Annotated in this window: 50 protein-coding genes (2 of these 50 running past the window's edge); 17 read left to right on the top strand and 33 right to left on the bottom strand. The window is 69.9% G+C overall.

The window, feature by feature from the left end; all coding sequences use genetic code 11:
* Positions 1–590, top strand: partial view of a TDT family transporter gene (locus ACZ6MZ_RS23035; protein ID WP_469353939.1) — the 3' portion only. Its footprint begins 574 nt before the window's first position; the window shows 590 of its 1,164 coding nt (coding positions 575–1,164); its start codon lies off the left edge, out of view; the stop codon is at positions 588–590.
* Positions 591–637: 47 nt separating this feature from the next.
* On the opposite strand, the gene ACZ6MZ_RS23030 is transcribed toward ACZ6MZ_RS23035, so the two are convergent.
* The 3 genes from ACZ6MZ_RS23030 to ACZ6MZ_RS23020 all read right to left on the bottom strand — a co-directional run bounded on the left by ACZ6MZ_RS23030 (position 638) and on the right by ACZ6MZ_RS23020 (position 5,168).
* Positions 638–1,186: a helix-turn-helix domain-containing protein gene (locus ACZ6MZ_RS23030; RefSeq protein WP_384185364.1), complete on the bottom strand. Its 549-nt coding sequence runs from the start codon at positions 1,184–1,186 to the stop codon at positions 638–640.
* 225 nt (positions 1,187–1,411) lie between these two features.
* Positions 1,412–4,039, bottom strand: coding sequence for an ABC transporter permease/substrate binding protein (locus ACZ6MZ_RS23025; RefSeq protein WP_469353938.1), 2,628 nt, complete (start codon positions 4,037–4,039; stop codon positions 1,412–1,414).
* Positions 4,032–5,168: a quaternary amine ABC transporter ATP-binding protein gene (locus ACZ6MZ_RS23020; RefSeq protein WP_384185358.1), complete on the bottom strand. Its 1,137-nt coding sequence runs from the start codon at positions 5,166–5,168 to the stop codon at positions 4,032–4,034. The genes ACZ6MZ_RS23025 and ACZ6MZ_RS23020 overlap by 8 nt, the downstream gene beginning before the upstream one ends.
* Before the next feature lie 282 nt (positions 5,169–5,450).
* On the opposite strand from ACZ6MZ_RS23020, the gene ACZ6MZ_RS23015 reads away from it, so the two are divergent.
* The 5 genes from ACZ6MZ_RS23015 (at position 5,451) to ACZ6MZ_RS22995 (ending at position 10,214) form a co-directional block, all read left to right on the top strand.
* On the top strand, positions 5,451–6,356 hold the full coding sequence (locus ACZ6MZ_RS23015; protein ID WP_389783621.1) for a 5'-3' exonuclease: 906 nt from the start codon (positions 5,451–5,453) through the stop codon (positions 6,354–6,356).
* 50 nt (positions 6,357–6,406) lie between these two features.
* Positions 6,407–7,249, top strand: a complete 843-nt coding sequence (locus ACZ6MZ_RS23010; RefSeq protein WP_389783451.1) for a siderophore-interacting protein — start codon at positions 6,407–6,409, stop codon at positions 7,247–7,249.
* Between the two features lie 241 nt (positions 7,250–7,490).
* Positions 7,491–8,075 (top strand): sigma-70 family RNA polymerase sigma factor, encoded by a 585-nt coding sequence (locus ACZ6MZ_RS23005; protein WP_389677250.1) that lies wholly within the window; start codon positions 7,491–7,493, stop codon positions 8,073–8,075.
* The gene (locus ACZ6MZ_RS23000; RefSeq protein ID WP_469353935.1) at positions 8,072–8,827 is read left to right on the top strand and encodes an anti-sigma factor; all 756 of its coding nucleotides are present in this window, start codon (positions 8,072–8,074) and stop codon (positions 8,825–8,827) included. The genes ACZ6MZ_RS23005 and ACZ6MZ_RS23000 overlap by 4 nt, the downstream gene beginning before the upstream one ends.
* A gap of 10 nt (positions 8,828–8,837) precedes the next feature.
* Positions 8,838–10,214, top strand: a complete 1,377-nt coding sequence (locus ACZ6MZ_RS22995) for a cryptochrome/photolyase family protein (protein ID WP_469353934.1) — start codon at positions 8,838–8,840, stop codon at positions 10,212–10,214.
* 22 nt (positions 10,215–10,236) lie between these two features.
* Here ACZ6MZ_RS22995 and ACZ6MZ_RS22990 read toward each other — a convergent pair whose 3' ends face one another.
* Genes ACZ6MZ_RS22990 through ACZ6MZ_RS22975 form a run of 4 tightly spaced genes read right to left on the bottom strand, consistent with a single transcriptional unit; the run spans position 10,237 to position 14,406 of the window.
* The gene (locus ACZ6MZ_RS22990) at positions 10,237–11,040 is read right to left on the bottom strand and encodes a DUF1295 domain-containing protein (RefSeq protein ID WP_469354087.1); all 804 of its coding nucleotides are present in this window, start codon (positions 11,038–11,040) and stop codon (positions 10,237–10,239) included.
* Positions 11,041–11,054: 14 nt separating this feature from the next.
* Positions 11,055–12,365 (bottom strand): class I SAM-dependent methyltransferase, encoded by a 1,311-nt coding sequence (locus ACZ6MZ_RS22985; RefSeq protein WP_469353933.1) that lies wholly within the window; start codon positions 12,363–12,365, stop codon positions 11,055–11,057.
* Positions 12,362–13,093, bottom strand: a complete 732-nt coding sequence (locus ACZ6MZ_RS22980) for a DUF1365 domain-containing protein (protein WP_469354085.1) — start codon at positions 13,091–13,093, stop codon at positions 12,362–12,364. The genes ACZ6MZ_RS22985 and ACZ6MZ_RS22980 overlap by 4 nt, the downstream gene beginning before the upstream one ends.
* Positions 13,094–13,131: 38 nt before the next feature.
* Entirely contained in the window at positions 13,132–14,406 is a 1,275-nt protein-coding gene (locus tag ACZ6MZ_RS22975) for an NAD(P)/FAD-dependent oxidoreductase (protein ID WP_469353932.1), read from the bottom strand.
* Positions 14,407–14,560: 154 nt separating this feature from the next.
* Between ACZ6MZ_RS22975 and ACZ6MZ_RS22970 the strand changes: the two genes are divergently transcribed.
* The gene (locus tag ACZ6MZ_RS22970; RefSeq protein WP_469353930.1) at positions 14,561–16,180 is read left to right on the top strand and encodes a molybdopterin-dependent oxidoreductase; all 1,620 of its coding nucleotides are present in this window, start codon (positions 14,561–14,563) and stop codon (positions 16,178–16,180) included.
* A gap of 109 nt (positions 16,181–16,289) precedes the next feature.
* Positions 16,290–16,937: a fasciclin domain-containing protein gene (locus ACZ6MZ_RS22965; RefSeq protein ID WP_469353928.1), complete on the top strand. Its 648-nt coding sequence runs from the start codon at positions 16,290–16,292 to the stop codon at positions 16,935–16,937.
* Positions 16,938–17,000: 63 nt separating this feature from the next.
* Here the strand turns inward: ACZ6MZ_RS22965 and ACZ6MZ_RS22960 are convergent, their stop codons facing one another.
* From ACZ6MZ_RS22960 to ACZ6MZ_RS22905, 12 genes are all read right to left on the bottom strand, one after another.
* Positions 17,001–19,829, bottom strand: coding sequence for a DEAD/DEAH box helicase (locus ACZ6MZ_RS22960; RefSeq protein WP_389783433.1), 2,829 nt, complete (start codon positions 19,827–19,829; stop codon positions 17,001–17,003).
* A gap of 45 nt (positions 19,830–19,874) precedes the next feature.
* On the bottom strand, positions 19,875–20,771 hold the full coding sequence (locus ACZ6MZ_RS22955) for a diacylglycerol kinase (protein WP_469353926.1): 897 nt from the start codon (positions 20,769–20,771) through the stop codon (positions 19,875–19,877).
* Between the two features lie 18 nt (positions 20,772–20,789).
* Entirely contained in the window at positions 20,790–21,740 is a 951-nt protein-coding gene (tatC, locus tag ACZ6MZ_RS22950; protein WP_469353924.1) for a twin-arginine translocase subunit TatC, read from the bottom strand.
* Between the two features lie 43 nt (positions 21,741–21,783).
* A complete protein-coding gene (gene tatA, locus ACZ6MZ_RS22945; protein WP_384190536.1) occupies positions 21,784–22,077 on the bottom strand; it encodes a Sec-independent protein translocase subunit TatA in 294 nt (97 codons plus the stop codon).
* A gap of 235 nt (positions 22,078–22,312) precedes the next feature.
* Positions 22,313–22,510 (bottom strand): hypothetical protein, encoded by a 198-nt coding sequence (locus tag ACZ6MZ_RS22940; RefSeq protein WP_384190539.1) that lies wholly within the window; start codon positions 22,508–22,510, stop codon positions 22,313–22,315.
* Positions 22,511–22,546: 36 nt separating this feature from the next.
* A complete protein-coding gene (locus tag ACZ6MZ_RS22935) occupies positions 22,547–22,798 on the bottom strand; it encodes a hypothetical protein (protein ID WP_469353923.1) in 252 nt (83 codons plus the stop codon).
* Positions 22,799–22,882: 84 nt separating this feature from the next.
* A complete protein-coding gene (locus ACZ6MZ_RS22930) occupies positions 22,883–23,833 on the bottom strand; it encodes a helix-turn-helix transcriptional regulator (RefSeq protein ID WP_384337256.1) in 951 nt (316 codons plus the stop codon).
* A gap of 17 nt (positions 23,834–23,850) precedes the next feature.
* Positions 23,851–24,807, bottom strand: coding sequence for a helix-turn-helix transcriptional regulator (locus ACZ6MZ_RS22925; RefSeq protein ID WP_384190547.1), 957 nt, complete (start codon positions 24,805–24,807; stop codon positions 23,851–23,853).
* Positions 24,808–24,927: 120 nt separating this feature from the next.
* On the bottom strand, positions 24,928–25,302 hold the full coding sequence (locus ACZ6MZ_RS22920) for an FKBP-type peptidyl-prolyl cis-trans isomerase (RefSeq protein ID WP_384190550.1): 375 nt from the start codon (positions 25,300–25,302) through the stop codon (positions 24,928–24,930).
* A 43-nt stretch (positions 25,303–25,345) separates the two neighbouring features.
* Positions 25,346–26,281, bottom strand: a complete 936-nt coding sequence (locus ACZ6MZ_RS22915; RefSeq protein ID WP_469353921.1) for an FKBP-type peptidyl-prolyl cis-trans isomerase — start codon at positions 26,279–26,281, stop codon at positions 25,346–25,348.
* A gap of 109 nt (positions 26,282–26,390) precedes the next feature.
* Positions 26,391–27,752 (bottom strand): Pup--protein ligase, encoded by a 1,362-nt coding sequence (pafA, locus tag ACZ6MZ_RS22910; protein ID WP_384190554.1) that lies wholly within the window; start codon positions 27,750–27,752, stop codon positions 26,391–26,393.
* Between the two features lie 9 nt (positions 27,753–27,761).
* Positions 27,762–29,021 (bottom strand): MFS transporter, encoded by a 1,260-nt coding sequence (locus tag ACZ6MZ_RS22905; RefSeq protein WP_389783418.1) that lies wholly within the window; start codon positions 29,019–29,021, stop codon positions 27,762–27,764.
* A gap of 141 nt (positions 29,022–29,162) precedes the next feature.
* Between ACZ6MZ_RS22905 and ACZ6MZ_RS22900 the strand changes: the two genes are divergently transcribed.
* Positions 29,163–30,197 carry a LacI family DNA-binding transcriptional regulator gene (locus tag ACZ6MZ_RS22900; protein ID WP_469353919.1) on the top strand — a complete coding sequence of 345 codons (1,035 nt, stop codon included), beginning with the start codon at positions 29,163–29,165 and terminating at the stop codon, positions 30,195–30,197.
* 268 nt (positions 30,198–30,465) lie between these two features.
* Here ACZ6MZ_RS22900 and prcA read toward each other — a convergent pair whose 3' ends face one another.
* The 5 genes from prcA to arc form a co-directional block, all read right to left on the bottom strand.
* Positions 30,466–31,230, bottom strand: a complete 765-nt coding sequence (gene prcA, locus ACZ6MZ_RS22895) for a proteasome subunit alpha (protein WP_384190562.1) — start codon at positions 31,228–31,230, stop codon at positions 30,466–30,468.
* A gap of 52 nt (positions 31,231–31,282) precedes the next feature.
* Positions 31,283–32,128, bottom strand: a complete 846-nt coding sequence (prcB, locus tag ACZ6MZ_RS22890) for a proteasome subunit beta (protein ID WP_384190565.1) — start codon at positions 32,126–32,128, stop codon at positions 31,283–31,285.
* Between the two features lie 144 nt (positions 32,129–32,272).
* A complete protein-coding gene (locus ACZ6MZ_RS22885) occupies positions 32,273–32,491 on the bottom strand; it encodes a ubiquitin-like protein Pup (RefSeq protein ID WP_030782898.1) in 219 nt (72 codons plus the stop codon).
* Positions 32,492–32,625: 134 nt separating this feature from the next.
* Positions 32,626–34,137 carry a depupylase/deamidase Dop gene (dop, locus tag ACZ6MZ_RS22880; protein ID WP_384190568.1) on the bottom strand — a complete coding sequence of 504 codons (1,512 nt, stop codon included), beginning with the start codon at positions 34,135–34,137 and terminating at the stop codon, positions 32,626–32,628.
* Between the two features lie 234 nt (positions 34,138–34,371).
* A complete protein-coding gene (arc, locus tag ACZ6MZ_RS22875; RefSeq protein WP_389783411.1) occupies positions 34,372–36,138 on the bottom strand; it encodes a proteasome ATPase in 1,767 nt (588 codons plus the stop codon).
* A gap of 253 nt (positions 36,139–36,391) precedes the next feature.
* On the opposite strand from arc, the gene ACZ6MZ_RS22870 reads away from it, so the two are divergent.
* Positions 36,392–36,712 (top strand): ferredoxin, encoded by a 321-nt coding sequence (locus tag ACZ6MZ_RS22870; protein ID WP_384190574.1) that lies wholly within the window; start codon positions 36,392–36,394, stop codon positions 36,710–36,712.
* A 34-nt stretch (positions 36,713–36,746) separates the two neighbouring features.
* On the opposite strand, the gene ACZ6MZ_RS22865 is transcribed toward ACZ6MZ_RS22870, so the two are convergent.
* From ACZ6MZ_RS22865 to ACZ6MZ_RS22855, 3 genes are all read right to left on the bottom strand, one after another.
* Positions 36,747–37,334 carry a hypothetical protein gene (locus ACZ6MZ_RS22865; protein WP_384190577.1) on the bottom strand — a complete coding sequence of 196 codons (588 nt, stop codon included), beginning with the start codon at positions 37,332–37,334 and terminating at the stop codon, positions 36,747–36,749.
* Between the two features lie 187 nt (positions 37,335–37,521).
* Positions 37,522–38,418 (bottom strand): tRNA (adenine-N1)-methyltransferase, encoded by an 897-nt coding sequence (locus ACZ6MZ_RS22860; RefSeq protein ID WP_384190580.1) that lies wholly within the window; start codon positions 38,416–38,418, stop codon positions 37,522–37,524.
* 525 nt (positions 38,419–38,943) lie between these two features.
* Positions 38,944–40,185 carry a site-2 protease family protein gene (locus tag ACZ6MZ_RS22855; RefSeq protein ID WP_469353915.1) on the bottom strand — a complete coding sequence of 414 codons (1,242 nt, stop codon included), beginning with the start codon at positions 40,183–40,185 and terminating at the stop codon, positions 38,944–38,946.
* 109 nt (positions 40,186–40,294) lie between these two features.
* Between ACZ6MZ_RS22855 and ACZ6MZ_RS22850 the strand changes: the two genes are divergently transcribed.
* Together ACZ6MZ_RS22850 and ACZ6MZ_RS22845 are read left to right on the top strand one after the other, a co-directional pair.
* Complete coding sequence (locus ACZ6MZ_RS22850) at positions 40,295–41,140, top strand: RecB family exonuclease (RefSeq protein WP_469353914.1); 846 nt, start codon at positions 40,295–40,297, stop codon at positions 41,138–41,140.
* Between the two features lie 91 nt (positions 41,141–41,231).
* Positions 41,232–41,903, top strand: coding sequence for a response regulator (locus ACZ6MZ_RS22845; RefSeq protein ID WP_384190588.1), 672 nt, complete (start codon positions 41,232–41,234; stop codon positions 41,901–41,903).
* Between the two features lie 84 nt (positions 41,904–41,987).
* On the opposite strand, the gene ACZ6MZ_RS22840 is transcribed toward ACZ6MZ_RS22845, so the two are convergent.
* From ACZ6MZ_RS22840 to metH, 3 genes are all read right to left on the bottom strand, one after another.
* On the bottom strand, positions 41,988–43,595 hold the full coding sequence (locus tag ACZ6MZ_RS22840) for an ABC transporter substrate-binding protein (protein WP_384190591.1): 1,608 nt from the start codon (positions 43,593–43,595) through the stop codon (positions 41,988–41,990).
* 502 nt (positions 43,596–44,097) lie between these two features.
* Positions 44,098–44,799 carry an HAD family hydrolase gene (locus tag ACZ6MZ_RS22835; protein WP_384190594.1) on the bottom strand — a complete coding sequence of 234 codons (702 nt, stop codon included), beginning with the start codon at positions 44,797–44,799 and terminating at the stop codon, positions 44,098–44,100.
* 183 nt (positions 44,800–44,982) lie between these two features.
* Positions 44,983–48,492: a methionine synthase gene (gene metH, locus ACZ6MZ_RS22830; RefSeq protein WP_469353913.1), complete on the bottom strand. Its 3,510-nt coding sequence runs from the start codon at positions 48,490–48,492 to the stop codon at positions 44,983–44,985.
* A gap of 238 nt (positions 48,493–48,730) precedes the next feature.
* On the opposite strand from metH, the gene ACZ6MZ_RS22825 reads away from it, so the two are divergent.
* From ACZ6MZ_RS22825 to ACZ6MZ_RS22805, 5 genes are all read left to right on the top strand, one after another.
* Entirely contained in the window at positions 48,731–49,495 is a 765-nt protein-coding gene (locus tag ACZ6MZ_RS22825) for an IclR family transcriptional regulator (protein WP_389783401.1), read from the top strand.
* 226 nt (positions 49,496–49,721) lie between these two features.
* Positions 49,722–50,513 (top strand): MIP/aquaporin family protein, encoded by a 792-nt coding sequence (locus ACZ6MZ_RS22820; RefSeq protein WP_469353911.1) that lies wholly within the window; start codon positions 49,722–49,724, stop codon positions 50,511–50,513.
* A 38-nt stretch (positions 50,514–50,551) separates the two neighbouring features.
* On the top strand, positions 50,552–52,102 hold the full coding sequence (glpK, locus tag ACZ6MZ_RS22815; RefSeq protein WP_389783397.1) for a glycerol kinase GlpK: 1,551 nt from the start codon (positions 50,552–50,554) through the stop codon (positions 52,100–52,102).
* 53 nt (positions 52,103–52,155) lie between these two features.
* The gene (locus tag ACZ6MZ_RS22810) at positions 52,156–53,766 is read left to right on the top strand and encodes a glycerol-3-phosphate dehydrogenase/oxidase (protein WP_469353909.1); all 1,611 of its coding nucleotides are present in this window, start codon (positions 52,156–52,158) and stop codon (positions 53,764–53,766) included.
* 119 nt (positions 53,767–53,885) lie between these two features.
* A complete protein-coding gene (locus ACZ6MZ_RS22805) occupies positions 53,886–54,557 on the top strand; it encodes a FadR/GntR family transcriptional regulator (protein WP_384190609.1) in 672 nt (223 codons plus the stop codon).
* A gap of 99 nt (positions 54,558–54,656) precedes the next feature.
* Here ACZ6MZ_RS22805 and ACZ6MZ_RS22800 read toward each other — a convergent pair whose 3' ends face one another.
* The 3 genes in view from ACZ6MZ_RS22800 to ACZ6MZ_RS22790 are tightly spaced (at most 11 nt apart) and all read right to left on the bottom strand, a layout consistent with a single transcriptional unit that may run on beyond the window.
* Positions 54,657–55,685 carry an ABC transporter permease gene (locus ACZ6MZ_RS22800; RefSeq protein WP_384337772.1) on the bottom strand — a complete coding sequence of 343 codons (1,029 nt, stop codon included), beginning with the start codon at positions 55,683–55,685 and terminating at the stop codon, positions 54,657–54,659.
* Complete coding sequence (locus ACZ6MZ_RS22795; protein ID WP_384190626.1) at positions 55,682–57,214, bottom strand: sugar ABC transporter ATP-binding protein; 1,533 nt, start codon at positions 57,212–57,214, stop codon at positions 55,682–55,684. Before ACZ6MZ_RS22795 ends, ACZ6MZ_RS22800 begins: the two co-directional genes overlap by 4 nt.
* 11 nt (positions 57,215–57,225) lie before the next feature.
* Positions 57,226–57,425, bottom strand: partial view of a sugar ABC transporter substrate-binding protein gene (locus ACZ6MZ_RS22790; protein ID WP_384190614.1) — the 3' portion only. The gene runs 874 nt beyond the window's last position; only the last 200 of its 1,074 coding nucleotides appear in the window; its start codon lies off the right edge, out of view; the stop codon is at positions 57,226–57,228.

Genomic DNA, 57,425 nt, shown 5'->3' with positions numbered 1-57,425 from the left:
ATCTGCCGGCGGGCCAGGGCCGCGCGGCCCTGCTGTTCGGCTGCTACGCGCTGTTCGGGCTGAGCCTGCTCGCCACGCTGATGATGCTGCCGCTGGTCTTCGGCCGGCTGGTGGTGCACGGCCCGCTGCCGCTCGCGCTGACCCCGGCGCTCTTTCTGGTCCTCGGCCCGCTGGGGCAGTCGACCACCGCGGTCAACCAGCTGGCCGACGCGGCGCCCACGGCGGTCGGTGGTCCGTACGCACCCGCCCTGGCGGCCTTCGCCGTGGTCTACGGCGTGCCGGTGATGGGGTTCGCGCTGCTGTGGCTGGCGTTCGCGGCGGCCCTCGTGGTGCGTGCCGTCCGGCGCGGGATGCGGTTCACGATGACGTGGTGGGCCTTCACCTTCCCGGTCGGCACCTGCGTCACGGGCGCGGAGACACTGGGGCGCCACACCGGTCTGGTCGCGCTGGAATGGCTCGCGGTGGGCCTGTTCGTACTACTGGTGACGGCCTGGGCGGTGGCCGGGTGGTGCACGCTGCGCGGACTGTTCGGCGGAGCGCTGCTCCCGGCGCCGCGGGTGCCCCGGCCGGCGATGGCCCGTACCGCCTGAGAAACCGTCCGTGCGGGGTTACGCCGGACGGGCCGCGGGGCAGCCGGTCAGCGCCGGGGGTCGACGGTCGCGTCGATGTGTTCGGCGACGGCGACGACCAGGATGCGGGTGCCCGGCTCGGTGGCCCGCCAGCGGTGCCGTACGCCACCGGACAGATACAGGGTGTCGCCGCGCTCCAGGCGGTACGCCCGCCCCTCGGCCTCCACCTCCACGGCGCCGTCGGCGATGTACATCACCTCGTCGTTGCGGTGCTGGTACTCCCGGCCGGTGTCCTGCTCGCCGGTGAACTCCTTGGCGTTCAGCTGATGCCCGCCGCGCACCACCCGGCGGACCCCGGGACCGGCGTCGTCGGCCCGTACGACATCGACGGTGCGCGCCGAGTCGGCGGCCGCGTGCAGCGTGGCGGGGGTGGTCTCCAGGGCGTCGGCCACCCGCTCCAGCGAGCGGACGCTCGGCCGGGCCCGTTCGTTCTCGATCTGGCTGAGGAAGGGCACGGACAGTCCGCTGCGGGCGGCGACCGCCGCCAGCGTCAGGCCCAGGGACCTGCGCCGTCTGCGGACGGCCGCGCCCACCCTGAGCGCTTCCTTGTCGTCCATGACTGGGCTCCCTCCCGACCGGATCGTCATCTTCTCAGAGTTGACGCCGGTACAAGAGCTGTCCTGCCTCACCCGGTGCCGAACCCTCCGTCGGTACGAACACACGGTCGAGGAGGGCGGTGCGGCCCTCGGGTCAATGATGCGCGCCGCGGCGCCGGAGCGGAACGCGCGGAAGGGGTGGGCCTCGCCGCCGGCGACGCCCACCCCTTCCAGGGACGCTTCCCGCTACCGCGGGGCCATCGTGTCCGCGATGCCCGGATTCTCGTCCATCCAGGCCTTCACGGCCTCTTCCTCATGGCCCGCGCCGCGCTTCTGGATCTCGTTCTCCAGCCCGGCGAGCTGTTCCTCGCTCAGTGTGAAGTCCTTGAACCATTCGGTCAGCCGCGGGTAGTTCTCCGGGAAGTCCTTGTGCGCGACGGTGGTGATCCTGTCGCCCTCCCCGAAGCCCTTCTTGGGGTCCTTCAGCTTGGTCAGGTCGTACTCGCTGTAGGCCCAGTGCGGGGTCCACAGCATGACCGCGATCGGCTCCTTCTTCGCGTACGCCCGCTTCAGCTCGGCGAGCATGCCGGGGGTGGAGCTGTCGACGGCCTCGTACTCCTTGTCGAGCCCATAGCCCGGCAGGACCGTGTTCTTGAGGATGTTCATGGTCTCGGTGCCGGGCTCGATCCCGACCACGCGGCCCTTGAACTCGTCCCCGCGCCCCTTGAGGTCGTCGAGGGAGTCGACGCCCTTCACGTACGAGGGGACGGCGATCTCCAGCGAGGTCGGGCCGTACCAGGACCCGAGATCGGTCAGGCTGTCGCGGTAGCGGTCCCAATACCTCTTCTGGGTATTGGGCAGCCAGCCGTCGAACTGGACATCGATCTGACCGCGGGACATCGCGGCGTACATCGGACCGACCTCGAACTGCTTGAGGTTCATCGTGTACCCGCGCTCCTCCAGGACGGCCTTCCACAGATAGGTGGCGGCGATGTCCTCCTCCCACGGGAACCACGCGACCTCGATCGGCCGCTCGCGCTCGTCCTTGCCGTTCGCGGCCTTGCCGGCCTTGGCGACCGGGGTCCACTTCTCGGCGACGCCGGGGTTCTTCTTGAGCCAGGCGCGGACCGCCTCCTGCTCCTTGCCCTTGCCGGACGTCTGGATCGTGGCCTCAAGGCTGGTGAGCTGCTTCTCGGTCATGGTGAAGTTCTTGAGCCACGAGGCGACCTGCGGGTTGTCCGAGGAGAAGCCCTTGCGGGCCAGCGTGTGGACGCCGTCGCTCTCCGCGCCGAAGGACTTCTTGGGGTCCGCCAGCTTCGTCAGGTCGTAATCGTTGTAGGCCCAGTGCGGCGACCAGAGCACGACGGCGATGGGTTCCTTCTTCGCGTACGCGCGCTTCAGCTCGGCGAGCATGCCGGACGTGGAGCCGTCGATGAGCTTGTACTCACTGTCGAGGCCGTACGCCTTGAGGACCTTGTCCTTGAGGAGGCCCATCTCGCCCGCGCTGGGCTCGATGCCGACGATCCGGCCCTTGAAGGTGGAGCTCTGGCCCTTCAGGTCGGCCAGGGACTTGACGCCCTTCACGTACGAGGGCACGGAGATCTCCAGGGAGGTCTTGTCGTACCAGGCCCCCATGTCCTCCAGCTTGTCCTTGTACTTGGCCCAGTACGTGGCGTGGGTGACCGGCAGCCAGGAGTCGGTCTGGAGGTCGATCTGACCGCTCGCCTGTCCGGTGTAGAGCGAGCCGGCCTCGTACTGCCTGGCGTCGACCTCGTAGCCGCGCCGCTCCAGCAGCTCCTTCCAGAGGAAGGTGGAGGCGATGCCCTCGTCCCAGGGGATGTACCCCATGCTGATCTTCTTGCCCTGACCGACATTGCCGGAGCCGGAGGCGGTGTTGCCGGCCGGGGAGCCGCCGAACAGGCCGAGGCCTCCCGCGACGAGCGCGAGGACGACCACACCGGCGACGGCGACGACGGGCTGCGGACGGTGGTTCCAGATCTTCAGTCCGCCGGTCAGTTCCTTCGCCTTGGCCAGTGCGCGGCGGCCGACCGGGGACACCTGAAGGCTGAGCGCACCGGTGATCCGGTCCAGGTACACCGCCAGGATGACGACGGAGAGGCCCGCCTCGAAGCCGAGGCCGATGTCGATGTTGCCGAGCGCGCGGTAGACGGCGCCGCCGAGGCCGCCGCCGCCGACCATGCCGGCGATGACCACCATGGAGAGACCCAGCATGATGACCTGGTTGATACCGGCCATGATCGTCTGGAGGGCCAGCGGCAGCTGGACCCGCAGCAGGGTGTTGCGGGGGCTCGTACCGAACGCCTCGGCGGCCTCGACGAGCTCGCCGTCGACCTGGCGGATGCCGAGCTCGGTCATCCGGACCCCGGGCGGCAGGGCGAAGATGATCGTGGCGATGATGCCGGGCACGGCGCCGATACCGAAGAAGACGACGCCCGGGATCAGATAGACCATGGCGGGCATGGTCTGCATCAGGTCGAGCACCGGCCGGATGAGGGAGCTGACCGTCTTGGAGCGCGCGGCCCAGATGCCGAGCGGTATCGCGATGACCAGCACCACGATGGTCGCGACCAGCACCAGCGAGAGGGTCTCCATCGACTCGTCCCACAACTCGATGGAGTCGATCAGGGCGAAGCCGACGAAGGTGAGCACACCCGCGGAGAGGCCACGGAGCCACCAGGCGAGGACGGCGAGGATGCCGGCGAGGAGCAGCGGCTCAGGAGCGGAGAGCACCGCGTTGATGCCGTCGTACATGCCGGAGACGATCGAGCCGATCGCGTCGAACAGCCAGGCGAGATGGTTCTGGAGGAAGTCGACGGCACTGTCGACCCAGTCACCGAGCGGGAGCCTAGGCACGGGCCACCGCCTTGTCGACGGAGACCGGCGGCCTGACCGGGGCGTCGGCCACAGCCGCGGGCTTCATCGGCTCACCGAGGACGGCCAGCAGCCTGGCCCGGGGTACGACTCCGACGAGCTCGCCGTCGGAGTCGGTGACGGCCACGGGAACCCCGCTGGTGGAGCAGGGGGTGAACAGCTCGATGATCGGGGTGGACTCGGCCACGCTGGCGGGCGCGGCGGCGAGCACGTCCGCGGCGGTACGCAGCTCCTGGCCGTTGTCCGTCCGGGCGCCGAAGGCGGTCTCCGGGTCGGCCATGATCGCACCGGCGGTGAGCACCCGGGAGCGGTCGACGTCCTGGGTGAAGGAGGCGACGTAGTCGTTGGCCGGGGTGACGAGAATGTCCTCGGCGCTGCCCATCTGGACGATCTCACCGTCGCGCATGACCGCGATCCGGTCACCGAGGCGCATGGCCTCGTTGAGGTCGTGGGTGATGAACACGATGGTCTTCTTGAGCCGCTTCTGCAGCTGGAGCAGCTGATCCTGCATATCGCGGCGGATCAGCGGGTCGAGCGCGCTGAAGGACTCGTCCATCAGCAGCAGATCGGCGTCGGTGGCGAGCGCGCGGGCAAGGCCGACACGCTGCTGCATGCCGCCCGAGAGCTCGTCGGGCCAGGACGCCTCCCAGCCGCCCAGGCCGGTCAGCTCGAGCGCCTCCGCGGCGCGTTTCTCCCGCTCCTGGCGGGGCACACCCTGGACCTCGAGCCCGTACCCGGCGTTCTCCAGAACGCTGCGGTGCGGGAAGAGGGCGAAGTGCTGGAACACCATGCTGATCTTGGTGGAGCGGACGTCGCGGAGCGCCTGCGGGCTCAGGGCGGTCAGGTCCTCGCCGTCGAAGAGCACCCGTCCCGAGGTCGGTTCGAGCAGCCCGTTGAGCATGCGCAGCAGGGTGGACTTGCCGGATCCCGACAGGCCCATCACGACGAATATCTGGCCGGGCTCGACCGAGAAGGTGGCGTCGATCACCGCTGCGGTTGTACCGTCGGTGCGGAGCTCGTCACGGTCAGTGCCGCTTTCGAGCTTCGTCACGGCTTCATCTGGTCGTCTGCCGAATACCTTGTACAGGTGTTCGGCTTGCAGCCTGGACACATACACCTCGCGCGTTGAACGGAAAACGTCCCGCCACCCCCGCGGGCGGGCCGTGGAGCGGGACGGGTTCGGCCCGCTCGCCAGGCAGCGGTGTAGAACACCGCAGCCTGGTCCGCTCCGGGTGCGCGCCTGCCCTCACTTGCACATGCCAAACAAATAAGTGATCCAGGCCACAGTGGGCGCGGCTTCGCCCTTGCCGGAGACCGCTCGCGCGGGCCGGCCGGTGGCGGTCGGCGACTGTCAGTGGGCTGCGGCATCATCGGGGATGTGACGCGACGCCTGATGCTCCTCGACACCGCTTCCCTCTACTTCCGCGCCTATTTCGGGGTTCCCGATTCCGTACGGGCCCCGGACGGCACCCCGGTCAACGCGGTGCGCGGCCTGCTCGACTTCATCGCACGACTGGTGCAGGACCACCACCCGGACGAGCTGGTGGCGTGCATGGACGCCGACTGGCGGCCGCAGTGGCGGGTGGACCTGATCCCCTCGTACAAGGCCCACCGGGTGGCGCAGGCGCGTGCGGAGGGACCGGACGAGGAGGAGACGCCGGACACGCTGGCGCCGCAGGTCCCGGTCATCGAGGCGGTGCTCGACGCGCTCGGCATCGCCCGGGTCGGTGTCGCGGGGTACGAGGCGGACGATGTGATCGGCACGCTGGCCGGCCGGGCGACGGGCCCGGTGGACATCGTCACCGGCGACCGCGATCTCTATCAGCTGGTCGACGACGCCCGGGGCGTGCGGGTGCTGTATCCGCTGAAGGGGGTCGGGACGCTCCAGCTCACGGACGAGGCGGCGCTGCGCGAGAAGTACGGCGTGGACGGCCCCGGCTATGTCGATCTGGCCCTGCTGCGCGGCGACCCGAGCGACGGGCTGCCCGGCGTGCCCGGGATCGGCGAGAAGACCGCGGCCAAGCTGCTCGACGCCTTCGGCGACCTGGCGGGGATCATGGCGGCGGTGGACGATCCGCGCGCGAAGCTCACTCCCTCGCAGCGCAAGCGGCTCGACGAGGCCCGGGCCTACGTGGCGGTCGCACCGACGGTGGTGCGGGTCGCCGGTGACGTACCCCTGCCGGATTTCGACCCGGCGCTGCCGGCCGCACCGCGTGATCCCGCCGCCCTCGACGCCCTCGCCGAGCGCTGGGGACTCGGTGGGGCGCTGCAACGGCTCCTCGTCACCCTCCAGCGCTGAAGTGCTAGGTTAGGCAAGCCTAAGCAGCGCGAGAGTCAGGGGAGACCATCGTGGCAGAACAGCCGGCCCGCAAGGCACCGCAGGCACGTGAGGCGCAGGTCCTGCGCACCGAGTGGATCACCCCGCACATGGTGCGTCTCGTCCTGGGCGGTGAAGGGCCGGCGGAGCTGGGGGCCGGTGAGTTCACCGATCACTACATCAAGGTGCTGTTCGCGCCCGAGGGTGTGTCCTACCCCGAGCCGTTCGACATGGAGCGGATCCGCGCGGAGTTCCCTCGCGACCAGTGGCCCACCACCCGTACGTACACCGTGCGGGCCTGGGATCCGGCGGCCGGAGAGATGACCGTCGATTTCGTGGTGCACGGCGACGAGGGCCTGGCCGGACCGTGGGCGGCGCGCGCGAAGCCGGGCGACACCATGCGCTTCCTCGGCCCCGGCGGCGGATACGCGCCGGACCCGGCCGCCGGCTGGCATCTGCTGGTCGGTGACGAGAGCGCGCTGCCCGCTATCGCCGCGTCGCTGGAGCGGGCCCCGGCGGGCGCCGTCGTGCGTGCCTTCGTCGAGATCCCCGGCCCCGCGGAGGAGCAGAAGATCGCGGCTCCGGACGGGATCGAGATCACCTGGCTGCACCGCGGCAGCCGTCCGGTGGGCGAGGCGCTGGTCGCCGCCGTGCGCGGACTGGACTTCCCCGACGGTGACGTGCACGCCTTCGTGCACGGCGAGGCCGGTTTCGTGAAGGAGCTGCGCCGTCATCTGCGGATGGAACGGAGCATCCCGCGCGAGCGGCTGTCGATCTCGGGCTACTGGCGGCTCGGCCAGACCGACGAGGCGTGGCGGGCCGTCAAGCGCGAGTGGAACGAGCAGGTGGAGCGCGAGCAGGAGAGCGCGGCCTGAACTGGCGGCACGACGACGACGGAACCCCGGCGCGGGCAGCAGGTCCGCGCCGGGGTTCCGTCGTTTCTCCGGCCTCCCCCGGCCGGAACCGGCCGGGGGAGGCCGGGACGGGCCGGCATCGCGGAACTCCCCGAAAATCGCCGGTCCCCACGACCAATCCATCGGGGCCGCGGCTCCGAATCAGTGCTGGAGTCTGCTCGGATTGCTCGAAGGACGCGTTCGTACCGTGGAGGAAAGCCGCGTGAAAGAAGCCGTACACATCGGCGGACCCGCTTCGGCGGGGCCCGATCTGCAGGAACTGATGGGCGACGTGGCCCGGGGCGACCAGGAGGCCTTCGCGCGCGTGTACGACGTGGTCTGCGGCCCCGTCCTGGGACTGGTGCGCTCCGTCCTGCGCGACCCGGCCCAGTCGGAAGAGGTGGCTCAGGAGGTGCTGCTGGAGGTCTGGCGTACCGCCACCCGCTTCCAGCCCACCCGTGGCAGCGCCATGACCTGGGTGCTCACCCTCGCCCACCGCCGGGCGGTGGACCGGGTGCGTTCGGCCCAGGCCTCCAGCGACCGGGAGCACAGAGCCGCACTGCTGGACCGGACCCCGGCCTTCGACGAGGTCACCGAACAGGTGGAGGCACGCCTCGAACGGGAGCAGGTGCGGCGCTGTCTGCGTACCCTCACCGAGCTTCAGCGCCAGTCCGTGACGATGGCGTACTACCAGGGGCTGGCCTACCGGGAAGTGGCCGAGCTGCTCTCGGTCCCGCTGGGCACGGTCAAAACTCGCCTGCGCGACGGTCTGATCCGGCTGCGCGACTGCTTGGGGGTGACCGCATGATCACCGCGGATCTGCACACGCTGACCGGCGCGTACGCACTGCACGCGCTGGCGCCGCAGGAGCGCGCCGACTTCGAACGGCATCTGGAGGCGTGCCCGGCCTGTTCCCAGGAGGTACGCGAACTGGCCGCCACCGCGGCCCGGCTGGGGCAGGCCGTGACCGTGACACCGCCGCCCGGCCTGAAGCAGGTGGTGCTCCGCCGGATCGCCACCGAGCGGCAGGACCCGCCGAGGGTCACCCCGCAGTCCCGCCCCGGCGGCGGCGCGGCCCGGGGACGCGCGCTGTCCCGCTTCGCCCTGGCCGCGTGCCTGGCAGCGGCGGCCGCGTTCGGCGGGGTCGCGGTGTGGCAGCACCAGGAGGCGCGGGACGCGCAGCGGCAGGCACAGGCGTCGCAGCAGCGGGCCGAGGCGCTGGCCACGGTGCTCGCCGCGCCGGACGCCAAGATCACCACCGGAAAGCTGACGGACGGCGCGACCGGCACGGTCGTGGTCTCGCGTGACCGGGACAAGGCCGCGTTCATCGCGTCGGGGATGCCGAAACCGCCCAGCGGCAAGGTCTATCAGCTCTGGTACAACGACGGCGGGAAGATGCGCCCCGCAGGTCTGATGGACCCCGCGAACGGCTCGGATGCCGTACTGATGGCCGGCCCCGTTGGCGCGGCCTCGGGTATGGGCATCACGGTGGAACCGGTGGGCGGCTCGGCGCAGCCCACCTCCGACCCACTGGCCCTGATGAACTTCCCGACCGCGTAAGGACAGGTCCATGAGCGTTGCGGTGGTGCTCTTCACCTCGGATCTGCGGGTCCACGACCAGCCGGTGCTGCGCGCCGCCCTGCGCGCCGCCGACGAGGTGGTACCGCTGTTCGTGCGCGACCGGGGGATCGGGGCGGCGGGCTTCGACGCCCCCAACCGCCTGGCCTTTCTGGCCGACTGCCTGGCCTCTCTGGACGCCGGGCTGCGGGCGCGCGGCGGCCGGCTGGTGGTCCGTACGGGTGAGGTCGTCGAACAGGTCTGCCGGATGGTGCGCGAGAGCGGCGCGGGCCAGGTCCATGTCGCGGGCGGGGTGAGCGGGTACGCGGTGCGCAGGGAGGAGCGGCTGCGTACGGAGCTGGGGAGCGCGGGGGTCCGGCTCGTGGTGCACGACGCGGTGATCACCGCTGTGCCACCGGGGCAGATCGCCCCCTCGGGCAAGGACCACTTCGCGGTCTTCACCCCGTACTTCCGCCGCTGGGAGGGGACCAGGACGCGCGAGGTGCTGGACGCGCCCCGGACGGTACGGGTGCCCCCCGCGATCTGCGGCGGCCCGCTGCCGGAGTGGGGCGCGGTCGAGGGGGTGTCACCCGGCCTCGCCCAGGGCGGCGAGGAGGTGGGCCGCACGCTGCTGACATCGTGGCTCGCAGGCGGGATCGGGTCGTACGAGGACCGGCACGACGACCTTCCGGGCGATGCCACCTCCCGGCTCTCCCCCTACCTCCACTTCGGCTGTCTCTCGCCGGTGGAGCTGGTCCACCGGGCGCGGCGCAGGCGTAGTGCGGGGGCGGCGGCGTTCGAGCGCCAGCTGGCCTGGCGGGACTTCCATCACCAGGTGCTGGCGGCCCGCCCGCAGGCGGCGTGGTCGGACTACCGGGAGCGCGGCGACCGCTGGCGTACGGACGAGAAGGAGGCCGCCGCCTGGCGGGCGGGGCGTACCGGATATCCCGTCGTCGACGCGGCCATGCGCCAGCTGCTGTACGAGGGCTGGATGCACAACCGCGGCCGGCTGCTGGTGGCGAGCTTCCTCACCAAGACGCTGTACGTGGACTGGCGCGTCGGCGCGCGCCACTTCCTGGATCTGCTGGTGGACGGGGATCTCGCCAACAACCAGCTCAACTGGCAGTGGGTGGCGGGCACCGGCACGGACACCCGGCCCAACCGCGTCCTGAATCCGCTCACCCAGGCCAAGCGGTTCGACCCGCTGGGCGACTACGTACGGCGCTGGGTGCCGGAACTGGCCGGCCTGGAGGGGCCGGCCGTCCACCAGCCGTGGCTACTGGCGGGCCAGGACCGGGCCCGGCTCGACTATCCGGACCCGATCGTGGATCTTGCCGAGGGACGGGACCGGTTCGCGCGGGCCCGCGGCCCCGGCCATGACACCGGCTAGGCCCTGTCCGGTCGGACAGGACCTAGCTTTCGCGTGGCGGGCGCGGGAAGAAGCCGCTGGTGCGGGCGGTGTACTCGGCGAAGCCGGGGCGGTCCGCCATATGCCGTTCCAGCAGGCGCTTCCCGCTGCCGTTGATCAGCAGGTAACTCATCACCAGCGGGCTCACCACGGTCGCCGCGGCCACCGCCGGGGCGTCGCAGACGATGAGGAACAGCCCCCACCAGATACAGAAGTCACCGAAGTAGTTGGGGTGCCGGGTCCAGCTCCACAGCCCGCGGTCCATGAGGCGGCCCTTGTTCGCGGGATCCGCCCTGAAGCGGGCGAGCTGCCAATCCCCCACCGCCTCGAAGAACAGCCCGGTCAGCCAGAGCGCGCAGCCGGCGTACGCGACGGGGCCGGTCCTTCCGGGGATGTACTGCGCCGCCTGTACGGGCAGCGAGACCAGCAGCACCAGCAGGCCCTGAAGGAGATAGACCATGCGCAGGGCGTAGAGATTCCGGTGGCCCGGCGCCTTGGCGAGCATCGCCTCGTACCGCGGATCCTCGCCGTGCCCGCGCCCCCGCGCGGCGATATGGCCCGCCAGTCGCAGCCCCCACACCGCTGTCAGCACGGTGACCAGGAGCCGCCGTCCGTCATCCCCCTGTCCCGCCGAGGCGCCGTACGAGACGAGCGCGACCGCCGTGAACCCGAGGCCCCAGGCGATGTCGACGATCCGGTGCAGCCCCCTGACGACGGCGACGGCGAAGGTGATGAGCATGACGGCGAGGGCGGCGGCCGTGGCGGGGCCGACCCCCTGCCCGAACGCCGCCCACGGGTAGCCGCTCAGCGTCTGAGGGCCCGTCATCGGGAGGTCTCCTCCTTGGTCAGCAGCATCTGCTGCACATCCAGATAGCCGGAGCGGAAACCCGCCTCGGAGTAGGCGAGATAGAAGGTCCACAGGCGCCGGAAGGTCTCGTCGAAGCCGAGGGCGTCGACCCGCGGAGCCTCTTCGGTGAAGCGTTCGCGCCACAGGCGGAGCGTTTCGGCGTAGTGCGGTCCGAAGCCGTCACGGCCGGCCATCCGCAGGGTGGTGCGCTCGGCGATGATCCGCTCGATCGCCTCGGCCGACGGCAGCAGCCCGCCGGGGAAGACGTACTTCTGGATCCAGGTGAAGGTGTCCTTGGAGGCGAGCATGCGGTCGTGCGGCATGGTGATCGCCTGGAGGGCGATCCGGCCGCCGGGCACGAGGAGCCGGTCCAGCGTCAGGAAGTACTCCGGCCAGAACTCCGCGCCGACGGCCTCGATCATCTCGACGCTGACGATGGCGTCGAAGGTGCCCTCCACCCGGCGGTAGTCGCGCAGTTCGACGGTGACGCGGTCCTCGGCTCCCGCCGCGCGGACACGTTCGCGCGCCAGCTCCCGCTGCTCCTGGGAGAGCGTCACGGTGAGCACCCGCGCGCCGCGCGCCGCCGCGCGGATGGCCAGTTCGCCCCAGCCGGTGCCGATCTCCAGCAGCCGGGTGCCTGGCCCGACGTGTGCTTCGTCGAGCAGCCGGTCGATCTTGCGGTGCTGGGCGGCGGCCAGCAGGGACCGGTCGGCGGGGAAGCCGCGGAAGAGGGCCGAGGAGTACGACAGCGTCTCGTCGAGGAACAGCGCGAACAGCTCGTTGGAGAGGTCGTAGTGGCGGCTGATGTTGTCGCGCGAGCCCTCGGGGGTGCTGCGCTGGGCGGCCGGCTGCTTCGGCGCCCATACCGCGCGCAGGGTCTGCAGCGGAGCGGGGACCAGGTGCGCGGCCCGCTCGGCCAGCACGGTCAGGACGCCGACCAGGTCCGGGGCCTGCCACTCACCGGCCATGTAGGACTCGCCGAAGCCGATCAGCCCGCCGGCCCCGATCCGGCGGAAAAACGCCTTCGGCTCCCGTACCTCCAGCAGCGGTCCGCCGAGCCCGAGCGTCTCGGCGCCGCCGAGCCTGACCCGCAGCGGAAGCCTGCCGAGCGCGTGCCGGACGACCCGCTCGGCTATGGCCGTACGGAGCCAGGAGGCGCGTGGATGTCGCGCCACGTCGGGCCAGCGCAGCTCGTCGGCCACGGCGGGCCGCGCCGGTGCCTCGGACGCGGGCGGCGGGGCGGACCCCGGGGATCCGGGCGACGCCGGGGATACGGACACGCTCACTTGACACCCTCCTGGGGGCGATGACGGGGACGGGGCCGCACGGGAAGTCCGCGCAGCCAGAGCCGGATGCCGTGCAGCCGGATGGCGGCGGAGACGACGGCGGTGGACCACGGGTGGCGCAGAGCGGTGCGCACCAGGGTCCGGGTGGTGGCGGGGCGCCGCTCGCCCCGTACGGTCGCGGTGAACGAACGGCCGCCGGGCCGCTCCAGATGGACCGTCAGGCTGAGCCGCTCGTCCGGTTCCGGCAGCCGCATGGTGTAGCCGCCGTCGACCGGGAAGAACGGCGAGACGTAGAACTCCTTGTCCACCGTGGCCCGGCCGGCGCCGTCGGGCTTCAGCAGATAGCAGTGCCGTTCGCCGTACGTGTTGTGGACCTCCGCGACGACACACAGCGGCTCGCCGTCGGGTCCGTGGCACCAGTAGAGGGTCAGCGGATTGAACACATGGCCGAACACCCGGGCGTGGGCGAGCATCGTCACCCGCCCGCCGGCCAGCTCGATCCCCCGGGCGGCCAGGAAGGATTCCAGGCCCGCCCGGATCGTCGGCTGTGCGCCGCCGAAGTGGTCGCGGGCGTCGAAGCGGGCGAGCGGGCGCAGCGGCCGGGGCAGCCGTGGCGGCCGGTCGGGGTCGATCAGCCACATATAGGTGCGGTGGCGCAGGGCGTAGCGGCGGGGCGCGGTCCGCACATGGCTGACCGTGCAGGTGTAGAGGGCCGGGACGGTGGTCACGGACGGGGTGGTGCTCCGCGCGGCCGGGACGGTGGTGCTCACCACGTCACTCCCAGGGCCGCGGCCGCCTCGACGCCCGAGCGGCAGCCGTCCTCGTGGAACCCCCAGCCGTGATACGCCCCCGCGTAGGCGGTGACCGGGCCGCTGAGCGCGGGCAGCCGCTCCTGGGCGGCGACCGATTCCGGGGTGTAGACGGGGTGTTCGTACACCATGCGGGCGAGGACCCGCTCCTCGTCGACGCGGTCGGCGCCGTTCAGGGTGACCACATAGGTCTCCGGGGCGTCGAGCCGCTGGAGCCTGCTCATGTCGTAGCTGACCCGTACGGCCTCGGCGCCCGCGTCGCAGGAGGGCATCAGATAGTTCCAGGAGGCGCGGGCGCCCGCGCTGCGCGGCAGCAGACGCGTGTCGGTGTGCAGCTGGGTGGGGTTGCGGGAGTAGCGGAACGCGCCGAGCACCCGCCGCTCCTCCTCGGTGGCGTCGGCCAGCAGCCGCAGCGCCTGGTCGGGATGGACCGCGATGACCACGGAGTCGTGCCGCTGGGCGCTGCCGTCGGCGGCGACGATCTCCACACCGTCCGCGTGCCGGTGCACGGCCCCTACGGCGGTGGAGGTGTGCACGGCGTCCAGGCGCTTGGCGATCTGCTCCACGTAGGAGCGCGAGCCGCCGCTGACGGTCCGCCAGACGGGCGAGCCGCTGATCGCCAGCATGCCGTGGTGCGCCAGGAAGCGGAACAGATAGCGGGCGGGGTAGCGCAGCGCTGTCCGCGCGTCGCAGGACCAGACGGCCGAGACGAGCGGGGTCATGAAGTGGGAGGTGAAGTACGGCGAGAAGCGGCCCTCGGCGATGAACTCCCCCACGGTCCGCTCAGGCTCCCGGCCGTCGTCGGACGCCAGCAGCGCGCGGGCCCGCCGGTGGAAGACCGGAACCTCGGTGAGCATGCGCAGATAGCGGGGGCGCAGCGCGTTGCGCGGCTGGGCGAACAGACCGGCCGCGCCGCGCGCTCCCGCGTATTCGAGTCCGCAGCCCTCGCACCGCACGGACATGCTCATCTCCGACTCCTGGGTGGCGACTCCCAGTTCCTCGAAGAGCCTCAGCAGGCGCGGATAGGTCCGCTCGTTGTGCACGATGAATCCGGAGTCGACGCGGTTCACGCGGCCGTCGGCCGACGCTATGTCGTGGGTGTGCGCGTGGCCGCCGAGCCGTTCCTCCGCCTCGTACAGCGCCACGTCGTGCGAGCGCCGCAGTACGTACGCGGCGGTCAGCCCCGCGACTCCCCCGCCCACCACGGCCGTACGCCGGCGTCCGCCACTCATCGCGCTCCCTCACGTCCTGCTCCGGGCTGTGCCTCTCGGTGGGTATTCGAGGCGGCGGGGACCGGGGATTGGTGTCCGGAGCGATCTTTCTTCCGGCGGTGCGACTTTTAATTCCTTCGGGTGAACGACCAATCCGCCTCGCTTCCCGTGCCGAATGGCCGGTGTGAGTGAAGATCAGAAAGTCTCAACGCCGGAGGCCGGGCGTCCCGTCCGGACGCCGCGCCCGGTGCGGGCTCCGCTCGCCGCGCTGAGCGGGCTGATCACGGGGCTCTCGGCGCTGGCCGTGGCGGAACTGGTCGCGGCCGCGGTGCGGCCCGAGGCCGGTCCGGTCACCGCGGTCGGCGGGGCGGTCATCGACCGGACCCCTCCGTGGCTGAAGGACTTCGCCGTACGGAACTTCGGGACCAACGACAAGCTCGTGCTGCAGCTCGGCATCCTGGCCCTCCTGGCGGTCTTCGCCATGGCGGTCGGAGTGGTCGCGGCCCGGCACCGGCTGGTCGGTTCCGCGGCGGTTCTGGTCTTCGGCGTGGTCGGGGCGGTGGCGGCGGTCGGGCGACCCGACGGCAGCCCGTCCGACGCCTGGCCCTCGGCCGTGGGCGCCCTGGTGGCCTGCGGTGTGCTGTATCTGCTGGCCGGCCGGCTCGCCTTCCGTCCGTCCCCCGCGGCTGGCGGGACGGACGGAAGCTTCGACCGGCGCGGCTTCGTGATCGCCGCGACGGCCGCGGTGGCGGCATCGGCGGGAGCGGGGGTCCTGGGGCGCCGGCTCAACGCGTCAGGGGCGGCCGAGATCGCCGCCACCCGCGAGGACATCGTCCTGCCGGCGCCGGCCTCACCGGCCCGTCCGGTGCCGGCCGGGGCGGACCTGCGGATCCGCGGTCTCGGCCCGTTCACGACGCCCAACAAGGACTTCTACCGGGTGGACACCGCGCTGGTGGTGCCGCGGATCGACGCCACGAGCTGGCGGCTGAAGATCCATGGCAAGGGCGTCTCCCGGCCGCTGACGGTGAGCTTCGACGATCTGCTCCAACGGGAGCTGATCGAGCGGGACATCACCCTGACGTGCGTGTCCAACGAGGTCGGCGGCCCGTATGTGGGCAACGCCCGCTGGATCGGTGTACGGCTGGCGGATCTGCTGCGCGAGGCCGGGGTGAGGCCCCCCTCGAAGGGCGGGCCCGCCGACCAGATCGTGGCCCGCTCGGTGGACGGTATGACCATCGGCTCACCGGTCGAGACGGTCATGGACGGCCGCGACGCCCTGCTGGCGCTGGGCATGAACGGCGAGCCGCTCCCGTTCGACCACGGCTTCCCGGTCCGGATGCTGGTGCCGGGACTGTACGGCTATGTCTCGGCCTGCAAGTGGCTCCAGGACCTCGAACTCACCACGTTCGCCGACTACGACGCGTACTGGGTGAAGCGGTCCTGGTCCCCGCGCGCTCCCATCAAGACTCAGTCGCGGATCGACACCCCGCGCCCGTTCGCGAGCCCCAGGGCGGGCGCGGTTCAGGTCGCCGGCGTCGCCTGGGCCCAGCACCGCGGTATCGCCAGGGTCGAGGTACGGGTCGACGGCGGCGCCTGGCAGACGGCCCGGCTGGCGGCCGAGGACACCCACGACACCTGGCGCCAGTGGATGTGGGAGTGGCCGGCCACCAGCGGCAGCCACACGCTCGAGGTCCGGGCCACCGACCGGGACGGCTCCACGCAGACGGACCAGCGCGTCGGGACCGTGCCCAACGGCGCCACCGGCCGGCACTCGGTGGTGGTCGCCGTGACCTGACCGGCCATCAGCCACCGCCGCCGCCTCACCTCATGAGCGAGCGCCACACCAGCCATCAGCACCCCCCTGTGCACGACTTTCCGTGCATGACCCTTCAAGGAGATTCCGCATGAACGCCACCCGTTTCCACCGTGCCGCTGTCGCCGTCGTCGGTGCCGCCGTCCTGCCGCTGGCCCTCAGCGCCTGCTCCAGTGACGACGGCAAGGACACCAAGGACTCGGCGTCCTCGGTCGCGCCGCAGGAGTCCGAGAGCATGGCGGACGACGCGGCCGGCTCGTCGGACCAGCCGTTCGGCTCAGCGTGTGCGTCGGTGCCGAAGAACGGCGCCGGCAGCTTCGACGGCATGTCCAAGGACCCGGTCGCGACCGCCGCGTCCAACAACCCCGACCTTTCCACCCTGGTCACCGCGGTGAAGAAGGCCGGTCTGGTCGACACCCTCAACAACGCCCAGAACATCACGGTCTTCGCGCCGACCAACGACGCCTTCGCCAAGATCCCGAAGGCCGACCTGGACAAGGTCCTCAACGACAAGGCCATGCTGACCAAGATCCTCACCTACCACGTGGTCGGTGAGAAGCTGGCCCCCGCGCAGCTGGAGAGCGGCACCTTCCCCACCCTGGAGAAGAGCACGCTGGCCACGAAGGGCTCGGGCGAGGCGTTCATGGTCAACGACTCCGCGAAGGTCGTCTGCGGCAACGTCCCCACCGCCAACGCCACGGTCTACATCATCGACTCCGTCCTGATGCCGAAGATGTAACCCCGGGTCATGACAGCGATCGGCCCCCGCCGGAGCATCCGGCGGGGGCCGATCGTCGCGTCGTCAGCCGACCGAGCTGTACGCCACCACTCCGCGCAGCACCGCCTCGACCGCCTTGCGGGCGTTCTTCGCGACCGTGCTGCCCTCGCGGGGCGCGGCCGCGGCGATCTGGCCGAGGACATCGATGACCTGCTTGCACCAGCGTACGAAGTCACCCGCCGGCATCTCCGCCTCGCGCAGCACCTCGTCGAGCCCCTTGCCCGAGGCCCACATGTAGACCGCCCAGGCGAAGCCGAGATCGGGCTCGCGCTGGCCGACCCCCTCCGTCTGACTGATCTTCAGGTCCTCCTCCAGGGCGTCGAGCCGGCCCCAGATACGGACCATCTCGCCCAGCGCGGCCTTCGCCGTGCCCGAGGGGACCTTGGGCGCCACCGCGTCGTCGGACTGCCGGGCCTCGTACACCAGGGCCGAGACACAGGCGGCCAGCTCGGCCGGGGAGAGCCCTTCCCACACCCCGTCGCGCAGGCACTCGCTGGCGAGCAGATCCAGCTCGCCGTAGAGACGGGCCAGCCGCCTGCCGTGCTCGGTGACCTCGTCGCCGCGCAGATAGTCCAGCTCGGTGAGGAGCGCGACGATCCGGTCGAAGGTACGGGCGATGGTGTTCGTCCGGCCCTCGATCCGCCGCTCCAGCTGACGGGTGTCCCGCTGCAGCCGGTGGTAGCGCTCGGCCCAGCGGGCGTGGTCCTCGCGCTCGTCGCAGCCGTGGCAGGGGTGGGCCCGCAGATCCGCCCGCAGCCGGGCGATCTCCCGGTCGTCGGCGGCGGGCGCGCGCTCCTTGCGATGCCGCTCGGGCACGATGTGGCCGGCCTTCGTGCGCAGGGCGGAGGCCAGATCGCGGCGCGACTGCGGCGAGCGCGCGTTGAAGGACTTGGGGATCCGCATCCGCTCCAGCGCCTCGACCGGCACCGGGAAGTCCATCGAGGCCAGCCGCTTGACCTGCCGCTCGGCGGTCAGCACGAGCGGGCGCGGCCCGTCCTGATACTCGAAGCCGCGGTGTCCGTTGGCCCGTCCGGCCGGCAGGCCCGGGTCGAGGACCAGCGCGAGACCGGCGAACTTCCCGGTCGGCACATGGATGACATCGCCCGGCTTGAGCTTCTCCAGCGAGGAGGCGGCGGCGACCCTGCGCTGCGTCACCCCCTGTTTGGCCAGGTCGGTCTCGCGGTCCTTGAGGTCGCGGCGCAGTCGCGCGTACTCCTCGAAGTCCCCCAGATGGCAGGTCATGCCCTCGCGGTAGCCGTCGAGCCCCTCTTCGTTCTTCTGCACCTGCCGGGAGATCCCGACGACCGACTTGTCGGCCTGGAACTGGGCGAAGGAGGTCTCCAGCAGCTCGCGCGAGCGGTGCCGGCCGAACTGCTGCACGAGATTGACGGCCATGTTGTACGACGGCCGGAAGCTGGAGCGCAGCGGATACGTCCGGGTTCCGGCGAGCCCGGCGAGGGCGCCCGGGTCCATGCCGCGCTGCCAGAGCACCACCGCGTGGCCCTCGACATCGATGCCCCGGCGTCCCGCCCGGCCGGTCAGCTGGGTGTACTCACCGGGTGTGATGTCGGCGTGCTGCTCGCCGTTCCACTTGACGAGCTTCTCCAGCACCACGGACCTGGCGGGCATGTTGATGCCGAGCGCCAGGGTCTCCGTGGCGAAGACCGCCTTGACCAGACCGCGGACGAACAGCTCCTCGACGACCTCCTTGAAGGTCGGCAGCATCCCGGCGTGGTGCGCGGCGATGCCCCGCTCCAGGCCTTCCAGCCATTCGTAGTAGCCGAGGACATGGAGGTCCTCGCCGGGGATGGAGGCCGTACGCTCCTCGACGATCTCGCGGACCCGCCGGCGCGCGTCGTCGTCGTTGAGCCGCAGTCCCGCGTACATGCACTGCTGGACGGCCGCCTCGCAGGCGGCCCGGCTGAAGATGAAGGTGATCGCGGGCAGCAGGCCCTCGGAGTCGAGACGCTCGATGACCTCGGGCCGGGAGGGCGTCCAGATCCGGCTGCGCTGCCGGCGCTCGCGCTCCCGGTCCGCCTCGCGGACCATCTTCCCGCGCCGGCGCTCGCGCGGGTTGTACGTGCGCTGGTTCTCCATCCGGGCCAGCCGGACGAGATCGGGGTTGACCTCCCGCTTGGCGACGCCGCGGCCGCCGTGGTCGGTCTCCTCCTCGAAGAGGTCGTACATCCGGCGCCCGGCCATCACATGCTGCCAGAGCGGCACGGGCCGGTGCTCGGAGACGATCACTTCGGTGTCGCCACGGACGGTGTCCAGCCAGTCACCGAACTCCTCGGCGTTGGAGACGGTCGCCGAGAGCGAGACGAGCGTGACCGATTCGGGGAGATGGATGATCACCTCTTCCCAGACGGCGCCCCGGAAGCGGTCGGAGAGGTAGTGCACCTCGTCCATCACCACATAGCCGAGCCCGAGCAGCGACCGGGAGCCGGCGTAGAGCATGTTCCGCAGGACTTCGGTGGTCATGACCACCACCGGAGCGTCGGAATTGACGCTGTTGTCGCCGGTGAGCAGGCCGACCTTGTCGGCGCCGTAGCGCTTGGCCAGGTCGGCGTACTTCTGGTTGGACAGCGCCTTGATGGGCGTGGTGTAGAAGCACTTGCGGCCCTCGGCCAGGGCCAGGTGCACGGCGAATTCGCCGACGATCGTCTTGCCGGAGCCGGTGGGCGCCGCGACCAGCACGCCCTTTCCGGCTTCCAGGGCCTGGCAGGCCTCGATCTGGAAGGGGTCCAGGCCGAAGTCGTACATCTCGCGGAAGGGGGCGAGGGCGGTGGCCTGCTCGGCGGCGCGGATCCGGGCAGCGGCGTATCGCTCGGCTGGGGAGAGGTCCTCTGTCATCTTGCAGTCGAGCCTACCCGTCACCTCTGACAGTCAGCCCGATCTTTAATCCGCGGTACGGAGCACCCGCACGGCGGCCGGTACGCACACGGCGGTGAGCGGCAGCGGGCCCAGCGGCTCGCCGTCGGCGTAGCCGGTGAGGCCCGGCGCGGCCAGGGTGATCCTGGACGCGCGATGGACCGTCACCGCCGGATGGCTCAGATGCGTTCCCCGGTAGACCTTCGGGAAGACCTTCAGCAGCTCCGTACGGGAACACTCCCCCACGACGGTCACATCGAAGAGCCCGTCGTCCAGCGCGGCGCCCGCGCAGATCCGCATCCCGCCGCCGTACGAGGATCCGTTGCCGACCGCGACGAGGGTCGCCTCGATCTCCCGCTCGGTGCCGTCGTCGAGGGTCATCCGGTACGGGACGGGCTTGAAGGCGGCCAGTTCCGCCACCATCGCCAGGTCGTACTTGAAACGCCCGGAGGGCCAGCGCATCCGGTTGCCCCGGTCATTGACGCGCGAGTCGAATCCGGAGGCCAGGACGGTGCCGAACCAGGTCCCGCCGACCCGGCCCAGGTCCACCGGGCGGATGCCGTCACCCTTGAGCGCCCGGGCGGCGAGCCGTCCGGCGGCGGCCGGGTCGCGGACGGGCAGGCCGAGCGCGCGGGCGAAGTCGTTGCCGGTCCCGGCGGCTATGACGCCCAGCGGGGTCGGGGTGCCGGCGACCGCCTGCAGGGCGAGGGAGATCATGCCGTCCCCGCCCACGGCTATCAGCGCGCCGGTGCCGCCGTCGACCGCCTCGCGGGCCCGGCGCAGCGCGTCGGCCGCGTCGGAGCCGAGGACCGTACGGACGGAGAATCCCGCGTCCCGCAGGGCGGCGGCGGCCGGCTGCGCGGCGTGCGCGCCCCGGCCGCGCCCCGCGGTGGGATTGACGAAGAGGGTGATCTCGCTGGTCACCCGGCGGACCCTACAAGGTCAGGTGATGTCGTCGTAACCGTTCAGCCGGTTCGCGCGGCTGCCGTCCGACTGCTCGGGACGAGAGCCCGACGAGGAGACGGGCTCGATCGCCCCGACGCCCTCGGGGGTCAGATCCAGCTCCGAGGCCTCGTCGTCGTCGAGCTCCGCGTCCGGGTTATTGCGCCTGCGCCGCCGGTCGTTCAGCAGACAGACACCCAGCGCCAGGAAGTAGAGGACGACGATGGGGGCCGCCAGCGACAGCATGGTGAGCGGATCGCCGGTCGGGGTGGCGAACGCGGAGAAGAGCGTGATGCCCAGCACCATGATGCGCCACCAGGAGCCGAGGCGCTTCGCCGACAGCACTCCAGTGAAGTTGAGCAGGACGAGCAGCAGCGGCAGCTCGAAGGCCATACCGAAGACGATCACCATGCGCACCACGAGGTCGAGATATTCGTCGACCGGTAGCAGGTTGCGGGCGTTCTCCGGAGTGAAGTCGAGCAGGATCGTGGCCGTCTGGGGAAGGATCTTGTACGCGAGGACGGCACCGCCGAGGAAGAGCGGTACACCGACGGCCACGAACGACAGCGCGTACTTCTTCTCGTGGCTGTGCAGGCCCGGCGCCAGGAAACCCCAGAGCTGGTACAGCCAGACCGGCGTGGAGAGCACCACACCCGATACGAGGGAGACCTTCAGCGCGATGGAGAAGGGCGCGATCAGACCGTTCACGGTCATGTCCGCGCACGGTGCGCCGTTCTTCTGCTTCACGGCGCCGTCGACACAGCCCACCGAGTCGAGGATCGGCTTCAGCATGAAGTCGATCAGATCCTTGTAGTAGAACGCGGCGATGATCGTGATGACCATGATCGCCAGGACCGATTTCAGCAGGCGGTTTCGCAACTCTCGCAGGTGCTCCGCGAGGGGCATGCGCCCCTCGACGTCTTTCTCCTGCTTGCGGGCAGACTTGAGCAACCCACGTCCCTCGTCTCGTTACAGCGACCGTCGGTGGAGAGCGTCAGCTCTGGGTGGTGCGGTTCGGCTCGCTGACCGGACGGGAGCTGGTGACATCGCCGGGCGCGGCCTGGATCGTCCGCGGAGCGGCCTGCTGCGGGGCGGTGGCGTCGGCGACCGGGTCGGCCGCGGGCGCCGTCGGCTCGTCGTCCTTCTTCATGGCCTTGGCCTCGCTCTTGAGGATGCGGGCCGACTTGCCGAGCGAACGCGCCATGTCGGGAAGCTTCTTGGCACCGAACAGCAACAGGACGACAGCGATGATCAGAACGATCTCGAGGGGCTTCAGATTGCCGATCATGTACGACTTCCTTCTCACTGAGGCGGCTGGCGTCGGGGCTGCCCGTACAACCGAACCGGTGTCCGGCCGTGGTGCTGGCAGCGATCGTAACCCGCTGGAGTAAACGAGGGGCAATGCCTGCGCATACTCCCGACGGCGGCCCGCGCCTCTGTGTCGGGGCCGCGATCATCAGCGTACCGTCCGGGCGGTTGAAGCAGGAGGGTGCGTCGGCGGCCGCATTCGCCGCGGTGCGCGGCTACCGGAGCGCGTCGCCCGTCGCGGCCAGTCGGGTGGCCGCCCGCTCCAGATCCTCGGCGGCCCGGTTGATCGTCTCCGTGGTGGCGGCGACCTGGCGCCCGAGCCGCTGGGCTTCGAGAAAGACACGGATCGCCAGGACACCGAGCACCGCGATACCGCAGAAACCCAGGGCGATGGCGAGCATGGGCCAGAACATGGGCAGCGCCTCGACCGTTCTAGAGAGGGGAGTGGTCTAGAGAGTGGAGTGGAGGCGCAGCGTCCGCACCCCGCCGCCCGTGAGGAGTTCGACGATGCGCTCACCGGCCGGCTTGCGCACCATGGCCTCGCACTCAGGACAGGTGAAGGAGTAGAAGGTGGTGCGCCGGCTGGCCCCGATCGCCAGCCGCAGCGCGCCCGCGGACAGCTCGAAGCGGGCACGGCACTCCGGACAGGCCGCCTTGAAGAGGACCGGGACCACGGTCGAGAATCCAGACAGCCCAGACATCGTCGACATATTCCTTGGTTCTCCTTGTCCTCTGCTGGTCATCTTCTGTGCCGTGCCGGCCGTTCGTCGCCGGCCGCTCCCCGCTCAGCCGTCGTAGGCCGCGAGGGCCTCACTCGCCGCCAGCCGCGCGCTGTCGGCCAGATCCCGGGGGGAGACGATCCGCCCGTCCCCGCCGAGTCTCAGCGCGAGCCGTCTGAGCGACGCGGGCGCCGGCGTGCGCAGCGTAATGCGCAGCCCGCCGTCGGGAAGTTCGTCCGCGCTGTCGTGCGGGTAGTACTCCGCCACCCACCGGCCGCCGGGCCCGACCTCGACCACCACCTCGGGATCCTCCGCGGACGGCTGCACCAGCCCCTCCGACAGATCCCGCAGCTCCAGCTCCGGCGGCGCGGCCGGCGCGTCCAGCAGCCTGACCTCGGCCACCCGGTCGAGCCGGAACGTACGCCGCGCCTCGGAGAGCCGGCACCAGGCCTCCATATAGGTGTGGCCCACGGCGAACAGCCGGATCGGGTCGACCTCGCGCTCGGTCAGCTCGTCCCGTGCCGGGGAGTAGTAGCGCAGCCACAGCCTGCGACGCTCGGAGATGGCCCGGTCGACCTCGGCGAAGACCCCGCCCTCGGACTCGAAGGTCACCGACAGCCGGGAGCTGGCCCCCGCGGCCTCCCCGGCCGCGGTCTCCAGCTTGGCGGTGGCGCGCAGCAGCGCCTGCCGGTCGCCCTCGCGCAGCCCCGGCAGGGTGGCGACCGCGCGGGCCGCGACGAGCAGCGCCGTCGCCTCGTCGGCGGCGAGCCGCAGCGGCTCGGCGACATCGTCCGCGTTGTGCCACCAGATGCGGTCGCCGTCGGTGTCGATGTCGAGCAGATCGCCGCCGCGGAAGCTGGTCCCGCACATGGGAAGGACATCGAGGTCGGAGATCAGCTCGTCCTCGGTGATGCCGAAGGCCCGGGCGACATCGCTGACGTGCGCGCCGGGGCGCTCCCGCAGATAGGTCACCAGGGAGAGCATCCGCCGGGTCTGGTCGATGGCGTTGGCTGCCATGGTTGTACGAGTCCCCCTCAGCCCTTGGCCACGGCGCGCAGCCGCTCCAGGACATCGGCCCGCAGATCCGCGGGCTCCAGTACGACCACGTCCGGGCCGAACTCCACCAGCCAGGCGTCGAGGCCGTGCCCGTACGGGATCTCCAGCTCGTCCCAGCCGTCGCCCAGCTCCCTCGACGACAGCGCCCTGGAGCGCAGCGGATAGCCGCTCCCCGAGCGCAGTTTGATCAGCGCGGAGCGGGTCGCGGTCTCCCCCGCCCAGCTCTCCACGGTCTCCCGCACCGTGACCACATCGGGCACGGGGGCGCTGAAGGCCCCGGCGCGGGAGCGGACCCTGCCGGTGATCCGGGAGAGCCGGAAGACCCGCTCGGCCCCGCGGTCGCGGTCCCAGCCGGCCAGATACCAGTGGCCGCGCCAGCACTCCAGTGTCCAGGGCTCGACCTGGCGCTGCTCGGGGCGGGCCGCGTTGGCCTTGCGGTAGTCGAAGATGACGGGGCGCCGGTCGCGGCAGGCGAGCATCAGCGGTTCGAAGGCGGCCTCATGGACGGGGATGCGGGGTTCGAGGGCGCTGTGGTGGGCTTCGTAGCTGTCCTCCGCCTCCGGCATCCCGGCGGCGCGCAGCTTCTGCAGGGCGCCGCTCGCCGCGCCGGCCAGCCGGGCCTGCTGCCAGACCTTGGCGGCGAGGCCGAGAGCGGCGGCCTCCTCGGCGTCGAGCGTGATGGCGGGCAGCCGGTTGCTGTCGCGGCGGGCGAGATAGCCGGTCTCGCCGTCGAGGTTCTCCACCGTCTCGATGACCAGGCCGAGTTCGCGCAGATCGTCCTTGTCCCGCTCGAACATCCGGTTGAACGAGTCGTCGGAGCCCGCTTCCAGATACGCCTCGATGGAGCCGCGCAGCTCACGCTTGCTGAGCGGACGCCGGGTACCGAGCAGGCACAGCGCCAGATTCATCAATCGCTCGGCCTTGGCAATCGCCATCGACGCCCTACCCCTTTGATCGTGCCGGGTCCGCTCGTTGACCGTACCGCCCCGGGGTGTCGCGGCCAAAGCCGAGGGCCCACGCCGGACAGCATGGGCCCTCGGGGTGTCCTGATGTGATCAGACAGCGACCAGATCGCAGACGAAGATCAGCGTCTCGCCCGGCGCGATGGCGCCGCCACCGGCGCCGCGCTCGCCGTACGCGAGGTGCGAGGGGATGGTCAGCTGACGGCGGCCGCCGACCTTCATGCCCTGAACGCCCTGGTCCCAGCCGGAGATGACCTGGCCGACACCGAGCTGGAACTGAAGCGGGGTGCCACGGTTCCAGGAGGCGTCGAACTCCTCGCCGGTGGAGAAGGCCACACCCACGTAGTGGACCTTGACGGTGTCGCCCGCCTTGGCCACCTCGCCGTCACCTTCCCAGATTTCCTTGATCTCCAGGTCGGCCGGCGGCTCGCCACCCGGGAAATCGATCTCGGGCTTCTCGATGCTCACTGAACTGCTCCTCTAAATGATGAACGGGGCAACCGGGACAGTCTTACACCTTCGCCAGGACGTCCACGGCGAACACCAGGGTGGAGTTCTTGGGGATGCCCTGCTGCTCCTGGGCGCCGAATGCCTGGTCCGGCGGGATCACGATCAGGATCCGGCTGCCCACCTTCTTGCCGACGATGCCTGTCTTGAGGCCCTTCAGCGTGAGCTGCGGCAGCGGGAAGGTCTGGGTCTTGCCGGTCTTGTACGTGCTGTCGAACTGCTTCTGGCCCTTCCAGAGGTACGCGGCGTAGTTCAGCACGACCGTGTCCGAGTCCTTGATGACCTCGCCGTCGCTCTCCAGCACATAGGAGGAGACCAGCTTCTTGGGCGGGTCGGTCTTAGGAATCGTGACCTTCGGTTCCTTGCCGTCCTCGTTGGTCCCGACCTTGGGCAGGGAGATGTTGTCCTGCGCGACCTTGGTGCCCTTGGCCGTGGTGGGGACCTGGGTCGCCTTCAGGATGTCGACGACGAAGACCAGCGTGGAGTTGGGCTTGATGTCGCCCTGGCCCTGGGCGCCGTATCCGAGCTCCGGCGGGATGCCCAGCTCGACGCGGCTGCCGACCTTCTGGCCTTCGAGGCCCTTGTCCCAGCCCTGGATGACCATGCCGGCACCGAGGGTCAGATCGAAGGGCTGCTTCCGGTCAAAACTGTTGTCGAACGGCTTGTCCGAATCCCAGCTCTGCCCCAGGTAGTTGACCTGGATCGCGTCGCCCTTTTTGACTGTCGCGCCGTCACCCTCGCTGAGGACGTCGACCTTCAGCTCCTTGGGCGGGGTGCCCTTGCCCTTTTCAAGGGTCGGCTTCTGACCGAACTTGGCGCCCGCGCTGATCGCGGGAAGTCCGTTCTTGGACGGGGTTGAGTCGGAGCCTCCGTCGTTGCCGCACGCCGCTGTCGACAGCAGCAGCAAGGGGACGACGATCAGGCCGGCAAGTCGGCGCACGTGTTCCTCAGATCTCAGACGGCACAGTAGTTGCCCGACACTCTAGGGCGTGCCAAGGGCCCCGTACGAGATACGTACAGGGCCCAGGTGGCGTTCAGTCAGTGCGTGGTCACATACCGGCGATCAGCTTTTCCACCCGGTCGTCGACGGAACGGAACGGGTCCTTGCAAAGCACGGTGCGCTGTGCCTGGTCATTGAGCTTGAGATGCACCCAGTCGACGGTGAAGTCCCTGCGCTGCTCCTGGGCCCGGCGGATGAAATCGCCGCGCAGCCGCGCCCTGGTGGTCTGCGGAGGCACGGATTTGCCCTCGAAGATCTTCAGGTCGTTGCAGATCCGGGCGGCCTGGCCCCGCTTCTCCAGCAGGTAGTAGAGGCCGCGACGGCGGTGGATGTCGTGGTAGGCGAGGTCTATCTGGGCGACCCGCGGATGCGACATGGTCATATTGTGCTTGGCCCGGTACCGCTCGATCAGCTTGTACTTCATGACCCAGTCGATCTCGGTGCCGATCCGGTCGAGGTCCTCCGCGTCGATCGCGTCGAGCGTGCGGCCCCAGAGCTCCAGGACCTGATCGACGACGCCGGTGCGGATGCCCCGGCGCTCCACGAAGTCCACGGCCTTCTCGTAGTACTCCCGCTGGACCTCCAGGGCGGAGGCCTCACGGCCGCTCGCCAGGCGCACCTTGCGCTGGCCGGTGAGGTCGTGGCTGACCTCGCGGATCGCCCGGATGGGGTTCTCCAGGGTGAGATCGCGCATCACCGTGCCCGCTTCGATCATGCGCAGGACGAGGTCGGTGGCACCGACCTTGAGCAGCATGGTCGTCTCGGACATGTTCGAGTCGCCGACGATGACATGGAGGCGGCGGTATCGCTCCGCGTCGGCGTGCGGCTCGTCACGAGTGTTGATGATCGGACGGGATCGGGTGGTGGCGGAGCTGACGCCTTCCCAGATGTGCTCGGCGCGCTGGCTGACGCAGTAGACCGCGCCTCGCGGGGTCTGCAGCACCTTGCCGGCGCCACAGAGCAGCTGCCGGGTGACGAGGAAGGGGATGAGGATGTCCGCGAGCCGGGAGAACTCTCCATGGCGGGCGACGAGATAGTTCTCGTGGCAGCCGTAGGAGTTTCCCGCCGAGTCGGTGTTGTTCTTGAAGAGATAGACGTCGCCCGCGATTCCCTCCTCGTGCAGGCGGCGTTCGGCGTCGACGAGCAGGCCTTCGAGAATGCGCTCGCCCGCCTTGTCGTGCGTGACCAGTTCGGTCACGTTGTCGCATTCGGGAGTTGCGTATTCCGGATGCGAACCCACGTCGAGGTAGAGACGGGCGCCGTTCCGCAGGAAGACATTGCTGCTGCGGCCCCATGAGACAACACGGCGGAAGAGGTAGCGCGCCACTTCGTCAGGTGACAGTCGGCGCTGTCCCCTGAACGTGCACGTGACGCCGTACTCGTTCTCCAGCCCGAAAATGCGGCGGTCCATGTCTGAACATTACGCCTGATGACCAGAGCTGAAACCGGGTTCGGCCGTAGCGCTTGGATCATTTTCCGTCCGGATGGTGGCATCCGGAGGAGCGCCGGGAGCTGCGAGGACCCGCTGAGTGACCACCAGCACCAGCAGCGCGGCGATCCCGCCTGCCCCCGCGACGCCGAAGCTCGCGGCGGTGGAGCCGATCTCGACGGCCGGGCCCGCCACGGCCGTTCCCAGCGCGGCGCCGACGCCGAAGGTGGTGACGAGCCAGGAGAACGCCTCGGTGACGGTGCCTCGGGGGGCGTGCCGGTCGACGACGATGAAGGCGCAGGCGATGGCGGGCGCCAGGAAGATTCCGGCGACGGCGCAGAGCGCGGTCATCGCGACCACACCCGGAGTGAGCGTCAGCGGCAGGTAACAGAGAGCCAGCAGGGCGACGATGCCCCGGAGCCTGCGCTCGGGGGCGCCGGCCCACTGTCTGGCCCCGTAGACCACGCCGCCGATCAGCGCGCCGAGGCCGAGGGCCGCCATCAGCCAGCCGTACACGGACTCGCCGCCGTGGTCGTCCGCGTAGGCGACCCCCGCGACGGTGATCGAGCCGAGGGCCATACCGATGAACAGGAACGCGCCCAGCAGGGCGAGCAGCCCGGGTGAGCGCAGGGCGCCGAGCCAGTGCGCCTCGCGGGGTGCGGAGCGCCAGGCGCGGGAAGGCCCGGACAGGACGACGGAGAGCGCGCCGAGCACACCGATCGCGTTGATGACGAGGAGCGCGGCGGCCGGCGACCAGAGCGAGACCAGCAGGGTGACGAACAGCGGGCCGACCGTGAACATGACTTCCTGGGCCACGGCGTCCATGGCGTACGCCCGGTGCACCCGGTCCTCACCGCCCAGGACGCTCGGCCACAGCGCCCGCAGTCCGCCTTCCAGCGGCGGGGTGAAGAGGCCCGCGACCGCCACGGCGCCGTAGGCGGGGAGCAGGAAGCCCGTTCCGACGGCCGCGAAGACCACCATGCCGAGGGCGGAGACAAGGGCGGCGGGGAGCTGCACCCGGGGCTGTCCGAACAGGTCCACGGCCCGGCCGAGCAGCGGCTGGCCGACGGCCGTGGCGATGCCGTAGACCGCCGCCAGCGCGCCGGCGAGCGTGTAGCTGCCGCCCTCGGCGCGGGTGAACAGGACGATCGCGATATGGCCGGTGGCGCTCGGCAGCCGGCCCACGAGCGTGCCGGCGAGCAGCCGTGCGGCGTGCGGTGCCTTGAGAATGTCCGCGTACCCGGCGGCCATGTCCCGCCCCCCATCTTGGTCAGCTCTTCCCCCGGCCCGAGCGGGTTGGGGTTTTACGTATAACGTCCGACGTCATACGTACCATGAGCGCAGTCCGCGGGTCCACCGCGATCTCTCACCGCGCGACGGAGAACGGCAGCCATGACTGAGCAGTCCGCCAGGCCCACCAGCAAGGACGTGGCACGGGCCGCGGGCGTGTCCCAGGCCACGGTCTCCCTCGTCCTCGGCGACAAATGGCGCGGACGGGTCTCGGAGCGGACGGCCGGGCTGGTACGGGACGCGGCGCGGGACCTCGGTTACCGGCCCAATCTCGCGGCCCGCAATCTGCGCCTCGGCACGACCAGGACGGCCCTCCTGGTCGTGCCCGCGCTCACCAACGAGTTCTTCGCCCGGGTCTACACGGGCGCGGCCGAGGTGGCCGCCCGGCACGGCTTCGGGGTGGTCATCTACCCCTCCCCCGCCGGGGTGGGGCCCGCCAGGGATCCCTTCGCCTCGGCGCGGGCCGCGCTGGACGGGGTGATCGCCTCCTCGATGGCGGCCGACGCGCTGGACGAGATCCGCGGGGTGGACGGCGCGGATCTGCCGCTGGTGATGCTCGACAGCGATCCCGCGGCGCCGGGCGCCGCCGCCCGGGTGAATCTCGACATCGCCGACGGAATGCGGCAGGTGACCGGGCATCTGCTGGGCCTCGGCCACCGGCGCCTCGTCCATCTCGCCTGCGCCATCGATTCCTGGACCTTCGCCGTACGGGCCGAGGCGCTGGCCGAGACGGTACGGGGAGTGCCGGACGCGGTCGTCACAACGGTGTCGGCGCCGCTGGACGTGGACGCGGCGCGGGAGGCCGCGGAGCGCGCCCTCACCGGCCCGGGGCCCCGGCCCACGGCGCTGGTCTGCGACGACGACATCCTGGCCGCGGGGGCCTGCAAGGCGGTACGGCGGCTCGGCCTGCGGGTGCCCGAGGACGTCTCCGTCAGCGGCTTCGACGATCTGGCGCTGGCGACGGCGGTGGAGCCGGAACTGACCACGGTGCGGCTGCCGGCCGAGCGGGTGGGCGAGCGCGGCATGTCGGCGCTGCTGGCGGTCCTGGACGGCCGCCACCCCGAGGAGGGCGACCTCCCGGTATCCCTGGTGACCCGAGGCTCCACGGCCCCCGTATCCCCCTCCGGGGGCCGCTAGGGCGTGTCTGATACATAGCGCCGTCCGCCCCTGGGGCGGGGCTCGCGGGGTCTGGTGCGTGCGATCACAAGGCGGAGGATCGTCCTCGTACTGGACGTACTTGGACGACTCCGACAACGCGGCGAGGTGCCGTGCCGGGCGTCGCGGGCCCGCAAAGATCGACCGGACAGGACCTAGGGGGTGCCGGGGGCGACGAGCGCCTCGGCGGGCGCGCATCGCTGTGCCCCGGCTCGCGGAGGCGGGCCGGGGCACGGGCGGGGATCACCGGTCAGTCGTCGGTGTCCTCCGCCTCCTCGATGTCCGAGGGGGCGTCCGTCGGGGTGGAGGCGGCGCCGTCCGCCTCCAGCAGGCGGGCGAGCTGGCGGTTGACGATCCGCTTGAATTTGCGCTGCTGCGGCCGCGTACGGTCCAGGACGGCCACTTCGAGCCGCTCCGCGGGGATCTCCCGCTCGCCGCCGTTGGTGTCCCTGGACAGCGCCTGGACGGCCAGCTTCAGCGCCTCGGCGAGCGACATGCCCTCGCGGTGCTGCTGGTCGAGGAAGGTGCTGATCTGCTCCGACTGGCCGCCGACCGCGACCGAGCCGTGCTCGTCCACGATCGAGCCGTCGTGGGGCAGCCGGTAGATCTGGTCGCCGTCCGGGGTGGCGCCCACTTCCGCGACGACCAGCTCCACCTCGTAGGGCTTCTCACCGGCGCTGGAGAAGATCGTGCCGAGGGTCTGGGCATAGACATTGGCGAGGCCGCGGGCGGTCACGTCGTCGCGGTCGTAGGTATATCCGCGCAGATCGGCATAGCGGACACCGCCGATCCGCAGATTCTCGTACTCGTTGTACTTGCCGGCGGCCGCGAAACCGATCCGGTCGTAGATCTCGCTGAACTTGTGCAGCGCGCGGGACGGGTTCTCGCCGACGAAGACAATGCCGTCGGCGTACTGCAGCACAACCAGGCTGCGACCGCGGGCGATGCCCTTGCGGGCGTATTCCGCCCGGTCGGCCATGGCCTGCTGGGGTGAGACATAGAACGGCGTCGACACCGGCTATCCGTCCCTTTCTGTCAGTGGCATGTCGGTTCGGACGGGGGAGGCGTCAGAGCAGCGCGGCGCGCGGGCCGTCGGGCTGTTCCAGCCGGCGCTCGAGGATCGAGCGGGCGATCTCCGAGGATTCGGGCTCGGTCAGCCGCCGGAAGCCGTCCTCGGTGATGACGGTGACGATCGGATAGATACGGCGGGCCACATCGGGGCCGCCCGTCGCCGAGTCGTCGTCCGCGGCGTCGTACAGCGCCTGGATGACCAGGGTGGTGGCCTGCTGCTCCGTCAGGTCCTCGCGGTAGAGCTTCTTCATCGCGCCACGGGCGAAGATCGAGCCGGAACCGGTGGACGCGTAGCCGAGCTCCTCGGAGCGGCCGCCCGTCACGTCGTACGAGAAGATGCGGCCCCTCCCGCGGTCCACGTCCCAGCCCGCGAAGAGCGGGACGACGGCCAGGCCCTGCATGGCCATGGCCAGATTGCTGCGGATCATCGTGGAGAGCCGGTTGGCCTTGCCCTCCAGGGAGAGCTGCGCTCCTTCGACCTTCTCGAAGTGCTCCAGCTCCAGCTGGAAGAGCTTGACCATCTCCACGGCGAGTCCCGCGGTGCCGGCGATGCCCACGGCCGAGTACTCGTCGGCGGGGAAGACCTTCTCGATGTCGCGCTGCGCGATCATGTTGCCCATGGTCGCGCGCCGGTCACCGGCGAGCACCACGCCGCCCGGGAACGTCACCGCGACGATCGTCGTGCCGTGCGGTGCCTCGATCGCGCCCTGGAGGGGCGGCAGCGAACGCTTGCCGGGCAGCATGTCCGGCGACTGGTGCGCCAGGAAATCCATGAACGAGGACGAGCCAGGCGTCAGGAAGGCTGCCGGCAGACGCCCGGTGCTACGAGGGTTGGCTTCCACACGTTTCCTTCCGGATGGGCGGCGGCCCGCCGCTCGGGCCGGGCCGGTCTTTAGAGCTGTGCACGGACCTTACCCGCGCCGTCGCCGGTCATCCGCCCCGGTGCGACCGGCTTTCGCCGGTGGCCCCGGGACGGACAACGGCTGCTACTGGCCGCCCTTTTGGACGAAGGACCGCACGAAGTCCTCGGCATTCTCCTCGAGCACGTCGTCGATCTCGTCCAGGACGGAGTCGACATCGTCGGACAGCTTCTCCTGGCGCTCCTTGAGGTCCTCGGATGCCTGCGCGTCCTGCGCCTGCTCCTCGGTCTCCTCCGTGGAACGCGTTGCCTTCTGCTGTCCGCCGCCGGTGTCCTTGGTCGCCATATCCCTCACCCCGCTCGGTTCGCCCCGCTCGATGTGACCTTCAAGATCAGACCCTACAAGCAGGGTCCGACATCGGCCCCGCACTTCGTACAACGTCCGGGGGCCATCTCCATGATTCCCGGACGGGGACCATTTCAGCCTCCGGACAGCACCCGGACCAGCTCCTCCGCGGTGCGGCACCGGTCGAGCAGCTCCTTGACATGGTTACGGGTGCCCCGCAGCGGCTCCAGGGTGGGCACCCGCTGCAGCGAGTCACGGCCCGGCAGATCGAAGATGACCGAATCCCACGAGGCGGCGGCCACATCGTCGGCGTACTGCTCCAGACAGCGGCCCCGGAAGTACGCCCGGGTGTCCTCCGGGGGCTTCGTCCTGGCCCGCTCGACGTCCTGCTCGTCCAGCAGCCGCCGCATCTTGCCGCGGGCCACCAGACGGTTGTAGAGGCCCTTGTCGGGCCGCACGTCGGCGTACTGCAGGTCCACGAGGTGCAGCCGGGCGGCGTCCCAGTCCAGGCCGTCCCTGCGGCGGTAGCCCTCCAGGACCTCCCGCTTGGTGATCCAGTCGAGCTCGCCCGACAGGCTCATCGGATCGTTCTCCAGCCGGTTGAGCGTGTCCTCCCAACGGCCCAGGACATCCCTGGTCTGCTCGTCGGCGTCAGCGCCGTACCGCTCCTCGACATACTTTCTCGCCAGCTCGAAGTACTCCATCTGGAGCTGGACAGCCGTGAGTGTCCGGCCGCTGCGGAGCGTGACCAGACGGGCGAGGGTCGGGTCGTGCGAGACCTGGTGGAGCGTACGGACCGGCTGGTCGACGGCCAGGTCGACATTGATGAAGCCGTCCTCGATCATGGACAGGACGAGCGAGGTCGTACCGAGCTTGAGATAGGTGGAGATCTCCGACAGATTCGCGTCGCCGATGATCACATGCAGCCGGCGGTACTTCTCCGCGTCCGAATGCGGTTCGTCGCGGGTGTTGATGATGGGGCGCTTGAGAGTGGTCTCAAGACCCACCTCGACCTCGAAATAGTCCGCGCGCTGGCTGATCTGGAAGCCGTGCTCATGCCCGTCCTGGCCGATGCCGACCCGGCCCGCACCGGTGACGACCTGGCGCGAGACGAAGAACGGCGTCAGATGGCGCACGATGTCCGAGAAGGGGGTCTCCCGCTTCATCAGGTAGTTCTCGTGCGTGCCGTAGGAAGCGCCCTTGTTGTCGGTGTTGTTCTTGTACAGATGGATCGGCTGCGCGCCGGGAAGCTGGGCGGCGCGCTCGGCCGCCTCGGCCATGATGCGCTCGCCGGCCTTGTCCCAGAGGACGGCGTCACGCGGGTTGGTGATCTCGGGAGAGCTGTACTCGGGGTGGGCGTGGTCGACGTACAGCCGCGCACCGTTCGTGAGGATCACATTGGCCAGGCCGATGTCCTCGTCGGTGAGCTGACTGGAGTCGGCCGTCTCTCGGGCGAGGTCGAAGCCACGGGCGTCCCGCAGCGGATTCTCCTCCTCGAAGTCCCAGCGGGCGCGGCGCGCCCGGTGCATCGCCGCCGCGTAGGCGTTGACGATCTGGGACGAGGTGAGCATGGCATTGGCGTTCGGGTGACCCGGGACGGAGATGCCGTACTCCGTCTCGATGCCCATTACTCGCCGTACGGTCATGCGGCCCTCCTTGCCCGGCGGCGCTCCCCTCGGGAGCGGCGCTCAAGTACCGCTGTCTCTCCGGTGCGTGTGCGGTGCCCGTCCCCGCACTGCGCGACGTGGCGGTACGAAAGAGCCTAAACGCCTCTGCGCCGGTGGGGAGATCATTTCCATCATTGCCTGGTGTGGTGGACGGTGCGGGGGAAAACAACCGGCTGCGGATGCCCTTCCGGGCATCCGCAGCCGGTCTGCGATCTACAGGTACTGACCGGTGTTCGCCACCGTGTCGATGGAGCGTCCGGTGTCCGCGCCCTGCTTTCCGGTCACCAGGGTGCGGATGAACACGATCCGCTCGCCCTTCTTACCGGAGATCCTGGCCCAGTCGTCCGGGTTGGTGGTGTTCGGCAGGTCCTCGTTCTCCTTGAACTCGTCCACACACGCCTGGAGGAGATGGGAGACCCTGAGGCCCTTCTGGTTGTGGTCGAGGAAGGCCTTGATGGCCATCTTCTTGGCCCGGTCGACGATGTTCTGGATCATCGCGCCGGAGTTGAAGTCCTTGAAATACAGGACTTCCTTGTCGCCGTTGGCGTACGTGACCTCGAGGAAGCGGTTCTCCTCGGACTCCGCGTACATCTGCTCCACGACGGACTGGATCATTCCGTGCGCCGCGGCTTCCTTCGAGCCCTTGTGCTCGGAGATGTCGTCCACGTGCAGCGGCAGGGTCGCCGTCAGGTACTTCGCGAAGATGTCCTTCGCGGCCTCCGCGTCCGGACGCTCGATCTTGATCTTCACATCGAGCCGGCCGGGCCGCAGGATCGCGGGGTCGATCATGTCCTCGCGGTTGGAGGCGCCGATGACGATGACGTTCTCCAGGCCCTCCACCCCGTCGATCTCGGCGAGCAGCTGGGGGACGATGGTGTTCTCCACGTCCGAGCTGACACCGGATCCGCGGGTGCGGAAGAGGGATTCCATCTCGTCGAAGAAGACGATGACGGGGGTACCCTCGCTCGCCTTCTCCCGGGCACGCTGGAAGACCAGGCGGATATGCCGCTCGGTCTCACCGACGTACTTGTTGAGGAGCTCGGGGCCCTTGATGTTGAGGAAGTAGCTCTTCCCCGTGGGCTGGCCGGTCACCTCGGCGACCTTCTTGGCGAGCGAATTCGCCACGGCCTTGGCGATCAGTGTCTTGCCGCAGCCGGGCGGGCCGTAGAGCAGGATGCCCTTCGGCGGCCGCAGTTCGTGTTCCTTGAAGAGGTCCGGGTGGAGGTACGGAAGCTCGACCGCGTCGCGGATCATCTCGATCTGGCCGCCCAGACCGCCGATCTTGTCGTAGTCGACGTCCGGGACCTCTTCGAGGACCAGCTCCTCGACCTCGCTCTTGGGAACCACTTCGTAGACATAGCCGGAGCGGGGTTCGAGCAGGAGGGCGTCGCCGGGGCGGATGGTGATGTCCAGCAGCGGCTCGGCGAGCCGCACCACCCGTTCCTCGTCGGTGTGCCCGACCACCAGGGCGCGCTCGCCGTCCTCAAGGATCTCCTTGAGGGTGACGATGTCCCCGGCGCGCTCGTACTCCATGGCCTCGACCACATTGAGCGCCTCATTGAGCATGACTTCCTGGCCACGCCTGAGCTCTTCGAGCTCGACGCCGGGGCTGACATTCACCCGGAGCTTGCGGCCCCCGGTGAAAATATCGGCCGTACCGTCCTCATTCGACTGCAGAAACACACCGAAGCCGGCCGGCGGCTGCGCGAGCCGGTCGACCTCTTCCTTGAGGGCCACGATCTGGTCGCGGGCCTCACGCAGCGTATTGGCGAGCCGCTCATTCTGTGCGGACACGCCTGCCAGGCTCGTCTGCAACTCGACGATCCGCTCTTCGAGAATCCTCGTGTGCCGCGGAGAGTCGGCGAGCTTACGTCGCAGGACGGCGATTTCCTGCTCGAGATAGGCAACCTGGCCGGCTGGGTCTTCAGACCCCCGCCCCGGCCGGATGCCGCGGTTGATGTCGTCGTCGTGGGCTGCCACGGTCCTCACCTCCTCCAAGGGGAGCTGGACGCTTCCTGACCCTACCTGGGTGGGTGATGATTGAAACCCCTAGATCACAAAGACTGTCGGGCTGTGACCGATCTTCACCCTTGCGCTCTCCCTTACGCCAGGGGAATACCCACCGATCAACATCGGAAAGCGGCCGGTTGTATCGTCGAACTGTTCAACACCCGTCAGGGCTGGCGCGACTTACGCCAGATCGCGCCATCCGGCGCAGCAAACGGCAGGAGAGATGACCGTGCAGCAGGAGGCCCCCACCGAGGGCGTCACCGGGACCGGTGAACCGCTGGAGGTCTGGATCGACCAGGACCTCTGCACCGGCGACGGGATCTGTGCCCAGTATGCCCCCGACGTCTTCGAGCTGGACATCGACGGACTGGCCTATGTGAAGAGCTCCGACGACGAGCTGCTCCAGGCCCCCGGCGCGACGACGCGGGTACCGCTGCCGCTGCTGCGCGACGTCGTCGATTCGGCCAAGGAGTGCCCCGGCGACTGCATCCACGTACGTCGTGTTTCGGACAGGGTCGAGGTGTACGGGCCCGACGCGGAATAGAGCCACCTGGCCGTGAGCCACCCGGAGTGACGGGTCACACACTCCGTGCTTCGGGCTGCTCACTGCGTGCGAACGCGCCGTTCTTCCACTGCCAGGAGACCCGCTCCTCCTGGTCAGGACAGCAGCTCGGCACCTCGGGACCGGAGTAGCCGAGCAGGGTCGCCAGGACCACCCCGTCCCGTATCGCGAAGTCGCCGGTGACGCTCTGCTTGTCCTCCGGGTCCACCAGCGTCGCCACGATCCGTGGCTCGGACTCGCCCGTCCTGGTCAGCACATACACGCCGGTCGGCGGGGTGCCCGAGTTCGTCCGGCACCTGACCGCCGCCACGGTCTCGGGGCTGCCGTCCCCGTCGAGGTCGCCGGAAGCCTTCCGCGTGACGACCGTGCCCGCTCCGGCGCACTCCAGCGGGAAGTCCACAGCGGCAGGATCGGGAGCCGGAAGCGGGGCCCGGTCGGGGCTCCCGGCCGCCTCGCGGCCCGAGCCCGACTGGGACGCGGTGGCGGCGCCGGGCTGCAGCAGACCCGCCAGGGCCACCACGGACGCCATCGCGGTGGCTGTCGCGAGCCAGTGCACCGGGCGGGGCCGGGTATGCGCGAGGTCCGGGACGTCGGAGATCTGCACGCGGAGTGTCTCCTGTGACGAATTAGCCAATGGGGGGAGGGAGTCAGCATCGTGCCACAGGTCACAGCAAGGCGGAACAGCGGGGTCCGTAAGTCCAACATAAAGACACCGCCGCCGACTTCCCGTGGGTGAACGGGAACTCGGCGGCGGTGCCGTCGTGTTGATGGGCGGTCTGGACAGGGCCGGCTCAGCCGCGTGAGCCGCTTCCGGGGCCGTCGTAGTCGTCGCCGTACGCGCCCTTGGCGGGCCGACGACGGCGCAGCGGCGGCTCGACACCGTCCGCGAGACGACGAGCGGTCACCAGGAAGCCGGTGTGACCGATCATCCGGTGGTCCGGACGCACGGCCAGGCCCTCGACATGCCAGTTACGGATCATCGACTCCCAGGCGGCCGGCTCGTTGAACGTGCCGAACTCCCTGATCGTCTCCACGGTACGGGCCAGCTGAGTGGTCGTCGCGACGTAGGCACAGAGGATGCCGCCGGGGACGAGCGCCTTGGAAACGGCCTCGATGCACTCCCAGGGGGCGAGCATGTCCAGGATCACGCGGTCGACGTCCGTGTCCGACAGATTGTCCTGAAGGTCACCGACCGTCAGCTGCCAGGCGGGATGCGGTTCGCCGAAATAGCGCTCCACATTCTGCTGTGCGATATCGGCGAAGTCCTGGCGGCGCTCGTAGGAGTGCAGCATGCCCTGGTCGCCGATGACACGCAGCAGGAAACTGCTGAGCGAGCCGGAGCCCACACCCGCCTCGACGACGCGTGCGCCGGGGAAGATGTCGGCGAAGGCCAGGATCTGGCCGGCGTCCTTCGGATAGACCACGGCGGCGCCGCGGGGCATGGACAGGACATAGTCGGGGAGCAGGGGGCGCAGCGCGAGGTAGGCGACGTTTCCCGTGGTACGGACAACACTGCCCTCGGGAGCACCAATCAGCTCGTCGTGCGGGAAGGACCCTTTGTGGGTGTGGAAATTCTTCCCGGCTTCGAGCGTGAAGGTGTAGTGGCGTCCCTTGGGGTCGGTGAGCTGGACCTGGTCCCCGACCTTGAAGGGGCCGCGACGACGGGCGGCACCGGTCGGTTCGGACATGCGACCAGCCTAGCCGCACTTTTTAAGGGCTCGGTTCGCCTCCGGGCGCTTTATGCCACTGTCGACGGTCGATCGTGCTCGGTTCGCTCGTTCCTCACGAACCTGTGCGCGTTCTCCCTTTCGACAGCGGCGCGCCCTTCGGCTCACTCGCCGGCGGTCGTGGAGACGGGCGGTCGTCACACGAGAGGAGCGGCCCTCGTGCCACGGGCGCGCGCGTCCCCACCCTTCCCCAGGCGGGGCCGAGCGGGGTGGCGGGCCGACGGCGGGAGGGGGGCGGGGGTGCAGGAGGTGTGTGTCCGGACGTAGAGCGTGATTTGTGGCGCACACCAAGCCGCACCAAACGTCCGGCCCGCACGGCGCCGTAAATCATGCAGTCCGGACACGCGCCTCCGGAACCCCCGGCACCCGCACCACGACGAACGGACCCGCACCCCCACCCCCGCCGGACGGCAAAACGCACCCGCACCACGACGAACGGCCCGCACCCGCACCCCCCGCCGGACGGCGAAACGCACCCGCAACCACCTACCGCGGACGCGCCATCGCGGAGACGAAGGCCCGTTCCACGTCCGCCGTGGACAGGACTCCATAGATCTCGCCGGTCTCTTCCAGCACCAGGTACTCCGTCGCCGGGCTCGCCCGGAGGCGGTCCAGGAGGGCTTCTCCCGCCAGGTCCGCGGGGACCTTCATGCCGTCCGTGAGGTCCTGGGCGAGGCCGCTCACCGCGACCCAGGGGCGGCGGTGCTGCGGGACGCCGACGATCGCGGCCTCCCTGACGATCGCCATCGGGTCACCGTGGCCGTCCACCACGACCAGGGCGCGGGCCCCCGCCTCGTTGGCCCGGCGCAGGGCCTCGGAGAGCGGCGTGCTGGACTCGACCGGCACCGCACGCCGGGTGAGCGCCCGGGCCTGCAGCTCGGGGAGGTGTTCGCGGAGTCTGGCCATCCGCAGGCTGTTGCCCGCGCCGGTCCAGATGATCGCCGCGAGGATGGCGGCGAGCAGCGCGTCGGTGACGGTCTCCATGCCGCTGACCTTCGCCGCCGACGTGCCGAGGGCTCCGGTACGGGTGAGCAGCGGCAGGCCGATGAGGACGGCGACGGCGAGACCCCGGCCGACCCAGGCGGCGGCGACGGTGCCGCTCATCGGCTTGCCGGTGATCTTCCAGACCACCGCGCGCAGCATCCGGCCGCCGTCCAGCGGAAGGCCGGGCAGCAGGTTGAAGGCGGCGACGATCAGGTTCGAGACCATCAGGCCGGCGAGCAGGACGCCGGGGACCGTACCGGGCTCGACGGCCAGCAGCCCCAGGTAGAAGACGCCGGAGAGCACCAGCGAGAGCAGCGGGCCCACGAAGGCGAGGATGAACTCGCGGCCCGGGGTCTCGGACTCCTTCTCGATCTCGGAGACCCCGCCGAAGAACTGGAGCTGGATCCGGCGCACCGGCAGCTTGAAGCGCAGGGCGGCGACCGTGTGGGCCAGTTCGTGGACGAGTACGGAGGCGTAGAAGGCGACCGCGAAGAAGAGGGACACCAGATACCGGAGGTTCCCGAGCTCGGGCAGCACCCGGTCGAGCTGGCCACCGAAGATCCAGGTGATGAGCGCGGCCACCAGGAACCAGCTGGGGGCGACGTAGACCGGCACGCCGAAGGGGCGGCCCATGAGAATGCCGCCGCCGGGGTTGTCGCGCTTCGGCGGCTTCCCGCCGGGGCCCGTGTTCCCCGTGCCGGGCTGCGGCCGCCTGTTCTCGCCGCTCTCGTCGTCCTCTTTCACGGGTTCCCTTCGTTCGCGGCAGCGTCGCTCGCTCGATCATGCGGTGCGAGTGGCTCTGTGGTCGATGGTATTCGGCTCGCTGTCAGTGTCGGGTCGTAGGGTCTGCGTCATGAGTACGAGCGTGCCGCCCTCCTCACTGTCTCCGTCGCGTGCCGGCGACTTCATGCAGTGCCCCCTGCTGTACCGGTTCCGGGTGATCGACAAGCTGCCGGAGAAGCCGAGCGAGGCGGCGACCCGGGGCACGCTGGTGCACGCGGTGCTGGAGCGGCTCTTCGACGCCCCGGCGGCCGAGCGCACGGCGCCGCGGGCGAAGGCGCTGATCCCCGGCCAGTGGGACCGGCTGCTGGAGGCCAGGCCCGAGCTGGGCGAGCTGTTCGCGCAGGACCCGGAGGGCGAGCGGCTGACGCGCTGGCTGGGTGAGGCGGAGCGGCTGGTGGAGCGGTGGTTCTCGCTGGAGGATCCGACGCGTCTGGAGCCCGCGGAGCGGGAGCTGTTCGTCGAGACGGAGCTCGACTCGGGGCTGCGGCTGCGCGGGGTGATCGACCGCGTCGATGTGGCGCCCACCGGCGAGGTCCGGATCGTCGACTACAAGACGGGCAAGGCCCCCCGCCCCGAGTACGCGGAGGGGGCGCTGTTCCAGATGAAGTTCTACGCCCTGGTGATCTGGCGGCTGAAGCGTGTGGTGCCCCGCCGGCTGCAGCTGGTGTATCTGGGCAGCGGCGAGGTGATGTCGTACGACCCGGTGGAGGCGGATCTCGAGCGGGTGGAGCGCAAGCTGCTGGCGCTGTGGGAGGCGATCAGGCTCGCCACCGAGTCGGGTGACTGGCGGCCGCGGCCCACCAAGCTGTGCGGCTGGTGCGACCACCAGGCGGTCTGTCCGGAATTCGGCGGCACACCTCCGGTGTATCCGCTGAGCGTCGCACCGGCCGGGCAGGGCGTGCCGGAGACGGCGTAGGGCCGGAGACCGCGTAGGGCCACCGTGCCCGGAGGGATCGGGGCGGGGCCGTCAAGGCAGAATGGGGCCGGTCTAGCGAAGGAGTTTCCCCGTGGCGATCCGCGTCCTACTGGTCGACGACCAGCCGCTGCTGCGCACCGGCTTCCGGATGATCCTGGAGGCGGAGCACGACATCGCGGTCGTCGGCGAGGCCGGGGACGGCCTCCAGGCCATCGACCAGGTCCGCGCACTGCAGCCCGATGTGGTGCTGATGGACATCCGGATGCCCCGGATGGACGGGGTCGAGGCGACCCGCCAGATCACCGGTCCGGGCCGGGACGGTCCGGCGAAGGTGCTGGTGCTGACCACCTTCGACCTCGACGAGTACGTGGTGGAGGCGCTGCGGGCGGGGGCCAGTGGCTTTCTGCTCAAGGACGCGCCCGCCAATGAGCTGGTGCAGGCCATCCGTGTGGTCGCGGCCGGCGAGGCGATGCTGGCTCCGAGCATCACGCGCCGGCTGCTCGACAAGTACGCGGATCATCTGCCGTCCGGCGACGAGCAGGTGCCCGACACCCTGAACACCCTGACCGAGCGTGAGGTCGAGGTGCTGAAGCTGGTCGCCCGCGGGCTGTCCAACGCGGAGATCGCCGCGGATCTCTTCGTCAGTGAGACCACGGTCAAGACGCATGTGGGCCATGTGCTGACGAAGCTGGGCATTCGCGACCGGGTGCAGGCCGCGGTGTACGCGTACGAGAGCGGGCTGGTGCGCCCCGGCGCCCAGTAACCCTCCACGACTCGTCAGCGGCGCCGCCGCGAGGGGGGTCCGTCTCCGGCCGCGCGGGAAGTGCCCACGCGGCCGGACGGGTCATCAGGGGGCGCCTGTGCCGCGGCGGAGCTCCCACAGGAGCAGTTCCGCTGACGAGTTGACCGCCCACTCCACGCCGGCGATGTCGTCGCGGGAGGCGACGTACTGCTTGCCCTGCCAGAGCGGCAGCACCGGTACGTCCTCGGCGACGATGTCCTGGATCTTGGCGAAGGTCTCCGTGGCGGCGCTGCGGTCGGCCTCGAGGCGCGACTCCGGTATCAGCTTGCTGCGCAGGGTGTTGTTGTCGTACGGGGTGTTGAGGAAGTTGTCCTTGTCGAGGAAGGGCGCGATGTAGTTGTCCGGGTCGGGGAAGTCCGGGAACCAGCCCATTCCGTAGACGGCGTACTCACCCTTGGTCTGGTTCGGCCGGAAGGACTTCCACGGCGTTCCCTTGATGGAGACATCGAAGAGCTCGCTGCCGTTGAGCTGGTCCTTGAGGGTCTCGAACTCCTTCTCCGTGGCCTCGCCGTAGTGGTCCGTGGTGAAGTTCAGCGTGAGCTTCACGGGGGTGCTGATGCCCGCGTCCTGGAGCATCTGGGCGGCCTTGGCCGGATTGGGGTTGCCGTACTTGTTGAAGAACGAGTTGGTGTGCGTGGTGACGCTCGACGGGATGAGCGAGTACAGCGGCTCGGCCATGGCCCCGTACACCTTGGTGACGATCTGACCGCGGTCGATGGTGTACGCCATGGCCTGGCGTACCGCCTTCTCCTTGGCGGTCGGGGCGTCGGTGTCGAAGCCGAGGTAGCGGATCTCCAGACCCGGCATCTCGGTGAGCTCGATGCCGTCCTTCGGGTTCTCGACCATCGACTGGACCTGGGTGGGCAGCATGGCGCGGGTCATCACATCGATGTCGCCCGAGTCGAGCGCCTTGCCCATGGTCTCGGCCTCGGTGAAGGGCCGCAGCTCGACCTTGTCGTTCTGCAGCTTGAGGTCGCCCTTGTACTCCGGGTTCTTGGTGAAGACCGCCTTGACGACCGCGTCGCCCTTGACCTCGGCCTTGAAGGTGTACGGGCCCGAGCCCTCCACCTCGAAGCCCGCACGGAGCTTCTTCGGCTCGTAGGACTTCGGGCTGAGGATGCCGGCCACCGGGGTGGACAGCTTGTACGGGAAGGTCGCGTCGGGCGTCTTGAGATGGAAGACGATCTCGGAGTCGCCGTTGGTCTCCATCGTGTCGATGTTGGTCAGCAGCCCGGACGCGCCGTTGGGGTCCTTGATGTCCAGGACCCGCTGGATGGAGAACTTCACATCGTCGGGCGTGACCGGGTCGCCGTCGGAGAACTTCAGCCCGTCGCGCAGGGTGCAGCGGTAGCTCTCGTTCGCGTTGTCCGTGAACCCGCACGCGGAGGCGGCGTCGGGGACCGGCGCACCGCCGCCGCGCGGCACATGCATCAGGGTCTGGATGGTCTGGCGCAGGACGTTCCACGAGCCGGTGTCGTACGCGTAGGCCGGGTCCAGCGGTGCGGGCCCGTCCTTCGTGGCGATGTACTGGTCCGTGGTGCCCACGACAATGGCATCTCCGCCGCCGGAGCCACCGTCCGAGCCGCCGCAACCGGCGAGCGCGGGCGCAAGCAGGCCGGCGACGGCCGACAGCACCAAAGTCTTGCGGTTCATCCTGGACGTACTCCCTCATCCGGCACTGAGCTACGGCGGCACATGGGAGACTCCGCCGCTTCCACCCGTTCGGGGCAGTGCGATCGGGCCGGGATACAGGGCGATCGGTCCTGTGTACATGGCGACTTGGTGGCTGTCGGGACATGTCGTTGATGCGGCGAAGTACTCGCCATGAGATTAGTCGGAGGCATCAGGAATGCCTGAACGGGCCCGATGTGAAACGTAATCACACAGTGATCGGAAATAGCGGCGTGTTGATATCCGGGCTATGGAATCTTCCGTACACCGATTAACCAATCGGGACACAACGTGACAGGTGGGCCCACGTCCGCCCGGCATGGATCATCCTCGCCCGCCCCTGTCGATGAGGCCGCAGGTGATAAACGTCACTCCTGGAGCCGTTTGCAAGGATCATGATTGAGGGGCGCGGGGGTAACGGAAAATATCCGGGCCAATGCCGAGAGTTTCCGAATACATTCCTGCGCCACGCTCAGTCAGCGGATCAGTGGCCGCGCGTCATCATGCCGCGCAGAAATACCAGATCGACCTCTTCGAGCGACCCGACGATCATGCGCCCGTCGGCGGGGGCGATCGGGGCGACGGAGGGGATGGCGACCACCCGGCAGCCGGCGGCCTCGGCCGCGGCCACCCCGGTGGCCGTGTCCTCGACGACGGCACAGCGCGCGGGATCGACGCCCAGGCCCCGCGCGGCGAGCAGATACGGGTCCGGGTGCGGCTTCGTACGGGGCACCTCGTCGCCCGCGACGGTGAGCGCGAAGTACTCGGGTCCGAGCGAGTCCAGGACCCGGTCGATGATGCGCCGGTGCGAGGCGGAGACCAGGGCGGTGGGCACCTCGTGCGCGGCCAGTTCGGTGAGCAGCCGGGTGGCGCCCGGCATCAGCGGCACCCCGCGCCCGATGCGCTCCTCGAACTTGTCGTTGAGCAGCACGGTCAGTTCGGCGAGGGTGACGGCGGCGCCGGTGGACTCGATGAGGAAGCCGGCGCTGCGGGTCATGGGCCCGCCGACCACCACATGGCGCCAGGACTCGTCGAGAACGAATCCGAGGTCCTTGAAGACCTCCACCTCCGCGTCCCACCAGAATCCCTCGGTGTCGACCAGGGTGCCGTCCATGTCGAGAAGGACGGCCTGAAGAGCGGAGCCTTCGGCCGTTCGGGTCAGGGACGCGGGGACCGTACTGGTCATCCGGCACACCTCCATGAGGGACGAGAAGGCCGGTCGCCTTTCCCGCAGGGTTACCCCACCGGGACAGGCGACCGGCCTGCACTGGACCGATAAGTGTACGACTCGTCCGCTTCTCGTGCCGCTCGGTTTCCCGCGGAGCGGTCCGGCCCGCCTCACAGCGGGCCGGCCGCGCCGGCTGCCGGGTCAGCGCGCGTTGAAGTACTTCGCTTCGGGATGGTGGATGACGATGGCGTCGGTGGACTGCTCGGGGTGGAGCTGGAACTCCTCGGAGAGCCGCACCCCGATCCGCTCGGGCTCCAGCAGGTCGGAGATCTTCGCCCGGTCCTCCAGGTCGGGGCAGGCCCCGTAGCCGAGCGAGAAGCGGGCGCCCCGGTACTTCAGGGCGAACATGTCCTCGACGTCGGACGGGTCCTCGCCCGCGAAGCCCAGCTCGGAGCGCACCCGGGCGTGCCAGTACTCGGCGAGCGCCTCGGCGAGCTGGACGGACAGCCCGTGCAGTTCGAGGTAGTCGCGGTAGGCGTTCCTCTCGAACAGCTCCGCGGTCGTCTCGCCGATCTTCGAGCCGACGGTGACGACCTGCAGGCCGACGACATCCACGTCGCCGGACTCCTCCGGGCGGAAGAAGTCCGCCAGGCACAGCCGGCGGCCGCGGCGCTGGCGCGGGAAGGTGAAGCGGGTGCGCTCGGAGCCGTCGTCGTTGAGCAGGATCAGGTCGTCCCCCTTGGACACGCAGGGGAAGTAGCCGTAGACCACGGCGGCTTCCAGCATGTTCTGGGTGTGCAGCTGGTCCAGCCAGCCGCGCAGGTGGGGGCGGCCCTCGGTCTCCACCAGCTCCTCGTAGCTGGGGCCGCCCTTGCGGGCCTCCTTGAGACCCCACTGCCCCTTGAAGAGCGCGCCTTCGTCCAGCCAGGAGGCGTACTCCTTGAGCTGGATGCCCTTGACGACGCGGGTGCCCCAGAACGGCGGTGTCGGGACGGGGTTGTCGACGGCGACGTCCGAGCGGACCGCGCCTTCCTCGGGGCGCTCCTCCACCACGGTGTTCGCCGTGGCCTTGACCCGGCGCTGCTTCAGCTCGGGGAGGGTGGCTCCGGGGACACCGCGCTTGACGGCGATCAGGGCGTCCATCAGGCGCAGGCCCTCGAACGCGTCGCGGGCGTAGCGGACCTCGCCCTCGTAGATCTCGTGCAGATCCTGCTCGACATACGCCCGGGTCAGCGCCGCGCCACCGAGGATCACCGGGTAGTCGGCCGCCATCCGGCGCTGGTTCAGCTCCTGCAGGTTCTCCTTCATGATCACGGTCGACTTCACCAGCAGACCGGACATGCCGATGACATCCGCCCGGTGTTCCTCGGCGGCCTCCAGGATCGCGGAGACGGGCTGCTTGATGCCCAGATTCACCACGTTGTAGCCGTTGTTGGAGAGGATGATGTCGACGAGATTCTTGCCGATGTCATGGACGTCGCCGCGGACGGTGGCGAGCACGATGGTGCCCTTGCCGTCGGCGTCGGTCTTCTCCATGTGCGGTTCGAGGTGGGCGACCGCGGTCTTCATGACCTCGGCGGACTGGAGGACGAACGGCAGCTGCATCTGGCCGGAGCCGAACAGCTCGCCGACGACCTTCATGCCTTCCAGCAGCGTCTCGTTGACGATGTCCAGGGCCGGCCGGGTCTGCAGCGCCTCGTCGAGGTCGGCCTCCAGGCCGTTCTTCTCGCCGTCGATGATGCGGCGCTGGAGGCGCTCGTCCAGCGGCAGGGCGCGCAGTTCCTCGGCCCGGCCGTCCTTCATCGACTTGGTGTTGACGCCCTCGAAGAGCTCCATGAGCTTCTGCAGCGGGTCGTAGCCCTCGCTGCGCCGGTCGTAGATGAGGTCGTGAGCGACCTTGACCTGCTCCTCCTCCAGGCGCGCGATCGGCAGGATCTTCGAGGCGTGCACGATCGCGGAGTCCAGGCCGGCCTTGACGCACTCGTCGAGGAAGACGGAGTTGAGGACGATGCGGGCCGCCGGGTTGAGGCCGAAGGAGATGTTGGACAGACCCAGCGTGGTCTGGACGTCGGGGTGGCGGCGCTTGAGTTCGCGGATCGCCCCGATGGTGGCGATGCCGTCCTTCCGCGACTCCTCCTGGCCGGTGCAGATGGTGAAGGTCAGGGTGTCGATGAGGATGTCCGACTCGAGCACGCCCCAGTTGCCGGTCAGGTCGTCGATCAGCCGCTCCGCGATGGCGACCTTGTGCTCGACGGTACGGGCCTGGCCCTCCTCGTCGATGGTCAGCGCGATCAGCGCGGCGCCGTGCTCGACCGCCAGCTCGGTGACCTTGGCGAAGCGCGACTCGGGGCCGTCGCCGTCCTCGTAGTTGACGGAGTTGATGACCGCGCGGCCACCGAGCTTCTCCAGTCCGGCCTGCAGGACGTTCAGCTCGGTGGAGTCCAGCACGATCGGCAGGGTGGAGGCGGTGGCGAACCGTCCCGCCAGCTCCGCCATGTCGGCGACGCCGTCCCGGCCGACATAGTCGACGCAGAGGTCGAGCAGGTGGGCGCCCTCGCGGATCTGGTCGCGGGCCATCTCCACACAGTCGTCCCAGCGGCCCTCCAGCATGGCATCGCGGAACTTCTTCGACCCGTTGGCGTTCGTCCGCTCACCGATGGCGAGGTACGAGGTGTCCTGGCGGAAGGGCACCGTCTGGTAGAGGGAGGCGGCGCCCGGCTCGGGGCGCGGCTCGCGGACGGCGGGGGTGAGCTCGCGGGCCCGCTCGACGACCTGCCGCAGATGCTCGGGCGTCGTACCGCAGCAGCCGCCGATCAGGGACAGTCCGTAGTCGTTGACGAACGCTTCCTGGGCGTCTGCCAGGCCCTCCGGACCGAGTGGAAAGTGGGCGCCGTCCTTGGTCAGTACGGGCAGGCCCGCGTTCGGCATGCACATCAACGGCGTGCGCGAATGGCGGGCCAGGTAGCGCAGGTGCTCGCTCATCTCCGCCGGGCCGGTGGAGCAGTTGAGGCCGATGAGGTCAATGCCGAGCGGTTCCAGGGCGGTGAGCGCCGCGCCGATCTCGGAACCGAGCAGCATGACGCCCGTCGTCTCGAAGGCAAGCGAACAGATCAGCGGCACGTTCACACCCAGCGCGTCCATCGCGCGGCGGGCACCGATGAGGCTCGACTTGGTCTGGAGGAGGTCCTGCGTGGTCTCCACGATCAGGGCGTCCGCGCCGCCCGCGAGGAGGCCCTCGGCGTTCTGCTGGTAGCCGTCGCGCAGTACGTCGTACGCGATGTGGCCGAGTGAGGGCAGCTTGGTGCCGGGGCCCACCGAGCCGAGCACCCAGCGCTGGCGGCCGTCCTCGGCGGTGAACTCGTCGGCGACCTCACGGGCGATGCGGGCACCGGCCTCGGACAGCTCCACGATCCTGTGCGCGATGTCGTACTCGTTCGCCGCCGAATGGTTGGCACCGAAGGTATTGGTCTCGACACAGTCGACGCCGACCGCGAAGTACTCCTCGTGCACGGAGCGGACGATGTCCGGGCGTGTCACGTTCAGGATCTCGTTGCAGCCTTCCAGATCCTGGAAGTCCTCGAGCGTCGGGTCCTGGGCCTGGAGCATCGTGCCCATCGCGCCATCGGCCACCACCACACGGGTGGCGAGCGCCTCACGGAGGGCATCGATGCGGGTGCGGCTGTCGGTGGAGGGGGTCGGCAACGAGGCCATGAAAGTACTCCCTGGGCTGCGACGGCTGTCGGCTTTGCGCCTGCTGATGGCAGACGCACTCGGCCAGCGTAGCCGGGCGGACCCCTTCGCGGTGTGGCATACCGCCGGACGGACGGCATCCTGTCCACGGAAAGATCCGGGGCGCGTGGTCCTTGACGGGCTCTCTCCCACAGTGGGAAAAGGTCGACATCGACCGATAGTGTTCAGCATGGTCGAACGTAGTGGAGGTCCGGGTCCGATGGCGAAGAACATCCAGTCGCTGGAGCGGGCGGCGGCGATGCTGCGGCTGCTCGCGGGCGGCGAGCGCCGGCTCGGCCTGTCCGACATCGCCGCCTCGGTGGGGCTGGCCAAGGGCACGGCCCACGGGATTCTGCGCACCCTCCAGGCGGAGGGCTTCGTCGAGCAGGACGCGGCCTCCGGCCGCTACCAGCTGGGGGCCGAGCTGCTGCGGCTCGGGAACAGCTATCTGGACGTGCACGAGCTGCGGGCCCGCGCCCTGGTCTGGACGGACGATCTGGCCCGCTCCAGCGGCGAGAGCGTCCATCTGGGGGTCGTGCACCAGCAGGGCGTCCTGATCGTCCACCACGTCTTCCGCCCGGACGACAGCCGGCAGGTCCTGGAGGTGGGCGCCATGCAGCCGCTGCACTCCACCGCGCTGGGGAAGGTGCTCTCGGCGTACGACCCGGTGGCGCACACCGAGGCCGTCGAGAGCGAGCGCACGGCCTTCACGCCGCGGACGGTCACCGGTCTGGCCGCGTTCGAGTCGGTACTCGATCTGACCAAGGCGCGCGGCTGGGCGGCGGACGTCGAGGAGACCTGGGAGGGCGTGGCCGCGGTGGCCGCCCCCATCCACGACCGGCGGCGGATGCCGGTCGGAGCCATAGCCGTCACCGGCGCGGTGGAGCGCATCTGTCCCGCCGGAGAGCTGCGGTCCGAGCTGGTCGCGGCCGTCCGCCAATGCGCCCGCGCGGTCTCCCGGGATATCGGCGCCGGGCGCTTTTGAACCGGATGCCGGATCATCGGTATGGGTCGAGGTTTCGGCGGCTACACCCTTGACGACAGTCGGGCTGCGGGACAAAACTGCCGTTCAGCGGTCGGCATTGTCGAACACCTACCGGCAATACGAGTTAGTGTGACAACGCCAAGGGCCGGTAACGCCCTCACCCCCGAGGGCTCGGACCACTGGTGTGAGCCGGAGGTTTGCCTTTCCCTGGACGAAGGAGTCTCGGGTGTCCAACTTCGACATCTTCATAGGTGAGGTCACGGGTACGGCCCTGCTGATCCTGCTCGGCGGCGGCGTGGTCGCCGGAGTGGTCCTCAAGCGCTCCAAGGCGCAGAACGCGGGCTGGCTCGCCATCAGCTTCGGCTGGGGCTTCGCCGTCATGGTCGGCGCGTATCTGTCGGCCGGCGTCTCCGGCGCCCTGCTCAACCCCGCGCTCACGGTCGGCCTCGCCATCGAAGGCGGCGTCAAGTGGGGCGATGTCCCGCTCTATGTCGGCTCTCAGCTGCTCGGCGCGATGATCGGCGCCTTCCTGGTCTGGGTGGCCTACCTGGGCCAGTTCAAGGCCCATCTGACCGACCCGGAGGTCCTCGCGGCGCAGCCGGCCGTCGAGGGACTCGTCGACCAGAAGGCGGCCCCCAAGGCGGGCCCGGTCCTGGGCATCTTCTCCACGGGCCCCGAGATCCGCAACCCGCTGCAGAACGTGTTCACGGAGGTCATCGGCACGTTCGTCCTGGTCATCGCGATCCTCACCCAGGGCCTGAACAACGAGGGCAACGGCCTCGGCGTGCTCGGCGTCCTGATCACCTCGTTCGTCGTGGTGGCCATCGGTCTCTCGCTGGGCGGCCCCACCGGGTACGCCATCAACCCGGCCCGTGACCTGGGCCCGCGCATCGTGCACGCGCTCCTGCCGCTGCCCAACAAGGGCGGCTCCGACTGGAGCTACGCCTGGATACCGGTGGTAGCACCGCTGATCGGCGCCGCGCTGGCCGGCGGTTACTACAACTGGGTATTCGCGTAAGAGGCCCTTTCCCTCCGCACCGAGCAGGAGCAGACACCATGAGCGACGCAACCACCACCGGCACCTCCTCCCACGGGACGGGACCGTTCATCGCCGCCATCGACCAGGGCACCACCTCCAGCCGCTGCATCGTCTTCGACCGGGACGGCCGCATCGTCGCGGTCGACCAGAAGGAACACGAGCAGATCTTCCCGAAGCCGGGCTGGGTGGAGCACGACGCCAACGAGATCTGGACCAACGTCCAGGAAGTCGTGGAGCGCGCCATCCAGAAGGCGGGCATCACCTCCGCCGACGTCAAGGCGATCGGCATCACCAACCAGCGCGAGACGACCCTGCTCTGGGACAAGAACACCGGCGAGCCCGTCCACAACGCCATCGTCTGGCAGGACACCCGCACCGACGCGCTCTGCCGGGAGCTCGGCCGCAACGTCGGCCAGGACCGCTTCCGCCGCGAGACGGGTCTGCCGCTCGCGAGCTACTTCGCGGGCCCGAAGGCACGCTGGCTGCTGGACAACGTCGAGGGGCTGCGCGAGCGCGCCGAGCGCGGCGACATCCTCTTCGGGACCATGGATTCCTGGGTCATCTGGAATCTGACCGGCGGCACCGACGGCGGTGTGCACGTCACGGACGTCACCAACGCGTCCCGCACGATGCTGATGAACCTGCACAACCTCCAGTGGGATCCGAAGATCCTCACGTCGATGAAGGTCCCGGCCGCGATCCTGCCGGAGATCCGCTCCTCGGCCGAGGTGTACGGCACCGCCAAGGGCGGCGTCCTGGACGGGATCCCGGTCGCCTCGGCGCTCGGCGACCAGCAGGCCGCGCTGTTCGGCCAGACCTGTTTCGCCGAGGGCGAGGCCAAGTCGACGTACGGCACCGGCACCTTCATGCTGATGAACACCGCGCACAAGCCCGTCAACTCCTACAACGGCCTGCTGACGACCGTCGGCTACCGCATCGGCGACCAGGAGGCGGTGTACGCCCTGGAGGGCGCCATCGCGGTCACCGGCTCCCTGGTGCAGTGGATGCGCGACCAGATGGGCCTGATCAATACGGCGGCCGAGATCGAGACCCTGGCGTCCTCGGTCGAGGACAACGGCGGCGCGTACTTCGTGCCCGCCTTCTCCGGTCTCTTCGCACCGCACTGGCGCCCCGACGCCCGTGGCGTGATCGCCGGCCTGACCGGCTATGTCACCAAGGCGCACATCGCCCGCGCGGTGTTGGAGGCGACCGCCTGGCAGACCCGCGAGATCAGTGACGCCATGACCAAGGACTCCGGCGTCGAGCTGACCGCGCTCAAGGTCGACGGCGGAATGACCGCCAACAACCTGCTGATGCAGTCGCTCTCCGACGTCCTCGACGCACCGGTGGTGCGCCCGATGGTCGCCGAGACCACCTGCCTCGGCGCCGCCTACGCCGCCGGTCTGGCGGTGGGCTTCTGGCCGGACACCGACGCGCTGCGCGCCAACTGGCGCCGGGCCGCCGAGTGGACGCCCCGGATGGACGCGGCGACCCGCGACCGCGAGTACAAGAACTGGCTGAAGGCCGTCGAGCGGACCATGGGCTGGCTCGACGACCCCGACAGCTGACCCAGCGACAGCCAACCGGCCGAAGAGCCGGCGAGGGCTGAAGAGGAGCGAGAATGAGCACCCTGCAGAGCGGCCCCGCACTGGGGACGCACCTGGCCGGCGGATCCCTGCCGAGCCGCGCCGAGACCCGGGAACAGCTGTCCAGGGCGACGTACGACCTCCTGGTGATAGGCGGCGGCATTCTGGGCATCTCCGTCGCCTGGCATGCCTCCCAGTCGGGACTGCGGGTGGCTCTGGTGGACGGCGGCGACTTTGCCGGCGCCACCTCCTCCGCCTCCTCCAAGCTGCTCCACGGCGGTCTGCGCTATCTGCAGACCGGCGCCGTGAAGCTGGTGGCGGAGAACCACTTCGAGCGGCGTGCGGTGTCCACGCAGGTGGCGCCGCATCTGGCCAATCCGCTCACCTTCTATCTGCCGGTCTACAAGGGCGGCCCGCACGGCGCGGCCAAGCTCGGCGCGGGCGTGTTCGCGTACTCCGCGCTCTCCGCGTTCGGTGACGGCGTCGGCCATGTCATCAGTCCGGCGCGGGCCCGGCGGGCCGTGCCCGAGCTGCGTACGGACCGGCTGAAGGCCGTGGCCGTGTACGGCGACGACCAGATGAACGACGCGCGGATGGCGCTGATGACGGTCCGCGCGGCCGTCGAGTCGGGCGCCACCGTGCTCAACCACGCCGAGGTCACCGGGCTGCGCTTCACAGGCGGCCGGGTGACGGGCGCCGAGCTGCGGGACCGTATGGACGGTACGGAGTTCGGCGTCGGCGCGCGGCTGGTCCTCAACGCCACCGGGCCCTGGGTCGATCATCTGCGGACGATGGAGGACCCGGCCGCGGCTCCCTCCATCCGCCTGTCCAAGGGCGCGCACCTGGTCCTCAAGCGCACCGCCCCGTGGAAGGCCGCGCTCGCGACGCCCATCGACAAGTTCCGCATCACCTTCGCCCTCCCCTGGGAGGACATGCTGCTGCTCGGTACGACCGACGAGGAGTACGAGGGTGACCCCGGGGACGTCGCGGTCAACGAGCGGGACATCACCCAGATCCTGGACGAGGCCTCGCTCTCCGTCCGTGACCAGCAGCTGTCCCGCGATCTGATCACCTACTCCTTCGCCGGGCTGCGGGTGCTGCCCGGCGGCCCAGGCGACACCTCCAAGGCCAAGCGCGAGACGGTCGTGACCGAGGGCAGCGGCGGCATGCTGTCGGTGGCGGGCGGCAAGTGGACGACCTTCCGCCATATCGGCCGTACGGTGATGAACAAGCTCGCGGCCCTGCCGGGACACCCGCTCGCCGACCATATGGAGCCGATCGCGGATCTGCCGAAGAAGCTCCCGCTGCCGGGGATCTCCAACCCGAACGCGGTCGCCCACCGGCTGCTGATCGACGGCGGCGGGACCGGCCCGTCCATGGCGCCGGACACCGCCCGCCATCTGGCCACGCACTACGGCTCGCTGTCCTTCGACATCGTGCGGCTGGCCAACGAGTATCCCGAGCTGGGCCGGCGGATCCATCCGGACGCCCCGGAGATCTGGGCCCAGGTCGTCTACGCCCGTGATCACGAGTGGGCCGAGACGGTGGACGACGTACTGCGCCGCCGTACGACCCTGACGATCCGCGGCCTGGCCACGGACGAGATCCGCTCCCAGGTCAAGGATCTGCTGGACAAGCGGGCCTGACCGCACGGCCGACGGCACATGTGTGCGAGGCGAGGGGCGCTTCCTTCCTGGGAGCGCCCCTCTTCGGCCTTCCTGGACGCATAATGGGGGCCGATACATCGGATGTCTGGAGGTCGCCCGTGGCTGTCACTGACGAGGCCATCGAGAAGATCAAGGGAATGATCGTCTCCGGCGCGCTGCGCCCGGGCGACCGTCTCCCGAAGGAGAGCGAGCTCGCCGCCGAGCTGGGACTGTCCCGCAACTCACTGCGGGAGGCGGTGCGCGCCCTGTCGCTCATCCGCATTCTCGACGTACGGCAGGGCGACGGCACGTATGTCACGAGCCTGGACCCCCAGCTGCTGCTGGAGGCGCTGAGCTTTGTCGTGGACTTCCACCGGGACGACACCGTGCTGGAGTTCCTCGCGGTACGCCGCATCCTGGAACCGGCCGCCACGGCGATGGCGAGCTCCCGGATAACCGAGTCCCAACTCGACGCGCTGGACGCGCAGTTGGACGCGCTCGGACCGCAGCCCTCGGTGGAGCAGCTGGTCGCGTCCGATCTGGAGTTCCACCGGGGGATCGTGCAGTCCTCGGGCAACTCGGTGCTCTGCTCGCTCCTGGACGGGCTCTCGGGGCCCACCACCCGGGCGCGGGTCTGGCGCGGGCTGACCCAGGAGGACGCCGTCAGCCGTACGCTCCACGAGCACCGGGCGATCCTCGCGGCGCTGCGCGACCGGGACGCCGAGGCGGCCAGGTCCTGGGCGACCGTCCATATCGCGAGCGTGGAGATGTGGCTGAGATCGACCCTCTGACCGGCTCGCCAGCACGGATCGACCCGGCTCTCCGGCACGGATCGGCCCACGGAGCTCCCTAGCTCCGTGGGCCGACGGTCCCGGTCCCGCCGCGCGCGGTCAGTCCTGCTTCTCGCCGCTCGCGAAGCGCGAGATGACCAGCGCGACGATGATGATCGCGCCGTTGAGGAACTGGTTCCAGAGCGCGGGTACGCCGCCGAGGGTCATCACATTCACCACCAGCTGAAGGGTCAGCACACCCGTCAGCGCCCCGAAGAGCGTGCCACGCCCGCCCTTGAGGCTGATACCGCCGATGACGGCGGCGGCGAAGACCTGGAAGATCCAGCCGTTGCCCTGGGTGGCCGCGACCGAACCGTAGTGGCCGGTGTAGAGGATGCCGGCGAAGGCCGCGAGCAGCCCGCCGACGGCCAGCACGATCCAGGTGATCCGGTCCACCCGGATACCGGCGGCGCGGGCCGCCTCCGGGTTGCCGCCGATGGCGTACAGCGACCGTCCGTGCCGCAGCCAGGCGAGGGCCGCGCCGCCGAGGGCGAACAGCGCCAGACAGATCCATACGGCGGCCGGGGCGCCCAGCCAGTCGGTCTTGCCCAGGTACCGGAAGGACTCCGGCACATCGGTGATCGACTTGCCCTCGGTGATACCGATGTGGAGACCGCGGAGCATGGTGAGCATGCCGAGGGTGGCGATGAAGCCGTTGACCCGCAGCTTGAGCATCAGGAAGCCGTTGACCACCCCGATCACCACCCCGACCAGCAGGCAGGCGGGGATGGCCAGCCAGACCGGCAGCAGGTCGAGTCCGGCGAAGCGGCCGCCCTCCGCCGGCAGCACCAGCCACATGGCGACGACCGGCGCGATCCCGATCGTCGACTCCAGCGACAGGTCCATCCGGCCGCAGATCAGGATCAGCGCCTGGCCGAGCACCAGCAGGCTCAGCTCGGAGGACTGCTGGACGACGCTGATCAGGTTGTTGGAGGTGAGGAAGACCGGCGAGACGATGAAGCCGATCACCATCAGCACCAGGATCACCGGCACCAGCGAGAAGTCGCTCCACCGGATCAGCCGGAGCCGGCCGCGCGGGCTCGCGCTTCCGGTCCCCTCGGCCACCGGCGGACGTATGGTCTCGGTCATTCCCGCTCCCCCACACCTTCCATGGCGGCGACCAGTTCCCGGTCGGTCCACCCACTCCCGAACGAAGCCACCACGCGCCCGTGGAACAGCGCGAGGACACGGTCACACACCCGCAGATCGTCCAGCTCGTCCGAGATGATCACGGCCGCGCTGCCCTCGTCCGCCACCCTGCGCACCACGCCGAGCAGCGAGTCCTTCGATTTGACGTCGACACCCGCGGTGGGCCGCAGCGCCACCAGCGCGCTGGGCCGGCGCGCCAGGGCGCGGGCGACGACGACCTTCTGCTGATTGCCGCCGGACAGACCGGAGACCGGCTGCTCCGGGCCCTGGGTCTTGATGTCCAGCGATTCGATCATGGACCGCGCGAACTCCCGGGTACGGGAGGGCAGTACGGTCCCCCACGGGCCGAGCTGGTCGGTGACCGTGAGCGTGGCGTTCTCGGCGACGCTGCGGTCCAGGACGAGCCCCTGGCGGTGCCGGTCCTCGGGGATGTAGCCGATCCCGGCGTCCAGCGCGTGCGGGACGCTGCCGGGCTTCACCGTCCTGCCCTGTACGGTGATCCGCCCCGAGGTCGCCGCGCGCATCCCGGCCAGGGTCTCGCCCAGCGCGGTGTTGCCACTGGCCGCGGCGCCCGCGAGGCCGAGCACCTCACCCGGCCGTACCGCGAGATCGAGCGGCTCGAACTCCCCGTCGAGGGCGAGCCCTTCGGTCCGCAGCACGGGCTCCGTTCCGGCGTCCACCGGCTCCGCGCGCGCGGCGTGCCAGGCGGCGGCCGTGCCCGCGGACTCCCCGGTCATCGCCGTCACCAGATCCGCCTTGGACAGCTCGGCGACCGGGGCGGTCAGCACATGGCGGGCGTCGCGGTAGACGGTGACGGCGGTGCACAGTTCGTACACCTCCTGGAGATGGTGGGAGATGAAGAGGAAGGCCACTCCCTGGCTCTGGAGCTCCCGCAGCTTGTCGAAGAGCCGCTGGATCCCGCGCGCGTCAAGCTGCGCCGTGGGCTCGTCCAGGATGATGAGCCGGGCGCCGAAGGACAGCGCCCGCGCGATCTCCACGAACTGCCGCTGCTCGACCGGGAGATCCTTCGCGCGGGCGTTCGGGTCGACATCGACTCCGTACCCCGCGAGCAGATCCCGCGCGCGCTGCCGCAGCCCCCGCCAGCTGATGAAGCGGCTGCCAGGACCCGAGCTGTCCAGACCGTAGTTGTTGAGGAACAGATTCTCGGCGACGGTCAGATCGGGGACGACCATCGACTTCTGGTAGACGCAGGCGACCTTGGACTGCCAGGCCGCGGTGTCCCCGAAGCCGGGCGCGGGCACGCCGCCGAAGCTGACCTGGCCCGCGTCCGGCCTGTGCAGCCCGGTGAGGACGCTGACCAGGGTGGACTTGCCTGCGCCGTTGCGCCCGACGAGCGCGTGGGACTCGCCGGGCCGCACAGTGAGCCGGACACCGTCGAGCGCCACGGTGGGACCGAAGCGCTTGACGATGCCTTCCGCGTGGACCGCGGCCGGCGCCTCCTGCTGCATGGGCTCCATGGCTAGCTCTTCTTCTCCAGCTGGTTGGCCCACAGCTTCGGGTCGTCCACGTTGTCCTTGGTCACCAGGGGCGCGGGGAGCTGGTCCTCGAAGCCGTTCGGGATCTTGATGATCGTGGACTCGTGGTCGGTCGGACCGGCCTTGGGAGTCTCCCCCGCCAGCGCCTTCTTGGCCCAGTACAGCGCGTACTTGGCGTACAGGT

This window comes from Streptomyces sp. NPDC042201, from assembly GCF_055582185.1.
This window is presented reverse-complemented; position numbering and strand designations above follow the sequence as displayed.

Excerpts from the sequence above, each read along its gene's own strand:
- ACZ6MZ_RS23000 (WP_469353935.1), top strand. The coding sequence starts at position 8,072 with ATGATCACCGCGGATCTGCACACGCTGACCGGCGCGTACGCACTGCAC.
- ACZ6MZ_RS22905 (WP_389783418.1), bottom strand. The coding sequence starts at position 29,021 with ATGGCCGCCGGGTACGCGGACATTCTCAAGGCACCGCACGCCGCACGG.
- glpK (WP_389783397.1), top strand. The coding sequence starts at position 50,552 with ATGAGCGACGCAACCACCACCGGCACCTCCTCCCACGGGACGGGACCG.
- dop (WP_384190568.1), bottom strand. The coding sequence starts at position 34,137 with ATGACCGTACGGCGAGTAATGGGCATCGAGACGGAGTACGGCATCTCC.
- ACZ6MZ_RS22810 (WP_469353909.1), top strand. The coding sequence starts at position 52,156 with ATGAGCACCCTGCAGAGCGGCCCCGCACTGGGGACGCACCTGGCCGGC.
- ACZ6MZ_RS23030 (WP_384185364.1), bottom strand. The coding sequence starts at position 1,186 with ATGGACGACAAGGAAGCGCTCAGGGTGGGCGCGGCCGTCCGCAGACGG.
- ACZ6MZ_RS22995 (WP_469353934.1), top strand. The coding sequence starts at position 8,838 with ATGAGCGTTGCGGTGGTGCTCTTCACCTCGGATCTGCGGGTCCACGAC.
- ACZ6MZ_RS22925 (WP_384190547.1), bottom strand. The coding sequence starts at position 24,807 with ATGGCGATTGCCAAGGCCGAGCGATTGATGAATCTGGCGCTGTGCCTG.
- ACZ6MZ_RS23015 (WP_389783621.1), top strand. The coding sequence starts at position 5,451 with ATGCTCCTCGACACCGCTTCCCTCTACTTCCGCGCCTATTTCGGGGTT.
- metH (WP_469353913.1), bottom strand. The coding sequence starts at position 48,492 with ATGGCCTCGTTGCCGACCCCCTCCACCGACAGCCGCACCCGCATCGAT.
- ACZ6MZ_RS22975 (WP_469353932.1), bottom strand. The coding sequence starts at position 14,406 with ATGAGTGGCGGACGCCGGCGTACGGCCGTGGTGGGCGGGGGAGTCGCG.
- ACZ6MZ_RS22840 (WP_384190591.1), bottom strand. The coding sequence starts at position 43,595 with ATGAACCGCAAGACTTTGGTGCTGTCGGCCGTCGCCGGCCTGCTTGCG.
- ACZ6MZ_RS22960 (WP_389783433.1), bottom strand. The coding sequence starts at position 19,829 with ATGACAGAGGACCTCTCCCCAGCCGAGCGATACGCCGCTGCCCGGATC.
- ACZ6MZ_RS22850 (WP_469353914.1), top strand. The coding sequence starts at position 40,295 with ATGAGTACGAGCGTGCCGCCCTCCTCACTGTCTCCGTCGCGTGCCGGC.
- ACZ6MZ_RS22795 (WP_384190626.1), bottom strand. The coding sequence starts at position 57,214 with ATGCAGCAGGAGGCGCCGGCCGCGGTCCACGCGGAAGGCATCGTCAAG.
- ACZ6MZ_RS22800 (WP_384337772.1), bottom strand. The coding sequence starts at position 55,685 with ATGACCGAGACCATACGTCCGCCGGTGGCCGAGGGGACCGGAAGCGCG.
- ACZ6MZ_RS22870 (WP_384190574.1), top strand. The coding sequence starts at position 36,392 with ATGACCGTGCAGCAGGAGGCCCCCACCGAGGGCGTCACCGGGACCGGT.
- ACZ6MZ_RS22825 (WP_389783401.1), top strand. The coding sequence starts at position 48,731 with ATGGCGAAGAACATCCAGTCGCTGGAGCGGGCGGCGGCGATGCTGCGG.
- ACZ6MZ_RS22970 (WP_469353930.1), top strand. The coding sequence starts at position 14,561 with ATGGCCGGTGTGAGTGAAGATCAGAAAGTCTCAACGCCGGAGGCCGGG.
- ACZ6MZ_RS22885 (WP_030782898.1), bottom strand. The coding sequence starts at position 32,491 with ATGGCGACCAAGGACACCGGCGGCGGACAGCAGAAGGCAACGCGTTCC.
- tatA (WP_384190536.1), bottom strand. The coding sequence starts at position 22,077 with ATGATCGGCAATCTGAAGCCCCTCGAGATCGTTCTGATCATCGCTGTC.
- ACZ6MZ_RS22965 (WP_469353928.1), top strand. The coding sequence starts at position 16,290 with ATGAACGCCACCCGTTTCCACCGTGCCGCTGTCGCCGTCGTCGGTGCC.
- ACZ6MZ_RS22930 (WP_384337256.1), bottom strand. The coding sequence starts at position 23,833 with ATGGCAGCCAACGCCATCGACCAGACCCGGCGGATGCTCTCCCTGGTG.
- ACZ6MZ_RS22940 (WP_384190539.1), bottom strand. The coding sequence starts at position 22,510 with ATGTTCTGGCCCATGCTCGCCATCGCCCTGGGTTTCTGCGGTATCGCG.
- pafA (WP_384190554.1), bottom strand. The coding sequence starts at position 27,752 with ATGGACCGCCGCATTTTCGGGCTGGAGAACGAGTACGGCGTCACGTGC.
- ACZ6MZ_RS22860 (WP_384190580.1), bottom strand. The coding sequence starts at position 38,418 with ATGTCCGAACCGACCGGTGCCGCCCGTCGTCGCGGCCCCTTCAAGGTC.
- ACZ6MZ_RS22935 (WP_469353923.1), bottom strand. The coding sequence starts at position 22,798 with ATGTCTGGGCTGTCTGGATTCTCGACCGTGGTCCCGGTCCTCTTCAAG.
- ACZ6MZ_RS22900 (WP_469353919.1), top strand. The coding sequence starts at position 29,163 with ATGACTGAGCAGTCCGCCAGGCCCACCAGCAAGGACGTGGCACGGGCC.
- ACZ6MZ_RS22835 (WP_384190594.1), bottom strand. The coding sequence starts at position 44,799 with ATGACCAGTACGGTCCCCGCGTCCCTGACCCGAACGGCCGAAGGCTCC.